We start from the raw sequence: 57671 nt of genomic DNA on the forward strand, positions 1-57671 counted from the left end.
CGATCCCATCCCGAACTCGGAAGTGAAACGCAGCTGCGCCGATGGTAGTGTGGCTCAAGCCATGCGAGAGTAGGTCATCGCCAGGGTTTATACCCGAGAACCCCGCTGCATGCGCAGCGGGGTTTTTCTTATTAAGTGAAGGCACTGCATTTTCCGGGTACCTTCCGCCCCAAGGGCAAGATCGCGAAGCTGGCGCTGCAAGCGCTGCTGCAACCGTCTCCCTGGTGAAATTAGCGCTGTGGAACCACCCGATCCCATCCCGAACTCGGAAGTGAAACGCAGCTGCGCCGATGGTAGTGTGGCTCAAGCCATGCGAGAGTAGGTCATCGCCAGGGTTTACACCCAAAACCCCGCTGCTCGCGCAGCGGGGTTTTTCTTTGTGCGCGCGAAATGCGGGTAGTGCCGGCCGCTGGCCGGCAACCCGATGGCGATACATCGCCCGTTAGATCCAGGCCATACGCGGATATTCTCCGCGGGTAGCCACAGCGCCAACCAAGGTTGGCAGCTACTGGCAGCAAGGCCTACGCAACAAAAAGACGGCGCCCTGCGGGCGCCGTCTTGATCAGGATCGAACTGAAGGCCCGGATCAGGCGGCCTGCGAGACCTCGTGCGGTTCCTGCTGGCGGAACACCGAAACCGCTTCGGTCAGTGTGCCGGCCTGGCTCTGCAGCTCGCGTGCGGCGGCGGTGGCTTCTTCCACCAGCGCCGCATTCTGCTGCGTGGCCTGATCCATCTGCACCACGGTCTGGTTGATCTGCTCAATGCCGATCGACTGCTCCTGCGACGCCGCGGAAATCTCGCGCATCAGGTGGCTGACATCCTCCACGCCGCCGACGATTCCCTGCATGCGTTGGCCGGCGTCAGCTACCAGCTGGGCACCCTCACCCACCTGGCGGCCGGCTTCGTCGATCAGCTTCTTGATCTCCTGGGCCGCCGCCGCAGAGCGCTGCGCCAGTACCCGCACCTCGCTGGCCACGACCGCGAAGCCTCGGCCCTGTTCGCCGGCGCGTGCCGCCTCCACGGCTGCGTTCAAGGCCAGGATATTGGTCTGGAAGGCAATGCCGTCGATGACGCCGGTGATGTCGCCGATCCGCTTCGAGGCACCTTCGATGGCCTGCATGGTATTCACCACCCGCTGCATGGCCGTGTTGCCGTCACTGGCAGCGCTCTGCGTGGAAGCTGCCAACGCACTGGCCTCACGCGCATGGGCGGCGTTCTGGCGCACGGTGGCGGTGAGTTCCTCCATCGATGCTGCGGTCTCCTGCAGGTGCGCGGCCTGGCGCTCGCTGCGCTCGGACAACGCGCCGTTGCCGGCGGCAATCTCGCTGGCGGCGGTACTGATCGACGCCGCACATTCCTGGATGCGACCGACCATGCGTGCCAACTGACCGGCCGTGGCATTCGCATCGCGCTGGATGGCAGCGAAAGCGCCGTGATACTCGCCGTGCATGCGCCGGTCCAGATCGCCATTGGCCAGTGCCGAGAGCATCTGCCGCACTTCGTTGACGGTGCTGCCGAGCGTATCGAGCAGCTGGTTGATGCCACCGGTCAGCCCATCGAGGAAACTGGCACCTTCAGTGGCCTGCAGGCGCTGGTCGAGATCACCGGCCGCTGCCGCTGCGACGATGCCGGCCACGGCGTTTTCCAGCGCGAGTTCATGGGTGCGGTCATGCCATTCCACGGCGAAGCCCAGGCGCACGCCCTGCGCATCGAACACCGGGGTGACCACCTGCGCGAAGTGCACGGGGCCGATCTGCACCTTGCCGTTATGGGTGACCTGCAGGCCGTTGAGGATCGCGCGGATGCGATCCGGGTTGGCGTGGAAGCGGTGGATGCTGCTGCCGACCAGGCGCTCGGCATCGAAGTCGGGGAAGGCCTGGCGCAGTGTTGCCTGCTGGTTGCGCAGCAGGGCCACCACCGAGCGGTTCACGTAACGGATCACGTGGTCGTTGTCGGCAATCATCATCGCGGTGCGCGAGGCATCGAGCGCCTGGCGGATCTGCGCATTCTCGGCATGCGCGTCAGCCTCGCGCCCACGCTGCGCCTGCACGTGGCGGGCGGTATCGGCCAGCGCATGGGCCAGCGAACCGGGTGCATAGGCCGCGGTATCCGCATGTGCGCTCAGATCGGTGCCCGTCGCGATATCGCGCGCCAGTGCCGCCAGGCGGCGTGGGCCGTGGCCAAGTGCCTCGGTCTGCTGCTGCAGGCGCAGCGCGACCTGGCCGAGGAACACGGTCAGGCTGGCGAACAGGCCCGCCTGCAGCAACGTCGGTCCCACGGCTGCGCCGTGCAGCAGCGGTACCAGCAGGGCGAGGGTGCCAACACCACCGGCCAGCCATACCGGCAGGCGATCGCGGTGGCTGAGCAGCACGCCCAGCAACAGCGCAATCGGCAATGCCGGTGACAGGCTGACGATCGCGCACAACAAGGCCAGCTGCAGCGACAACAGCAATGCCAGGCCATTGCGGGCGACGGCCCGGCCCGCCTGTGGACCGGCCAGCCAGAGGGCGGGCAGTACGGCGGCCGCGGCCAACGCAGCGCCCGGTACGTGGGGCCCACGCAGGGCCAGCACGAGGCCAGCCACAGCCAACGCCGCGCTGCCGATCAGCAGTCGACGGTCAGCGCGGCGCGCGAGCTGCTGCAGATGCGGCATGCGGGCGGTATCGGGGGGGCGGGAGGATGCAACGGACATCGGCGACTCCTGGATCAGCAAACGACAACAGCCACGCCGCGGCGCACGCAGGAGTGCGTGAGCAGGGCGCGAGCCGGGAATTCGGGGAATGCGGCGCGATCAGCGACGCGGAGACGGGACACCGTGGCCACATCCTGTGGGTGACGGTGCAGCAGAGCGGGCATGCGGACTTCCTTGCAGGACCAGACACACGCCGCAGGCCCGACCGGACCTGCGTGCTGCGGACGCAGGGGCCCGCAACTGATGTATCGGCCGCAAACGCGCGGAGTGAAGCGCGCGGATACTTCTGCTCAGCCGGCGTTGCCGTTGCTGAAGAAGTGCAGGATCACGCCCGCGAGCTGTTCCGGGTCTTCCATGTGCAGGTGATGGTTGCCGGCAAACACCGCCAGACGGCCATCGCGCAGGTGCTGCAGGCGATCGCTGCGCATCGGCTCGGGATAGTACGACTGCGCCGGTGTGGCGTAGATCACCTGCGTCGGGCAGGCGATGGCCTGCAGCAGGTTGTCGATCTGGCCTTCGCTGAGGCGGATCGCAGTGGGCAGCATCAGGCGCGGGTCGCTGCACCAGCGGTAACCACCTTCGACCGGCTCCACGCCGCGCTCGACCAGCAGCCGTGCACAGCGCTCGCTGAGCTGGTTGGTCATCATCCGCGCGCGGATCGGCGCGGCGAGGTCGGGGAACACGCGCAGCTGCTTGCGTGCCAGTGCGCGCGTGGCATTCACATGCTCGCGCAGGCGGTTGGCGGTTTCTTCCTCAGGACCACGCAGGCCGCCGAGTGCTTCGATCGCCACCAGCCGTTCGACACGGTCGCTGACCGAGGCGGTGAGGCTGGCGATGCCGGCGCCCATCGAATGGCCAAGCAGGCTGAAACGGTCCCAGCCCAGCGCGTCGGCGACGTCGAGTACGTGACAGATGGCGGCGGCCGTGGTGTAGCTGGCACCGGCCGGCAGATGCGCGCTGTGGCCGTGGCCGGGCAGGTCGATGGCCACCAGCTGCAACGACGACAGGTGCGGCGCCAGCGGCACGAAGCTGGCCGCGTTGTCGAGCCAGCCATGCAGGGCCAGCACGCGCGGGCCATCACCGTGGTTGCGCAGGCCGGCGACGCGCGCGCCACCGACCTCGAGTTCAAACGGCTGCAGGCTCATGCCAGTGACGCCACGGCCAGCCGTGCCAGCGCACGCGCGTGCTCCGGTTCGGCGTTGAGGCAGGGGATGTAGCGCATCGTCGCGCCGCGCTCGGCCAGTGTTTCGGTGAAGCCCAGTGCCACTTCTTCCAGCGTCTCCAGACAGTCGGTGGCGAAGCCCGGGCACACCACGTCGATCTGCTTCACGCCGGATTCGGCCAGCGCCCACAGGCTGGGCTCGGCATACGGCTGCAGCCAGCGCTCGCGGCCGAAGCGCGACTGATAGCCCATCTGCCAGTCGTCCCTGCCCAGCTCCAGCGCCTTGGCGATGGCCTGCGCACTGGCCTCGCAGCGCTGCGGATACGGATCGCCGGCATCGGCCAGGCGCTGCGGAATGCCGTGGAAGGAGAACATCAGTTTCTGGCCACGACCGTGCTGTTCCCAGTAGCGGCGGATCGAGCCGGCAACGGCGTCGACCCAGCCCGGATCGACCGAATAGTCGCGGACCAGGCTGACGGTCACGCCCGGGTTGCGGCGCTGCCAGGCATCGACGCGGTCTTCGACCGAGGCGGTGGTGGTGGTGGAGTACTGCGGGTACAGCGGCAGCACCACGATGCGGCGCGCGCCTTCGGCGGCCAGGCGGTCGAGCTCGCTGCCCAGCGCCGGTTCACCGTAGCGCATCGCGTGGCGTACCGTCAGCGACGGCAACAGCGCTTGCATGGCCTGCGCCAGCTGGCGCGTATGCACCATCAGCGGAGAGCCCTCCGGCAGCCAGACCTGGGCGTACTTGGCCGCTGAACGGCTGCTGCGCAGCGGCAGGATCAGTCCGCGCAGCAACGGCTGCCACAGCAGTGCCGGGATCGAGACCACGCGGGGGTCGGACAGGAATTCAGCCAGGTAACGGCGTACGGCGGGGGCCGTCGGCGTCTCGGGCGTGCCTAGGTTGACCGCCAGCACGGCGGTATCGGGTGCGTCGAGCATGAGCGGTATTGTCGCCGATCCGGTGCCGCGCCGGGATGCAGGGTTCGGATTGCAGGCATAGCGCGCATCAATGTGAGCAGGGAACGCTCATTGGGGATTCATGACAACACTACTAATTTCAGTCACTTGCTATATCTTCCTATGGACTGACTTCTGGAGCCTGCCATGCGTCGCCCGATCCAAGCCCTGCTGATCGCCGCCAGCCTGCTGTCCAGCCAGGCCATGGCCGGACCGCAGGAAGACCAGCGTGCCCGCAATGCCGTGCGCGTGCTGGCTGAAATCCAGGAAATCCCTGAACAGGGCATTCCGGATAAATTGCTCGACGAAGGCCGCGCGGTCATCGTCATTCCCGACACGATCAAGGCCGGTCTGGTCATTGGCGGTCGTCGTGGCCACGGCCTGATGTCCGTGCGCATGCCCAACGGTGCCTGGTCCAACCCGGTGTTCGTGAAGCTCACCGGCGGCAGCATCGGCTTCCAGGCCGGCGTGCAGTCCTCCGATGTGGTGCTGGTGTTCCGCAACGACCGTAGCCTGGACAACCTGGTCAACGGCAAGTTCACGCTGGGCGCCGATGCGGGTGTCGCCGCCGGCCCGGTCGGCCGCAATGCCGCCGCCGCCACCGACGGTCAGCTGAAGGCCGAGATCTGGTCCTGGTCGCGCGCCCGCGGCCTGTTCGCCGGTGTCGCCCTGGATGGTGCGGTGCTGCAGATCGACGATGCCGCCAACCTGGACGCCTACGGCAGCAACACCACGCCGCGCATGATCTTCGAAGGCCGCGCCGCCGGTTCGCCGTCGATGGATGTGGTCACGTTCCGCGACCGCCTGGAAGAGGCCACCTACGCCGCGCGTAACAACCGCAGCGGCAACGGCGGTAGCGCGCCGCGCCCGGCAGCGGCCCCGGCGGTTGCTCCGGCGCCTGTTCAGGCAGCGCCGGCCGCCCCGGCCGAAGCCACCACCGCACCGCTGCAGAACGTGCCGCAGAACCCGCCGCCGCAGCAGCAGGGCTTCCAGCCGGTCAACGACGGCGAAATCCGCACGGAAACGCTGGGCGGAAACTGACTTTCGTCACGCGCGCCGGCTAACACCCGGTGCGCTATGCTCGACAGCCTGATCACTAACGTAACGAGCGTCTTTATGGGCAGTTTCAGCATCTGGCATTGGTTGGTCGTGCTGGCCATCGTCCTGCTGGTGTTCGGCACCAAGCGCCTGACCAGTGGCGCCAAGGATCTCGGTTCGGCGGTCAAGGAATTCAAGAAGGGCATGCGCGACGAGGACAAGCCGAACGCGCAGCTGGGCGATGAATCGCGCAGCCAGGACGCCTCGCGCGCCGCGCAGGACGAGCACGACCGTAACGCTCGCTGATCCGGAGCGGTCGCGGTGTTTGATATCGGCTTCAGCGAGCTGCTGGTGATTGCAGTGGTCGCCCTGGTGGTGCTCGGTCCCGAGCGCCTGCCCAAGGCGGCCCGCTTCGCCGGCCTGTGGGTGCGACGTGCCCGTAATCAGTGGGATTCGGTGAAACAGGAACTGGAGCGCGAACTGCAGGCCGAGGACATCAAGCGGCAGATGCAGGACGTGCGCCAGGGCATGCAGGACACCGAGAACCAGCTGCGCGCCAGCGGTGAAGCGATCCGTCGCGAAGCGCAGGAAGCCCAGCAGCAGGGCGATACGCTGGCGCAGGAAGTACGCGCGCCGGCGCCCGCAGATCTTCCGCCGCACATGACCGCCGTGCCCGACGCCGATGCGCCGGCACAGGAGAGCGTTGCTCCCGAGCCGACGCCGGCGACACCCCCTGAAGCCGGTGCGCCGCCGCCGCAGAGCAGCCCGGAGCGCCAGCCATGAGTGAACAGGATTTCGGCGAAAGCTCGCTGGTCGAACACCTGGTGGAACTGCGTGGCCGCCTGGTACGCGCATTGCTGGGCCTGGGCGTGGCGCTGCTGGCGCTGCTGCCGTTCACCCAGAAGCTGTACAACGCGCTGGCCGAGCCGCTGGTATCGCAGCTGCCGAACGGGCAGACGATGATCGCCACCAACCCGGCCGGCGCCTTCTTCGCGCCGTTGAAGCTGACCTTCTTCGTTGCCCTGTTCGTGGCGGTGCCGTGGCTGTTGTACCAGCTGTGGGCGTTCGTTGCCCCGGGCCTGTATGCGCGTGAGAAGCGCCTGGCGGTGCCGCTGCTGGTGTCCTCGGTGCTGCTGTTCTACACCGGCTGTGCCTTCGCCTACTTCCTGGTGCTGCCGGCGGTGTTCCACTTCCTGACCACCTTCAGCCCGGACGTGATCGCGATCACCCCGGATGCGAATGCCTACCTGGATTTCGTGCTGGCGATCTTCTTTGCTTTCGGTGGCAGTTTCGAACTGCCGGTGGCGATGGTGATCCTGGTGCTGCTGGGCTGGGTGACGCCGCAGCAGTTCAAGGACGGCCGCGGCTACGCGATCGTCGGCATCTTCGTGCTGGCAGCGGTGCTGACCCCGCCGGACGTGGTCTCGCAGCTGATGCTGGCGATCCCGATGTGCCTGCTCTACGAGCTGGGCATCCACGCCGCACGCTGGCTGGTGCCGTCGTCGGTAGTGAAGAAGCCCGCCGCCTGAAAAAACAAAAGGGGACGGAGGGGATTAAGTCGTTTATGCCCAGTGTGTGCAGCTAACGACTTAATCCCCTCCGTCCCCTTTTTCCGTCAGGCGTGGAAGACGTCGCTTGAGGTCGGGGTGGTCGGGATCGGCGGCGCGGCGCGGCTGCCGCGGTGCACGAACATCTGCTTCCACGCGGCGTAGACCGCGCCGACGTACAGCGGCATCAGCACCGTGGTCAGTACCAGCTGCGCGATGAAGGCGGCGGCCAGCGGGCCACCGATCAGCATCGCGATCTGGATCACGATCACGAACAGGATGTACATGCAGAACGCGGCGATCAGGCCGAGCGCGGCGAACACGAACATCGCGCCGATGTTCTCGATGCAGCCCTGCAGGCTCAGGCGCAGCGCATGCATGCCGCTCTGCTTGTCGAACACCACCAGCGCCGGCTGGGTGAACATCGCCAGCGACAGCGCCACCGCGCTCAGGAACACCAGCAGCATCCACAGCGCGATGCGCTTGGCCGGCAGGTTGGCGACCAGCGCGGCCGCGTCGTCCGGCTTGATCTGCTGGCCGCTGCGGCTGATTTCTTCCATCTTGGTCATGACCTCGCTGAAGGCGGTGAAGCCCTCGCGGCCGATCATCATGAACAACAGTGCGCCCAGCAGCAGGACCGCCAGCACCTGGATCGCCAGCGGCACCAGCAGGTGGCTGACGCGGTGGTCGCGGATCGGCTGCAGCAGGTGCGAGGCCAGGCCCGGGCGGCCTTCGTCGATCTCGCCCACGGCATACAGCATGCCGCCGAACATGATCGGCGAAATGGCCAGGGTCATCAGCTGCACGGCCATGCCGGCGGCACCGGGAATCAGCGTCGACAGCAGGGTCACCACCCAGCTCACCAGCAGCCAGGTCAGGCCGATCCGGGCCAGCTGCAGCGGCGCACGCCGGTACAGGGAGAACGTATCCAGCAACCACTGGGCGCCCGCCGAGGCCGGCAGCTTGCGAATCTCTTTCATGGACATCCGGGAAGGACAGGAGGGGGCCGGGCGGCTGCCCGTGCCGCCGATTATCCCTGTTTTGCCACCGGCTGGGCTGAAGACAGCCGCGCCTGGCGGACGAAGCGGCGCAACAGCTGGCGGGCCAGTGGTGCGGCGCTGACCGCGCGCTCGATGCTGCGGGCGCAGCCGCCGTGGCGGCCGATGCAGTCGGCGCGGGCACGCACGTAGCCGCGCATGTGGTGGGTGGCGAACTCGGGATGGAACTGCACGCCCCACGCCTGGCGGCCCCAGCGGAAGGCGTGGCAGCCGTCCAGCGGCGAGCGTGCCAGCACTTCGGCACCGTCCGGCGCGCGCAGCACCGTCTGCAGGTGGGTGGCGTGGGCGGCGAAATGCTGCGGCAGGCCCTGGAACAGCGGGTCCTGCGCGGCCTGCGGCTGCAGTTCCAGCTCGATCGTGCCGGACTCGCGCCCGGCCGGGTTGTAGGCCACCTCGCCACCCAGCGCGTGCGCCAGCAGCTGGTGGCCATAGCAGATGCCGAATACCGGCAGGTCGTCGTGGGCGGTCTGGCGCAGCCATGCGGCGCTGCGCTCGCTCCACTCGGCGTGGTCGGTGACGAAGGCGGCCGAGCCGGTCACCAGCACGCCGGCGAAGGCATGTGGGTCGGGCAGGGCGCCACCGTGTTCGACATCGACCACCACCGTCTCGTGTTCTTCCAGCCCGGCGGCGACGCGGATCCAGTGCGGAAAGCGCCCGTAGCGGCGCAGCGACGGTACCGGGCGGCCGGTTTCAAGGATCAGGAACGGGGCTGGGTTCATCCGGGGGCGGCAGGACTGACAGGACTTCCTCGATTGTAGTCAGCCCCTGCGCCACCTTTTCAAGCCCGGCCTGGCGCAGGGTTCGCAGCCCTTCAGCCCGCGCAGCCCGGCTGAAACCGGCCAGATCCATGTCGGCGCGGATCTGCCCGCGCAGCCGCGAACCCAATGGCAGCAACTCATACAGGCCGATGCGGCCGAGGAATCCGGTGCGCCGGCACTCCAGGCAACCGACCGGCCGACAGGGCGTGGCGGCATCTGGATATGCGGCATGGCTATCAGCCAGCACCGCCCAGTCGGCGGCGCCGAGGCTGTGCGGCTGCTTGCAGTGCGGGCACAGCGTGCGCACCAGTCGCTGGGCGAGGATGCCGTTGAGGGTGCTGGCCAGCAGGTAGTGCGGCACGCCCAGGTCGAGCAGGCGGGTGACCGCCGAGGGCGCGTCGTTGGTATGCAGGGTGGACAGCACCAGATGGCCGGTCAGCGAGGCCTGCACCGCCATCTGCGCGGTTTCCAGGTCGCGGATCTCGCCGATCATGATGATGTCCGGGTCCTGCCGCAGCAGGGTGCGCACGCCGCTGGCGAAATCCAGGTCGATGTTGGTCTGCACCTGCATCTGGTTGAACTCGGGCGCGATCATCTCGATCGGGTCCTCCACCGTGCACACGTTCACGTCCGGCGTGGCCAGGCGCTTCAGCGTGGAGTACAGGGTGGTGGTCTTGCCCGAGCCGGTCGGGCCGGTGACCAGCACGATGCCGTGCGGGCGCTCGACCAGTGCATTCCAGCCCGCCGCCTCCTGCGGGCTGAAACCGAGCTGGTCGATGCTCTTGAAGGCGGCATCCGGGTCGAAGATGCGCATCACGCACTTCTCGCCGAAGGCGGTGGGCATGGTCGACAGGCGCATCTCGACCTCGCGGCCGCCCGGCGAACGGGTCTTGATGCGGCCATCCTGCGGGCGCCGGCGCTCGGCCAGGTCCATGCGGCCGAGCACCTTGATGCGGCTGACCACGGCGGTCATCACCGCCGGCGGCACCTCGAACACCTTGTGCAGCACGCCGTCGATGCGGAAGCGCATGCGCCCCATTTCGCGGCGCGGCTCCAGGTGGATGTCCGAGGCGCGCTGCTCGTAGGCGTACTGCAGCAGCCAGTCGACGATATGCACGATGTGCTGGTCGTCGGCATTGACGTCGCCGGTGCGGCCCAGCTCCACCAGCTGTTCGAAGCTGGGCAGGGTGGTGTTGGCTTCGCCACGCACGTCGCCACGGGCGCCGCGCACCGAACGGGTCACCCCGTAGAACTCCATGGTGTAGCGGTGCAGGTCCAGCGGGTTGACCACCGCCAGCTCGATGCGGCGGCGGGTCAGGTGCTGCAGGTCGCGGCGCCATTCCTGCACCAGTGGCTCGCTGGTGGCCACCAGCACGCGCTCGGCATCCACCGCCAACGGCAGGAAACGGTGGCGGCGCGCGTAGGCATGGGAGACCAGCGCGGTGACCGCGGCGACGTCGACCCGGGTCGGGTCGATGCGCAGGTAGCGGCTGCCGGTGCGCTGCGCCAGCCACTCGGTGAGGCGCTCCAGGGTCAGTTCGCCACCGCCGTTGGCGGCCAGCTTGAGGTTGGACAGCAGCACCAGCGGGTGCACTTCACTGGCGTTGCGTGCGCCCTGCGCGGAAAAGCGCATGCGCTCGCGGTCCTGCTCGGCCACCAGGCCATCGGCGATCAGGGCCGCGGCAATCTGCTCGAACTGCAGCCGTCCCCACGGCAGCGGTACGCCGCCAGCCTCGCCGGGCGTGCCCACCGGCAGCCGATGTTCCATCTGCCTGCTCCTCCCGGGTACGGAATGCCCCGCAGGTCGGCCGTTATACTAACGCACCCCCTTGCCGGCCAAGACTCGTACGCATGTCCGCGACCCCGACCGTTCCGATCACCTTCCAGGGCCTCATCCAGACCCTGAACCAGTTCTGGGCCCAGCAGGGCTGCGTGCTCATCCAGCCGCTCGACCTGGAGGTGGGCGCCGGTACCTTCCACCCGGCCACCTTCCTGCGTGCGATCGGTCCGGAGAGCTGGAACGCGGCCTACGTGCAGCCCTCGCGCCGCCCGACCGACGGCCGCTACGGCGAGAACCCGAACCGTCTGCAGCGCTACTACCAGTACCAGGTGGCGATGAAGCCGGCGCCGGACAACATCCAGCAGCTGTACCTGGATTCGCTGAAGGCACTGGGCATCGATCCGCTGGTGCACGACCTGCGTTTCGTCGAGGACAACTGGGAATCGCCGACGCTGGGCGCCTGGGGCCTGGGCTGGGAAGTCTGGCTCAACGGCATGGAGGTGACCCAGTTCACCTACTTCCAGCAGGCCGGTGGCCTGGAGTGCCGCCCGGTGCTGGGCGAGATCACCTACGGTCTCGAGCGCCTGTGCATGTACCTGCAGAACTGCGACAACGTCTACGACCTGGTCTGGACCTACGGCCCGGACGGCCAGCCGGTGACCTACGGCGACGTCTACCACCAGAACGAGGTGGAGCAGAGCACCTACAACTTCGAATACGCCGACGTGGAAGAGATGTTCCACCGTTTCGATGCCTGCGAACGCGAAGCGCAGAAGCTGGTGGAAGTGAACCTGCCGCTGCCGGCCTACGAGCAGGTGATGAAGGCCAGCCACACCTTCAACCTGCTGGATGCGCGCCGCGCGATCAGCGTGACCGAGCGCCAGCGCTACATCCTGCGCGTGCGCGCGCTGGCCCAGGCGGTGGCCAAGGCGTACTACGAGCAGCGCGAGAAGCTGGGCTTCCCGGGCGCGAAGAAGGCCTGACGGCCGCTCCCCCCCCTTACTCCGGGGCGCCGGACGCGTCGCGCGCTGCGCCCCCACCACAGGATTGAAACGATGAGCCAACTGTCCCCCCTGCTGATCGAACTGGGCACCGAGGAGCTGCCGGTCAAGGCGCTGCCGGGCCTCGCCCAGGCGTTCTTCGATGGCGTTGTCGACGGCCTGCGCAAGCGCGGCGTCGAGCTGGAACTGGGCGATGCGCGCCCGCTGTCGACTCCGCGCCGCCTGGCCGTGCTGCTGCCGGGCGTCGGCCTGGAACAGCCCGAGCAGCACAGCGAAGTGCTGGGCCCGTACCTGAACATCGCGCTGGACGCCGAAGGCCAGCCGACCAAGGCGTTGCAGGGCTTCGCCGCCAAGGCCGGGATCGACTGGACCGCGCTGGAGAAGACCACCGACAACAAGGGTGAGCGTTTCGTGCACCGCGCGGTGACCCCGGGCGCGAGCACCGCCAGCCTGCTGCCGGAGATCCTGCGCGAGGCGATCGCGGCGATGCCGATTCCCAAGCCGATGCGCTGGGGCGACCACGCCTGGGGCTTCGCGCGCCCGGCGCACTGGCTGGTGCTGCTGCACGGCGCCAACGTGGTCGAAGCCGAGCTGTTCGGCCTGCAGGCCGGTCGCGTCAGCCGTGGCCATCGTTTCCACCACGACCAGGCGGTGTCGCTGGCCCAGCCGCAGGACTACGTTGAAGCCCTGCGCGCCGCCTTCGTGCTGGTCGACCCGAGCGAACGCCGTGCGCGCATCGTTGCCGAGGTCGAGGCCGCTGCGGCCAAGGCCGGTGGCAGCGCCCGCATCACCGACGACAACCTGGAGCAGGTGGTGAACCTGGTCGAATGGCCGTCGGCAGTGCTGTGCAGCTTCGAACGCGCGTTCCTGGCGGTGCCGCAGGAAGCGCTGATCGAGACGATGGAGATCAACCAGAAGTTCTTCCCGGTGCTGGATGCCGCTGGCACCCTGACCGAGAAGTTCATCGGCATCGCCAACATCGAATCGAAGGACGTGGCCGAAGTGGCCAAGGGCTACGAGCGCGTGATCCGCCCGCGCTTCGCCGATGCCAAGTTTTTCTTCGACGAGGACCTGAAGCAGGGCCTGGTGTCGATGGGCGACGGCCTGAAGACGGTGACCTACCAGGCCAAGCTGGGCAGCGTGGCCGACAAGGTGGCGCGCGTGGCCGCCCTGGCCGAAGTGATCGCAGCGCAGGTGGGTGCCGACGTCGGGCAGGCCAGGCGTGCCGCCGAACTGGCCAAGAACGACCTGCAGTCGCGCATGGTCAACGAATTCCCGGAACTGCAGGGCATCGCCGGCCGCCACTACGCCGTGGCCGGTGGTGAATCGCAGGAGGTAGCGCTGGCCATCGACGAGGCCTACCAGCCGCGCTTCGGCGGTGACGACATCGCGCTGTCGCCGCTGGGCAAGGTGCTGGCGATTGCTGAACGTGTCGACACGCTGGCCGGTGGCTTCGCCGCTGGCCTGAAGCCGACCGGCAACAAGGACCCGTTCGCCCTGCGCCGCAACGCGCTGGGCCTGGCCCGCACGATCATCGAAAGCGGCTTCGAGCTGGACCTGCGCGCGCTGCTGGCCAGCGCCAACGCCGGCCTGGCCGCACGCAACGTGCAGGCCGATGTCGGCGAGCTGTACGACTTCATCCTCGACCGCCTGAAGGGCTACTACGCCGACAAGGGCGTGCCGGCCACGCACTTCAACGCCGTCGCCGAGCTGAAGCCGGCCTCGCTGTACGACTTCGACCGCCGCCTGGATGCGATCGGCACCTTCGCCGCGCTGCCGGAAGCCGAGGCGCTGGCTGCGGCCAACAAGCGCATCCGCAACATCCTCCGCAAGGCCGAAGGCGACATCCCGGCCCAGATCGACCCGGCGCTGCTGCAGGAAGACGCCGAGCGCGCGCTGGCTGAAGCGGTCACCGCGGCCATCGACGACACCGGCGCCAGCCTGCAGCACAAGGACTATGTGGCTGTGCTGGCACGCCTGGCGCGCCTGCGCCCGCAGGTCGACGCGTTCTTCGATGGCGTGATGGTCAATGCGGAAGATCCGGCGCTGCGTGGCAACCGCCTGGCGCTGCTGACGATGCTGGGCGAGCGCCTGGGCAAGGTGGCAGCGATCGAGCATCTGTCGAGCTGACGCCCGTATCGGTAGTGCCGGCCGCTGGCCGGCGTTGCCACCGCGCATCGGATCGATCTGTGGGTTGCCGGCCAGCGGCCGGCACTACCGGATCATCGCCGGCGGATGTCCATCGGGGTCATTGCCGGCATCGCGCACGATGCCGGCATCCTCGGCTGCGATCACGACGATCGCCACAAAGGCGCGTATTTTGACCGCCACTTAACAACCGATCCCCAATGACGTGATGCATTTCGCATCGTCACCTTCGGTCGGTATGCTGTGCCGCATGCAGCCAAAGAAATACGCCCTGCCGCTGATGGTCCTGTCGCTGGCCGCCACCTCCGTGGCCCACGCGCGCGGCACCATCGACAAGGTGGACATCAAGGGATTGGACAAGGGCGACGACGCCGCAATCATCGAGAACATCCAGGAATCGCTGTCGCTGTACGACACGATCGGCAAGGAACAGGGCGAATCGCGCCTGGAGTACCTGCTGTCACAGGCCGAGCGGCAGACCCGCCAGGCACTGGAACCGTTCGGGTACTACAACCCGGTGATCAAGGTCGAGGCGCCGCGCGAGGACGAGCACGTGCGCGTGCTGATCCATGTCGACAAGGGCACCCCGGTGACCGTCCGCCGCGAGCACATCGACATCACCGGGCCGGCGATGTACGACCAGTACCTGCAGGACGATCTGGCCGCGTTCAAGCCGCGCAAGGGCCAGCGTTTCGAACACACGCAGTACGAAGCCAGCAAGATCACCGTCACCCGTCGCCTGGCCGAACGTGGCTATTTCGATGCCGACTACACCCAGCGTCAGGTGCAGATCACCCGTGCCGACAACGCCGCCGACATCGACCTGACCTGGGACAGCGGCCGCCGCTACAACATGGGCCCGGTGCGTTTCGAGCAGGACTACTTCGTCGACAAGCTGTTCGATCCGCTGGTGTACTGGGAACAGGGCAGCTACTTCCACGAGGGCAAGCTGGACCGGCTGCGCGAGTCGCTGACCAAGCTGGACTACTTCAGCGTGATCGACATCCAGCCGCGGCCCGACCAGGCCGATGCGAACGGCGAAGTGCCGGTGGATGTGAAGCTGACCCGTGCCAAGCGCACCATCTACACCGCGGGTCTGAGCTACGGCAGCGAAAGTGGCCCGGGTGTGCGCGGTGGCATCGAACGGCGGTGGCTGAACAACCGCGGCCACAAGATGAACACGCAGCTGGACTATGCGCAGAAGCGCAAGAGCCTGGTCACCAGCTACCGCATTCCGGCCTTCAACTGGCTTGATGGCTGGTACACCTTCGCTGCCAGCGCCTACGACGAGCAGACCGACTACATCGACCTGCGCAACTTCAAGCTGATCGCCAGCCGCAGCGGCGAGATCAACGAACACTGGACCGCGATCGCCTCCATCAACGCGCTGCGCGAGCGCTGGCGCTATGCCTCCGGCACCGAATTCACCGACGCGGTCTACAACACGTCGACGCTGGTGTACCCGCAGATGGTCGCCGACTACGTCAACGTCGATGACGAACTGTTCCCGCGCAAGGGCATCAGCGGTACTGCGACGATGCGTGCCGGCGTTGAAGGTGCCGGTTCGGACACCAGCTTCGTGCAGGCCAATGCCGTGCTGCGCTGGTACATCCCGGTGGGCGAAAGCAACCGCCTGATCCTGCGCGGCGAAGGTGGCACCACCTGGACCAGTGATCTGGTGGCGATGCCGCCCAGCCTGCGCTACTTCGCCGGTGGTGACCGCAGCATCCGCGGCTATGCCTATCGCGAGGTGGGCCCGCGGACCCCGGCACCGGACAAGTACGCGCTGGGCGCCAAGAACCTGGTGATCGGCTCGGCCGAGTACGAGCACTATTTCAATGGTGGCCCCTGGGGTGCGGCGGTGTTCGTCGATACCGGCAGCGCCTTCGACAACACCATCGATCTGCATACCGGCGTCGGCTTCGGCGTGCGCTGGAAATCGCCGGTGGGCCCGGTGCGCGTGGATATCGCGCATGGCCTGAACAACCCGGATTCGCAGTTCCAGCTGTACCTCAACATCGGAGCGGACCTGTGAGTACGCCCGCACCCACTCCGAACCCGACCACGCCGCCGCGCGTGCGCTTCTACCGCCGCCGCCGCTTCTGGGCCTGGTCCGGTGTGGGCGTGCTGGGCCTGGTGCTGCTGGCCCTGCTGGCGGTGTACTGGTTGCTGCAGACCGTGGCCGGGCGTGACGTGCTGCTGGCGCAGGTGGTGGCACGGCTGCCGGTGGGCGCCAGCTTCACCTGGGACAAGGTGGACGGCCCGGTGGCCGGTCCGCTGACCCTGTACAACGTCGACTTCCGCTACGACGACATCCATTTCCACGCCGAGCGCGCCCATCTGGAGCCGGACCTGCGCCCGCTGCTGGGCCGCAAGCTGCTGCTGGACAAGCTGGAACTGACCAACGCGACGCTGAACCTGGCCAAGAGTGACGAGCCGTTCAAGCTGCCGTCGTGGCCCGATTCGCTGCCGCAGATTGAAATGCCGTTGGCGATCCAGGCCGATGCCATCGTCATCGACGGCTTCCGCATCAGCCAGGCCAACGAGCCGGTGATCGACATCAGTCGCGTGCGCGGCGGCATCGAGATCGCCAATGGCGAGTTCCAGGCACACAAACTGGTGGTGGACAGCGACATGGGCAATTTCACCGCCCAGGGTCGTTACATCCCGGCCAAGGACTACGACACCGATGTAACCGTCACCGCGGTGCTGCCGGCGCCGCGTGGCCGCACGGCCGCCACCGTCGGCCTGGTCGCCCGCGGTGACCTGTCGCACATGGAAGTGGCCGTAGCCGGGCGCGCGCCGAAGCCGCTGCACGCGATGCTGGTGTTCGATGGCCGCACCGATCCGAGCTGGAGCGCCAGCATCCGCAGTGACGAGCTGGATCTGGCGCTGCTGTCGCCGGCACTGGCCAGCTCGGCGATCGCGCCGCTGGCACTGGACTTCACCGCCGCCGGCAAGGGCGGCAACGCCAACCTGCGTGGCAAGGTGAAACAGGGCGATCAGGAACTGGAACTGGCACCGTCGGTGGTGTCGCTGCAGGACCAGGTGCTGAAAGTCTCACCGCTGCTGGTGAAGGGTCTTGGCGGTGAGGCGCGGCTGGAAGGCACCGCCGATTTCAGCCAGGAAGACCAGCAGAAGCTCAACTTCTCGGTGGTCGCACATGACCTGACCTACGTGCCAGCGGCGGACCCGAACACCGCCGGCAGCGCCCCGGTGCCGGTCACCTTGAAGGAAGCACGCTTCGGCCTGGCCGGTACCCTGAAGGCCTGGGCGGCGATCGGCCGCGCCGAGGTCGAGCGCGACGCGCAGAAGGCACAGCTGCACTTCGATGTGCGCGGCAACGATCAGGCCGCGTCGATCCACCAGCTGCAGGCGCAGACCCCGGGTGGCCAGCTGCAGGTGGAAGGCCAGGTGGCGTGGGCACCGCAGCTGGACTGGGATGCCAAGGCCACGCTGAAGGACTTCGACCCCGGCTATTTCGTGCCGGGCTGGAATGGCCGCCTGTCCGGCAACCTGGCCTCCAAGGGCCGCCAGCTGCCGCCGCCGGCAAACGCACCGCCGGGTACCGCCGGCACGTTGGAAGCCACGGTCGATCTGCCGTCGTTGAAGGGCGTGCTGCGTCAGCGCAACCTGGACGCACAGGGCAAGTTCGCGCTGCAGGGCGCGCAGGGCCAGGGTGACCTGAAGCTGTCGCTGGGCAGCAGCCGGGTGACCGCTTCGGGCAAGGTCGGTGACCGCCTCGACATCGATGCGCGTTTCGAACCGCTGCAGCTGAGTGACCTGCTGCCGGGCGCCGATGGCGGCCTGCGTGGCCAGGTACAGGTGAAGGGCCCGCGCGATGCGCCGGACATCACCGCCGACCTGGTCGGCAACAACCTCAACTGGGACGGCTACGGCGCCGAGAGCGTGAGCATCAAGGGCCACCTGCCGTGGCGCGGCGACAGCGGCACGCTGGCGATCCAGGGCCAGCAGGTCAATGCCGGCATGCTGCTGGAACGCTTGAATGTGGATGCGCAGGGCAGTGTCTCCAACCTGCGCCTGGCCGCGCAGACCCGCAACGAGATGGGCGCGATCGAGCTGCAGGGCAGCGTGCGCCAGCAGGGCGCGCAGTGGCGCGGCGAGCTGGCCGCGCTGCGCATCGCACCGGTGAAGGGCGATGCCTGGTCGCTGCGTGCACCGGCGGCGTTCGCGATCAACGGCAGCAACTACACGCTGGGCGAAGCCTGCCTGGCCGCCGCCAGCAGCGGCACACTGTGCGCACAGGCCAACTGGCCGCGCGAAGGCCTGGTGGTGCGCAGTGATGCGCTGCCACTGGCGCTGGTGCAGCCGTGGTTGCCGCCACAGTCCGGCCGTCGCATCTACCTGCGTGGCGATGTCAGCCTGGATGCGCAGATCCGCCCGCGCGGCAACGCCTGGGAAGGCCATGTGGAAGTGCGCTCGAAGGAAGGCGGCGTGCGCCTGGGTGAGAACCGCAATGCCGTGGGGGACACCACCCGTGGCGAGCTGGTGCGCTACGACCAGTTCTCGCTCAAGCTCGACATGACCCCGGCCAGCATCAAGGGCTACCTGGGCATGGGCTTCCAGGGCAACGGCTTCGTCGATGCCAGGATGCAGACCGGTTGGGAAGCCAGCGCGCCGTTGAACGGCGAGCTCTATCTCAACATGTCGCGGCTGTACTGGCTGGAGCTGTTCTCGCCGGACATCGTGCGACCGACCGGCCTGATCGAAGGCCACGTCAGCCTGCGCGGCACGCGTGGCCAGCCCTCGCTGGGCGGTGACGCGCAGCTGAGCAACTTCAAGGGTGAATTCCCGGCACTCGGCCTGACCTTCGACCAGGGCAAGGGCAGCTTCGTGGCCCAGCCCGATGGTTCGGCCAAGATCACCGCGCAGGCCAACTCCGGCCAGGGCACGCTGTACGTGGATGGTGGCCTGTCGTGGTTCGGCGATGCACAGCCGCTGCAGTTGAAGATCCACGGCGACAACGTGCTGCTGTCCAACACCAGCGAGCTGCGCATCGTCGCCAATCCCAACCTCGACTTCACCCTGGCCAAGGCCGCGATGGAGCTGCGTGGCACCGTGCACGTGCCCGAGGCCGACATCGATCTGGAGCGCCTGGACCGCGGCACCTCGGTGTCCGAAGACGTGGTGGTGCTCGACCCGGCCGATCCGGAAGAGTCGCGTACCTCGCCGCTGGACATGGAGCTGACCGTCAGCCTCGGTGACAAGGTGAAGATGACCGGCTTCGGCCTGAAGGGCGCACTGACCGGCAAGATGCAGGTCTGGGCCAAGCCTGGCCGCGAGATGACCGCCAATGGTGGGCTGGAAGTGAGTGGCCGCTACAAGGCGTACGGGCAGGACCTGACCATCACCCGCGGCAACCTCACCTGGAACTACAACGCGGTGTCCGACCCGCGCATCAACATCCGTGCCGAGCGCCGGATCGGTGATGTCACCGCGGGTATCGACGTGACCGGGCGTGCGCAGCAGCCGCGTGCGGACGTGTGGTCTGACCCGGCGATGTCGCAGTCCGAAGCCCTGGCTTATCTGGTGCTGGGACGCAGCCTGACCGGCGCCAGCAGCGACCAGACGCAGCAGGTCAATGCGGCCTCGGCGGCATTGTCGGCCGGCAGCGGCCTGCTGGCCTCGCAGCTGGGTGCCAAGCTGGGCCTGGACGATGCCGGCGTGAGCCAGTCGCGCGCGCTGGGTGGCTCGGTGATCGGCGTCGGCAAGTACATCTCGCCCAAGCTGTACGTCGGTTACGGCGTGTCGCTGGTCGGTGCCGGTTCGGTGATCACGCTGAAGTACCTGCTGCGCCGCGGCTTCGACGTGGAAGTGGAATCGAGCACGGTGGAAAACCGTGGGTCGATCAACTGGCGGCGGGAGAAGTAACGATGCGGTAGTGCCGGCCGCTGGCCGGCAACTGCACCGTATCTCCCGAGTTGCGTGGGTTGCCAGCCAGCGGCCGGCACTACCGTGCACGACGCCCCCAACCATCGGCCGTTGCCCCTTCCGCCCCCAGCGGCTATGGTCCCGGGCTGTTCTGTCGTACCGGATTGCCCCATGTCACCACGCAAAGCCCTTCCCACCGCCCTGGCCCTGGGCCTGACCCTCGCCGCCGGCGCCCACGCCGATGAAGGCATGTGGATGCCGACCCAGCTGCCGGAGCTGGCCAAGCCGCTGCAGGCCGCAGGCTTCAAGGGCAATCCGGCCGACCTGGCCAATGTCACCGCACCGCCGCTGAGCGCGGTGGTGCGTGCCGGTGGCGGCACCGGCTCGTTCGTATCGTCGGACGGCCTGCTGCTGACCAACCACCACGTGGCGATGGGCGTGATCCAGTACAACAGCTCGCCCGAGCACGACCTGATCAATGGTGGCTTCATCGCCAGGGACCGCGCCGACGAGCGCCCGGCCAACCCGGACTTCCGCGTGCTGGTCACCGTCGGCTTCGACAAGGTGACCGACCAGGTGCTGGCGCAGGCGCGTGGCAAGACCGGGCGTGCCTACTTCGATGCGGTGGATGCGGCCAGCAAGCAGATCGTGGCCGAGTGCGAGAAGGACGGCAGCGTGCGCTGCTCGGTGGCCAACATGTACTACGGCACCGATTTCTACCGCATTGCCCAGCTGGAACTGAGCGACGTGCGATTGGTCTACGCGCCGCCGCGTGCGATCGGCAACTACGGCGACGAGATCGACAACTTCATGTGGCCGCGCCACACCGGCGACTTCACCCTGCTGCGCGCCTATGTCGGCAAGGACGGCAAGCCGGCCGCGTACAGCAAGGACAACGTGCCCTACCAGGCGCCGGCGCACCTGCAGATGTCGGTGGAAGGCCCGAAGGAAGGTGACTACGCGATGCTGGCCGGTTACCCGGGCATCACCTATCGCCACCGTACCGCGGCCGAATTCGCTGGCCAGATCGATACCGTGCTGCCGCGCCGCGTATCGGTGTTCCAGCAGATGATCGACACCATCGAGGCCGCCAGTGCCAAGGACGCGCAGGCGCGCACCCGCTACGCCTCGCAGCTGCAGTCGCTGAAGAACAACCGCAAGCGCGCCGCCGGTGAGCTGGAAGGCCTGTTGCGCAGCGACGCCAAGGCCCAGCGTGCCGCCGACGAGACGGCGATGCTGGCTGCTACCGACCGCAAGTACCAGGGCGACATCAAGGCGCTGCTGACCAACCTGTCGCAGGGTGCGGCGGTGGGCGAGCGTGACCTGCTGCTGGACCAGATGGCCGCACAGAGCCAGCTGCTGCGCTCGGCGCTGCTGCTGGAACGCCTGCGCATCGAATCGGCCAAGCCGGACGCGCAGCGCGAGAGTGGTTTCCAGCAGCGCGACCAGGCGATGATCGAAGGCGTGCTCAAGCAGGTTCAGCGCCGTTACGCACCGGAAGTCGAGAAGGCGCTGCTGACCACCCTGCTGACCCGCTACCAGAAGCTGCCGGACGCGCAGCGCGTGGCCGAGTTCGATACGGCCTTCGGCCGTACCCCGGAGCAGCTGGCGAAGGCACTGGACACCCTGTACGCCGGCACCCAGCTGGGTGAGGAGGCACAGCGCCTGTCCCGTTTCGCTGCTGCGCGCGAAGGCAAGGCGCTGGCTGCCGATCCGCTGATCACCGTGGCCGCCCCGCTGGTGGCCGCGCAGCTGCGCATCGAGAACGAAAGCAAGACCCGCGAAGGCGAGCAGCTGCGCCTGCGCCCGGCCTACATGCAGGCGCTGTTCGCCTGGCGTGCCAAGCAGGGCCGCGCGGTGTACCCGGATGCCAACCGTACCCTGCGAATCAGCTACGGCAAGGTCGAGGCGCTGCATCCGCGCGACGGCGTGACCTACTCGCCGGTGACCACCGTGGCCGGCATCGTCGAGAAGAACACCAACGCCTATCCGTTCGATGCCCCCAAGCCGCTGCTGGCCGCGATCGCCAAGGGTGACTTCGGCAGCACCGCCGACCCGGCGCTGAAGACCCAGACGGTCAACTTCCTGACCAACCTGGATACCACCGGCGGCAACTCCGGCTCGCCGGTGCTCAACGCCAAGGGCGAACTGATCGGCCTGAACTTCGACAGCAACTGGGAATCGGTCAGCGCCAGCTGGTGGTTCGACCCGCGCTACAAGCGCGCCGTGCACGTGGACATGCGCTACCTGCGCTGGCTGCTGGCCAAGGTCTACCCGGCGCCGGAACTGCTGAAGGAAATGGGCGTTCCGGCCCAGTAAGAAGCCGGCCACGACCAATGGTCGTGGCCCGCACCGCGTAGGCCCCCACCTTGGTGGGGGTGGTTGCCCCCAACGAGCCCGCACCCCCGGCCACGCCTGGCCTACACTGCGGGTTCTTCCGACGGAAACGCGCGCGTGGTCTCCAGCTGGATCCTGCTGCTGGTCTCGGTTGCCTATGCCGCGCTGCTGTTCGGCGTGGCGTGGTGGGGTGACCGTCGGCCGATGTACCCCGACCGGCCGTGGCTGCGGCCGGTGGTCTACAGCCTGGCGCTGGCCGTGTACTGCTCGTCGTGGACGTTCTACGGTGCGGTCGGTACCGCCGTGCGCAACGGCGTGGGCTACCTGCCGATCTATATCGGTCCGTTGCTGCTGCTGTTGTTCGGCTGGCGCATCATCGAGCGCCTGGCGCTGATCGCACGCAGCCAGAACGTGGTGTCCATCGCCGACTTCATTTCTTCGCGCTTCGGTCGCTCGCGGCGGCTGGCGGCGCTGGTGGCGATCATCGCGCTGATCGGCATCATTCCGTACCTGGCCCTGCAGTACAAAGCAGTGGCGATGAGCCTGCAGGTACTGACCGGCAACACCGGCCCCACTGGCTTCTTCACCGATCCCGCGCTGTACGTGGCGCTGCTGATGGCGTTGTTCGCCACCCTGTTCGGTACCCGCCAGGTCGATGCCACCGAACACCACCACGGCATGATGCTGGCGATCGCCTTCGAATCGGTGATCAAGCTGCTGGCGATGCTGGCCGTGGGCGTGTTCGCCTACCTGTGGCTGAGCAACCGCACCGACGCGGTGGTCGAATCGGTGCATACGCTGTTCACCGGCCTGCCGCCGGTGGGCTTCATCTCGCAGACCCTGCTCAGCTTCCTCGCCATCATCTGCCTGCCGCGCCAGTTCCACGTGGCCGTGGTCGAGTGCGGCGATGTGCGCGATGTGCGCCGCGCGCGCTGGATGTTCGGCGGCTACCTGGTACTGATCTCGGGCATGGTGCTGCCGATCGCCACCGCCGGCGTGACCCTGTTCGGCACCGGTGGCAGCGTCGCCGACGACTCGATGGTGCTGGCCCTGCCGCTGGCCGAGGGCCGCAACGCGCTGGCGCTGATCGCCTATGTGGGCGGCTTCTCGGCGGCCACCGGCATGGTGATCGTGTCGTCGATCGCGCTGGCCACCATGGTCAGCAACGATCTGGTGATGCCGGTGCTGCTGCGCCGGAGCGGTGACCACCAGGAGGCCGCCGACGTCGCCTCGCGCGTGCTGTGGATCCGCCGCCTGGCGATCCTGCTGCTGGCGCTGATGGCCTACAGCTACTACCGCACCAGCAGCAACGACAGCACGCTGGCCTCGTACGGCCTGATGGCGTTCGCGGCGGTGGCGCAGTTCGCGCCCGGCCTGATCGGCGGCCTGTACTGGCGCGGTGCCAGCCGGCGCGGCGTCGAGGTGGGCATGCTGCTCGGCTTCGCCACCTGGCTGTACACCCTGCTGCTGCCGGCGATGACCATGGCCGGCTGGGTCGATGCTGGCTGGGTGCAGCACGGCCCGTTCGGCATCGAGTGGCTGCGCCCGCAGCAGCTGTTCGGCATGACCGGCTGGGACCCGCTGACCCACGGCACGTTCTGGTCGCTGCTGGTCAACGCGGCGACGATGATGCTGGTGTCCGCGCGCTGGCGGCCCGGTGTGGACGAGCGGCTGCGTGCCGCACCCTTCCTCGACCCGTATGCCGAGCGCCCGTCGGTGGCCGGTGGCTGGCCCGGTCATGTGCACGTGGGCGATCTGCTGGCGCTGGCTTCGCGCGTAGTGGGTGAACGCCATGCACGACGTTCGTTCTTCGAACAGGCGCAGTCACTGGGCCGTGAGCTGCAATCCTCGGCACCTGCCGACCGGCCGTGGGTGCAGTTCACCGAGCGCCTGCTGGCCGCATCGATCGGTGCGGCATCGGCACGCCTGCTGCTGACCAGCCTGCTGCGTGGCTCGGGCATGGATCTGGGCGAAGTGGTGGCGGTGCTGGACGAAGCCGGGCAGGAGCTGCGCTTCAACCGCGAAATCCTGTCGACCACGCTGGAGAACATCAGCGCCGGGGTCAGCGTGGTCGACCCGGACATGCGACTGACCGCTTGGAACCGGCGTTACCAGGACATGTTCGGCTACCCCGACGGCATGCTCTACGTGGGCCGCCCGGTGGCCGACCTGATCCGCTACAACGCCGAGCGCGGCGAGCTGGGCGAGGGCGATATCGAAGTGCAGATCAACCGCCGCATCGGCTACATGCGTGCCGGTTCACCGCACGTGTTCGAGCGCACCCGCAGCGATGGCAAGGTGATCGAGATGCGCGGCCAGGCGCTGCCCGGCGGCGGTTACGTGACCAGCTACAACGACATCACCGACTACAAGCACGCGGAAAAAGCGCTGCTGGAAGCCAATGAGACGCTGGAACAGCGCGTGGCCGAGCGCTCGCATGAAGCCGAGGTCGCGCAGCAGTCGAAGACCCGCTTCCTGGCAGCGATCAGCCATGACGTGCTGCAGCCACTGAACGCCGCACGCCTGTTCGCTTCTGCGCTGCGCGACAGCGATCACGTGAGCGATGAGCAGAAGCACCTGGCCGAGCGTGTGGATGCGTCGTTGCGTGCGGCCGAAGAGCTGCTCGATGGCCTGCTGGACGTATCGCGGCTGGATGCCGGTGGCCTACACCCGGTGATCGGCGAGTTCGACGTGAGTGCGTTGATGCGTGAGCTGGCCGCGCAGTACACCCCGGTCGCCGCCGGCCGTGGTCTGCGCCTGGACCTGTTCGCACGCCCGGCATGGGTGCGCAGTGACCGCCGCCTGCTGCGCCGCGTGCTGCAGAACTTCCTGGCCAACGCGCTGCGCTACACCCGCCAGGGCCGCATCGTGCTGGCCGTGCGCCAGCGCGGCGACGAAGTGGAGCTGCAGGTGTGGGATACCGGGCCCGGCATTCCCGAGCACCACATGCGGCAGATCTTCGACGAGTTCCACCGCTACCAGCAGCCGTTCGACTGGGGTGAGCAGGGCCTGGGCCTGGGGCTGTCGATCTGCCAGCGCATCTCGCGCCTGCTCGACCATCGGTTGAACGCACGCAGCCGGGTCGGCAAGGGCTCGATGTTCTCGATCATCCTGCCGCGGGTGGCGCCATTGCCGGGTTATACCGAGCTGGCCACGCCGGTACAGGCGGTGGCCGCACCGGTACGCAGCGATTCGCTGGCTGGCCTGCGCGTGCTGTGCGTGGACAACGACGAGGAGATCCTCGACGGCATGCGCGCACTGCTCGGCCGTTGGCAGGTGCAGGTGATCACCGCCGCCACCGTCGACCAGGCGCTGGAAAAGATCGCCGAGCGCCCGCAGGTGATGCTGGTGGATTACCACCTGCACGACCGCATGGACGGCCTGGATGCGCTGGTGGCGTTGCGCGAGGCAGCCGGTTACCCGCTGCCTGGCGCGCTGCTGACTGCCGATGGTCGCGACGAGCTGAAGCGGATGGCGCGCGAACGCGGCTACCGCGTGCTGACCAAGCCGATCAAGCCGGCCTCGCTGCGCGCCTTCCTGGGCGCGCTGCGCGATGCGCAGTAGATCCACGCCATGCGTGGATGTGACGTCAGGTAGTGCCGGCCGCTGGCCGGCAACCACGTAATCGCGGAAGCGTTACCCCAGGCCGTGCAGGTGTTCGTACAGGATCGTCGCGCCGATGATCACCAGGATCACGCCGCCGATGATCTCGGCACGCTTGCCGACCATGCTGCCCAGCACGCGGCCGAGCATGATGCCGGCGGTGACCATGGTCAGCGTGCACAGGCCGATGACCGCTGCCATCACGCCGATATGCACGTCCATGAAAGCCAGGCCGATGCCCACCGCCATCGCGTCGATGCTGGTGGCGAAACCGGTCAGCGCCAGCTTCCAGAAGCCGTGGTGCTGCGAGGGGTCTTCGTCCTCGTCGGCACTGTCCGGGCGCAGGCCGTTGTAGATCATGTGGATGCCCAGTGCGCCGAGCAGGCCGAAGGCGATCCAGTGGTCGAAGGCTTCGACGTACTGCAGGGCGGCGCGGCCGAGCAGCCAACCGATGATGGGCGTGATCGCCTCGATGACGCCGAAGATGATGCCGGCACGCAATGCATCACGGAACACCGGCTTGCGCATGGCCGCACCCTTGCCGATCGCCGCGGCGAAGGCATCGGTGGACATGGCAAAGCCGATCAGGAGGATCGAAATGGGGGACATGGGCGGCGGCTGAGGTCGGGCTAGGACGGACGCACGGCCTGCGCTCGCGCCCAACCTGACGTTGCGCGCGCGGGCCGCTGGTCTCGCCAACCATCATGGTTGTCCACGCCACGGCGCACTGGCCGAGTATGTTGACGTGGACGATTCCTGCGTAGGAATCCGGCTACTCCCCAAGGGGACGCGCAGCTTAGCATCGCGATTCGCGCATGGCGCATTTCCAGCGAAACGCGCAGGCAGGGCTGGTTTGTATAGCGATGGCTATATCGAGAGCGCAGCGGTGCCTGGTAGTGCCGGCCGCTGGCCGGCAGGTGCACCATCAAAAGCGTGCCAAGCAAGCTTGGCACCTACCAATGCGGGTTCAGATGATGTCGCGCGTTTCAGGGGATTGCCGGCCAGCGGCCGGCACTACCTTCAGTCTTCTTCCGGCGGCAGCACGATGGCGTCGTCGTCGATCGCCAGCTTGCCGGCCATCAGCACGGCCTGGGTGCGGTTGGTCACGCCCAGCTTGCGCAGGATCGCGGTGACGTGGGCCTTGATCGTCGCTTCGGACACGTTGAGGTCGTAGGCGATCTGCTTGTTCAAGCGGCCGGCGCCCAGCATCTGCAGCACGCGGAACTGCTGCGGGGTCAGCTCGCGCAGGCGCTGGCCGACTTCGCGTTCCTCGCTGCCGGTGGGCGGCACGTTGTGCGCTTCCGGCGGCGCCCAGGTCTCACCATCGAGGATGGTGCCCAGTGCGTGACCGATGGTGTCCGAATCCGCAGACTTCGGAATGAAGCCCAGCGCGCCGTGGTCGAGCGCGCGGCGCATCACCGTCGCCTCTTCGCGCGCGGACACCACGACCACCGGCAGGTGCGGATGCAGCGAGCGCATGTGCACCAGCGCGTTGAAACCCTGCGCACCGGGCATGTTGAGGTCCATCAGGACCAGGTCGGCGTCGTTGTGCTGGTCGGCCAGCGCATACAGCGCTTCCACGCTGTCGGCTTCGAACAGCTGCACGCCGGGGATGACCCGCTGTACCGCCCCACGCAGGGCTTCGCGGAACAGCGGGTGGTCATCGGCAATCAGGAGGGTGGTCATGGTCGGGGGGAACCGTGGGGGAAAGCAGATGGGGTCAGAGCCCTTTCCTTGCGGAAAGGGATCCGACCCCGGTCGTACATCAGCGCACCTTGCGCTCGTCCACCAGTGACGCCACTACCGACGGATCAGCCAGGGTCGAGGTGTCGCCAAGCTGGTCCGGTGCGTTCTCGGCGATCTTGCGCAGGATGCGGCGCATGATCTTGCCCGAGCGGGTCTTCGGCAGGCCCGGCGCCCACTGCAGGTGGTCCGGCGTGGCGATCGGGCCGATTTCCTTGCGCACCCACGCAATCAGCTCCTTGTGCAGCTCATCGGTCGGCGCCTCTTCGGCCACCAGCGTCACGTACGCATAGATGCCCTGGCCCTTCACGTCGTGCGGGAAGCCGACCACGGCCGCTTCGGCCACCTTCGGGTGCGAGACCAGAGCGCTTTCCACTTCGGCGGTGCCGATGCGGTGGCCGGACACGTTGATCACATCGTCCACGCGGCCGGTGATCCAGTAGTAGCCGTCTTCGTCGCGGCGGCAACCGTCACCGGTGAAATAGCTGCCCGGGTAGGTGCGGAAATAGGTATCGATGAAACGCTGGTGGTCGCCGTACACCGTGCGCATCTGGCCCGGCCAGGAATCACGGATGATCAGGTTGCCCTCGGTCGGGCCGTCCTGGATCTCGCCATCGGCATTGACCAGCGCCGGCTGCACGCCGAAGAAGGGCAGGGTGGCCGAGCCCGGCTTGAGGTCCATCGCGCCGGCCAGCGGCGAGATCAGGATGCCGCCGGTCTCGGTCTGCCACCAGGTATCGACGATCGGGCAGCGGCTGTCGCCGACCACCTCGTAGTACCAGCGCCAGGCTTCCGGATTGATCGGCTCGCCGACGCTGCCGAGCAGTCGCAGCGACGCACGCGAGGTCTTCTTCACCGGCTCCTCGCCTTCGCGCATCAGCGCACGGATGGCGGTCGGGGCGGTGTAGAAGATGCTCACCTTGTGCTTGTCGATGACGTTCCAGAAGCGCGAGGTGTCAGGGTAGTTCGGCACGCCTTCGAACATCAGCGAGGTCGCGCCGTTGGCCAGCGGCCCGTACACGATGTAGCTGTGGCCGGTGACCCAGCCGACGTCGGCGGTGCACCAGTAGATGTCGTCCTCGCGCAGGTCGAACACCGCTTCATGGGTGTAGGCCGCGTACAGCAGGTAACCGCCGGTGGTGTGCAGCACGCCCTTCGGCTTGCCAGTGGAACCGGAGGTGTAGAGGATGAACAGCGGGTCTTCCGCGTTCATGCGTTCCGGTTCGCAGGTGGCCGGCTGGCTGTCCACCACATCGTGGAACCAGCGGTCGCGCGGGGCCTGCATGTCCACCGCACCGCCGGTGTGGCGCACCACCAGCACGGTTTCCACAGTATTGGTGCCCGGCAGCTTCAGCGCGGCATCGACGTTGGCCTTGAGCGGAATCCTGCGGCCACCGCGCAGGCCCTCGTCGGCGGTGATGATCAGCTTGCTCTGGCAGTCGCTGACGCGGTCGGCGATCGAGTTCGGCGCGAAGCCACCGAACACCACCGAGTGGATCGCACCGATGCGTGCGCAGGCCAGCATGGCCACGGCGGCGTCGACGATCATCGGCAGGTAGATGGTGACCCGGTCGCCCTTCTTGACCCCGAGGTTGCGCAGCGCATTGCCGAGGCGGCAGGTGCGCTCGTACAGCTCGCGATAGGTCACGTGCTGCGCCGGTGCATCCGGGCCATCCGGCTCGAACAGCAGGGCGGTCTTGTCGCCGCGCGTTTCCAGCTGGCGATCCAGGCAGTTCACGCTAGCATTGAGCTCGCCATCTTCGAACCACTTGATGTGGAAGTCGGACAGGTCGTAGCTGACGTTCCTGATCCTGGTCGGCTTGCGCATCCATTGCAGGCGCTCGGCGGCCTTGCCCCAGAAACCATCCGGGTCGGTCACCGACGCCTGGTACTGCTGTTCGTACGACGTCTTGTCGATGCGTGCCTTGGCGGCGAACTGCGGATCGACGGGGTAGATATCAGCCATGGCACCCTCACTTGCACGTTGACTTTGTATGTGCGGTCGCAGCATCGCAGCGACCGATCCCCTTCAGTTTGCCCCATCCACCCCCGGCCGCGTCACCACTCTGGTTAGACCATGGTCGAAAGTGAGCGCCCAGCAGGGCCGGGTTCGACCAATGGCGAATAGCCGCTATACATAATCGCCCCGCAGTCTCGGCTCGACCGTGCCCCACGCGCGGCATCACCTTGCCACTTGGGAGAGAGGGCAACATGAGCCACCGTACGTTGAAAGCCGTGCGCAAACCTTTGGCGGCCTGCCTGTTGGTCGCCCTGGTCGCACCGGGCATGGCGTTCGCTGAGACCGCCAAAGAGAAAGCGCTGGAAGCACGCGTTGCCGAACTGGAACGCCAGGTCCAGCTGCTGCTGTCTTCGCAGCAACAACAACAGACCCAGATCAGCCAGACCCAGCAGGCGGTGACCGAAGTCCGCACGGTGCAGGCCGAGCAGAAGCCGGTCGCCTCGATGCCGGCGGGCAAGCAGCCGATCCAGGTCACCACCATCACCCCGGGCGCCGCGCCGGGCACCACGGTCAAGATCGGCGGCTTCATCAAGGCCGATTTCCTCGCCACCCAGACCAGCGATGGCCAGCTGGCCGACGACGCCACCGGCCGCTCGCTGTACCTGCCGGGCCAGACCCCGGTGGAAGGCGCCGGTGGCAGCGGCAAGCGCTCGGGCACCGATTTCAACGCCCACGCCAAGTTCTCGCGCTTCAACCTGGGCATCGACAACGTGAGCGAATCGGGCAACAAGGCCGGTGCGTTCTTCGAGATGGACTTCTTCGGCAACTCGCTGGGCAACCAGACCGCGACCAATACCTACGGTGTGACCCTGCGCCACGCCTACATGTACTGGAACAACTGGATGGCCGGCCAGACCTGGTCCAACTTCATGGACGCGGCCGCATTGCCGGAAGCGGTCGACTTCGTCGGCCCCACCGACGGCGTGATCTTCGTGCGCCAGGCCCAGGTGCGCTACACCCAGGGCGGCTTCAGCGTCGCGCTGGAAAACCCGGAAACCACCACGCTCACCGGTACCCGCAACCCGGTCACCGGCGCCTGGACCAACACCAGCGCCAACTCCGACCGTGGCAGCCTGCCTGATCTGACCATGCGCTATGGCTGGAAGGGCGACTGGGGCACCTTCGGTGTCGGCGGCATCGTCCGTCAGCTGAAGGTCGACAACCAGGCCACCGGCGCCAAGGCCGACAAGGTGGCCGGCGGCCTGACCCTGGGCGGCAAGTGGGTGATGGGCGACAGCGATTCGCTGCACTACCAGCTGACCGGCGGCGAAGGCATCGCCCGCTACATCGGCCTGGGCATCACCGCCGATAGTGCCTACGACGTTGCCCGCGACGAGCTCAACCCGACCGGCGTGCTTGCCGGCTACGTGGGCTGGCGGCATGCGTTCTCGCCGAAGCTGCGCACCAACCTGATCTACGCGCGCAGCGACTACGACAACGACAGCATCCTCGGCCCGCTGGTGACCAAGAGCGTGCAGAGCATCCGCGGCAACATCTTCTACTCGCCGCTGCCCAAGGTCGATATCGGTGCGGAGCTGATGTACGGCCGCCGCGAAGTGGAGAACGGCAACAAGGGTGACATCACCCGATTGCAGTTCACCACGAAGTACAGCTTCTGATCGAGTGCCGACCAACGGTCGGCACCTACCTAGATTGAATGCCGGCCAAGGCCGGCATCTACAGAGGGAAAACGTCCCATGTCCAGCACTGCATCAAGCCCGCACAATCCAGCGGGCACCCTGACCAAGGGCCACAAGAAGGTCATCTTCGCATCGAGCCTCGGCACGGTGTTCGAGTGGTATGACTTCTTCCTGTACGGCTCGCTCGCGGCCATCATCGCCAAGCAGTTCTTCAGTGGCGTCAATGAAACCACGGGCATGATCTTCGCCCTGCTGGCGTTCGCCGCCGGCTTCTTCGTACGCCCGTTCGGCGCGGCCTTCTTCGGCAGCCTCGGCGACCGCATCGGCCGCAAGTACACCTTCCTGGTCACCATCCTGATCATGGGCATCTCGACCTTCCTGGTCGGCGTGCTGCCCAACTACGCTTCGATCGGTTTCGCCGCGCCGGTGATCCTGATCATCCTGCGGCTGGCCCAGGGCCTGGCGATGGGCGGCGAGTACGGCGGTGCCGCCACCTACGTGGCCGAGCACGCGCCGGACGACAAGCGTGGCCTGTACACCAGCTTCATCCAGTGCACCGCCACGCTCGGCCTGTTCCTGTCGCTGCTGATCATCCTGGCCTGCCGCATGACACTGGGCAACGAGGCCTTCGAAGCCTGGGGCTGGCGCATTCCGTTCCTGGTGTCGATCCTGCTGCTGGGCATTTCGGTATGGATCCGCCTGCAGCTGAGCGAATCGCCGCTGTTCCAGCAGATGAAGGCTGAAGGCAAGGGCTCCAAGACCCCGTTCCGCGACAGCCTGAAGGGCGGCAACCTGAAGCTGATGTTGCTGGTCCTGCTCGGTGCGGCGGCTGGCCAGGCCGTGGTCTGGTACGGCGGACAGTTCTACGCGCTGTTCTTCCTCAGCAGCATGCTGAAGGTCGATGCCACCACCTCCTACCTGCTGATCGCCGCAGCGCTGGCACTGGGCACGCCGTTCTTCATCTTCTTCGGCTGGCTGTCCGACCGCATCGGCCGCAAGAAGATCATCCTGGCCGGCTGCCTGCTGGCGGCCATCACCTACATCCCGATCTTCAAGGGCCTGACCCACTTCGCCAACCCGGCCATCGAAGAAGCCCGCAGCAGTTCGCCGGCGCTGGTCGTCGCCGATCCGGCCACCTGCTCGTTCCAGTTCGATCCGGTGGGCCTGCGCAAGTTCACCAGCTCCTGCGACGTGGCCACCGCCGCGCTGACCAAGGCCGGCGTGCCGTACGACGTGCAGCCCGCCGCCGCCGGTTCGCTGGCGATGGTGAACGTGGGCAGTGCCAGCGTCACTTCGTATGAAGCCGCTGGCCTGACCAAGGAAGACGGCAAGGCCAAGGCTGATGCCTTCGGTGCGGAGCTGAAGACCGCCCTGACCACCGCTGGTTACCCGGCCAAGGCCGATGGCGCACGCATCAACATCGCCGGCACGATCTTCATGCTGTGGCTGCTGGTGCTGTACGTGACCATGGTCTACGGCCCGATCGCCGCCTACCTGGTCGAACTGTTCCCGACCCGCATCCGCTACACCTCGATGTCGCTGCCGTACCACATCGGCAACGGCTGGTTCGGTGGCTTCCTGCCGGCGATCTCGTTCGCACTGGTGGCCGGTACCGGCAACCTGTACTACGGCCTGTGGTACCCCATCATCATCGCGCTGATGTCGGTGGTGATCGGCGGCCTGTTCCTGCGCGAGACCAAGGACGTGGATATCACCAAGTAGGAATGATGTTCATTGGATGAAGGAGAGGCCGCGGTGCAGACCGCGGCCTTTCTGTTTATGTGCCGGCGATCGGAGTCGGATCCCTTTCGCATGCGAAAGGGCTCTGACCCCGACCGCAGGACGTGCTACTCCGGGCATCCGTCGCTCTGCTCAAACTGCCGCCTTGAAAACGCTTCGATGCAGAACCGACGCTGCGCGCTCTCATCGCCTGCCTGGCGGATCTGCCTGCGCAACTGGTCGGCTTCCGGGCAGCGCGCAGCGCGGGCGACAACGAGGTTGCACCCAGGAACAAATGGGAAGTGCACGTCATGGCGTGGAATGTTCAGCTTCTCGTCCCAGGCCGCGAACGGAAAGAGCACATGTAACAACCCATCTGCAGCCTCGTCTTCGCTCGGTCGCGTGAGGGCGACATCCGGTGCATCCCTGAGCAAGGTGGCATAGGCTTCCAGAAAGCGACGGCCCCGACTATCGTGCTCTGCAGGTGTCTTCGCCTGCCGCAATGCTGTGTAATACGGGAAGAGGCTGTCTACATCGGGTCCGCTGCAGATCACGCCGGACGACCGTGAGCTGTCATTGACAGGGGTCTGTACACGGCAGGTCGAACGCTCAAGCCTCTCTGCAAGCGCCTCGAGCACCCTGCCAATACTGGCACCGGGTGTGGCATCGCCCTCGAGCTCGCCGACCACGGCGGCCAGGCTGTCGCCCACCAATGGGATGTGTTCGTGCTCGGTGTTCAAATCGATTGCCGCGACATCAATGGACTGCTCGCTGGCATCGGAAACTCCGGGCATGAGAAGACATCCGGTCAGAAATGCAAATACGCGTCGCATCTACGCATGTTTTTGGAGGTGGGACACCACCTTCAGCACGCTAACGTCGTGAAGCAATGAAACAAGTACGAATCTACATATCAGCCCAGTACTCAATCGTACCGGTGCGAGGTGACGTATCCAGCCACACGGAACACTGGGGCTTCTAGCAAGAACTGCCAACTTATGACGCAAATGGCCCGAATTCCCTTTGTTCGCCAGTGCGTCCCATAGCATGGGCGATTCATCGAATCGGATCTGGGCATGCGCAGCGTACTTCTGGCAGCGATCATCACTGTCTCAGCGTCATCGCCCGACGCAGAAACGCATGTAGCTGCCGACGGTGCGGCACCGCAGGGAAGCCTGCGAGTCGAGGAAAGATCGCCCGTGATCAAACAACTATGCAAGACAGAGAATGTCTGGCTGTCCTGGAACAACGCCGTACCAAGCGCAACATTGGTGACCTGCGACTGCGGTTGCACATCGCATGACAACTCAGGATGGCTTGTCGAGGCGCAACCGGAAGTCGGCACCTTTCGGGTGCATCGCGTCTCTCTCGGCAAGGTTTTCAGTACCACGGAGTTCCGTCGGGCTGGTGCGCGGATTCAGGACATCGTCTCGTCGCATCCGTGGTGTTCAGCCGCCAAACCGAGCGCTCCAACGAATGCCGTGTTCGCGACGTTGGTGAAGCAGCCCACGGAGTCGGGCGATGAGCCCTACTGCTTTACGCCCCACTTCTTCGTAGGTGATCGGAACTTCCCCCTGAGGAGAAATCCGATGTCGGGCGAACAGTTCTTCGACGCGCCCGCAGCAGAATCGGCGCTGATCGCGCGGGACGTTGAGATCCTGCGTGACTGGAGGCGGGAGTTTGCGCCTGAGTAGGGCATTGGTGCCCTCGGACAAGAAATGAGGGCTATACATTATGGAGTTTCAATGATGTTTGTTTTGAAGCGCGTGGCGCTGGCATTTCTTGCTGGCCCACCTCTGCTCTTATCTTCCTACGCCGTGGATGCCAGTGCGATCTATGGCGTCAACCACACTCATTGGGCGATCAACCGGTTCAGTGTCGATGGCCGTTCAGCCGTTGACATCATTGGGCCGTACCAAGGTGGCGGTGGAGGGTGCTGCTACGGCGCACCAGAGCACTGGTATCCGGGGCTGAAGGTGCGGGTTGACTGGGAAACGGGTGCCGGAAGCTCGGGAGATTTTCCTGGGACAGAGGATTGGTCAAAAGTTCTGGAGTGGGAGAAGAAAATCCTGGCGCAAAAGCGCAGGCACAGCAAAGTCGTCCCCGTCCCGGATTACACCGGCCAGGACGTCTGTGGCATCACCGTGCATTTCCTGCCCTGTGATGAGATTCAGGTCACCACCTCCTGTTATGCCTACGGCAGCCCCGAGTACCCGATCAAGACCCCGCTGCAATTGCCGGAGCCGCAGTCATGCCCGGCACACCGTACCGACCAGCAGAAGACCTAGTGATGGACGGGTTTGCATGCGAGGGTGAACGTATGCAAGCCGGTCGGGAGGTGTCCGAATGAGACCCCGTGCGAAGGCGTGAAGGTCGGCATGCGAGCCAACCACGTCTCGACCCTACAATCGGCCCATGACCACCACCGCCCCCGCCGACCTTCCCGCCCTCCTGCACACCCTGCGCAGCGCCTGGCAGGCCCAGCGCCCTTCGCTCGACCAGCGCGACGCCGACCTGCGCCGCCTGCGCGAGGCGCTGAAGCCGCGCCTGGACGAAATGGCCCAGGCCATCGCCGAGGACTTCGGCCACCGCGCCCACACCGAATCAAAGCTGGCCGATGGCATGAGCGTGCTGTCGGCCATCGATCACCTGCGCCGCCACCTGCGCAGCTGGTCGAAGCCGCAGCGGGTGGGCGCCGGCTGGCGGCTGTGGCCGGCGCGCGCGCAGTTGCGGCCGACGCCGCTGGGCGTGGTCGGGGTGATCTCGCCCTGGAACTACCCGGTCACGCTGGCGCTGGTGCCGCTGGCCACCGCGATTGCCGCCGGCAACCATGTGTTGCTGAAGCCCTCGGAACACACACCACGCACCAGTGCATTCCTGGCCGATCTGCTGGCCAGTGTGTTCCCGCCCGATCGCGTGGCGGTGGTGCAGGGTGGGGCGGATGTGGCGGCGGCGGTGTCCTCGCTGCCGCTGGACCATCTGCTGTTCACCGGCTCGACGGCGGTTGGCCGCAAGGTGATGGCGGCCGCAGCCGAGCATCTGGTGCCGGTCACGCTGGAGCTGGGCGGCAAGTCGCCGGCGATTGTCTGCCGCGATTTCCCGCTGGACAAAGCCGCCGCGCGGCTCGCCACCGGGAAATGGTTCAACGCCGGACAGACCTGCATCGCGCCGGATTACGTGCTGATCGACACCGCGCGCCAGCGTGAGTTCGTGCAGGCGCTGCAGCAGCAGGTACGCGAGCGCTACGGCGATTTCAGCAGCGCCGACGACTACACGCGCATCATCAACGAAGGCCAGTACCGGCGCCTGCAGGGCTATCTGGCGCAGGCGCGCGAACGCGGCGTGCCGGTGATTCCGTTGGCGCAGGTGGATGATGCGCGCGCCGACCGCGAGCGGCTGCTGGTGCCCACTGTGGTGCTGGACCCGCCGGACGACCTGGACCTGATGCGCGAGGAGATCTTCGGGCCGATCCTGCCGGTGCGGGCGTACCCGGATCTGGATGCGGCGCTGGCCGACGTGCTGTCGCGCGACCGGCCGCTGGCGCTGTATCCCTTCAGCCATGACCGGGCCACGGTGGAGCGCATCCTCGGCCAGGTGGTGGCCGGCGGGGTGACAGTGAATGACACGCTGCTGCACTTCGCCGCCGATGGCCTGCCGTTTGGCGGGGTAGGGGCCAGCGGCATGGGCGCGTACCACGGCCGGGCCGGGTTCGATGCGATGAGCAAGCGGCTGCCGGTACTGTGGCAGTCGCGCTGGGCGGCCAGTGACCGGCTGCGGCCGCCGTATTCGAAGATTGCGGGGTTGTTGAAGCTGCTGCTTCGGTAGTGCCGGCCAGCAGCCGGCACTACCGGTAGGTGCCAACCTTGGTTGGCACGCCCATCGGTAATCACGCCAAGGCGTCAGCCTCAATTGGTGCCGCCACCTTCTTGCCCATCGCACCTTCGATCAGAGCCAACAGAGCCAGTTGGCGCTGGTTCCATAGCCTTTCAAAATCATCTGCGCGCAGGGCTTCCGCAGGAATGCGATGACTCGCCAGCAGAGCATCCATGCCAGCGTCATCCAGTTGCACCTGCTTGTGTGCCTGTAGCGAAGACAGATAGCGGGACGGTGCTGAGCCACCAATCATGCGATTCGCCTTGTAGGAGATCGGCGTCTTGTTGATGATCGAGTCATAGCGACGGCGCGGAATATCCTGCTTCTCGCACCAGTCACGCGGGAAGATGTGATGAATGTCCAATGCGATCTCGTCGGCTTCAAGGTCGCGGATTCGCCCCTTCCAGTACAGATCCTGCGCACCCTCGCGCAGTACCAGCACGTTGATGCCCTTGTAGGCGGCACTCAATCTTGACGCAAGCGAAGCCAGGCGATCGATCTGGAAGGCGGCATCGGAGATGGTTCGTGGCTGCAGGGCATCCTGCTCAATCCAGCCCAGCAACTCCTCCACATCATTGGCAATGCGCGTTTCCACCGCGCCGCCATACAGTTCACCGAGCACGCCGCACCAGTACCACTGAGCCAACTTCTGGTGGGTCTGCGGTTCGCGCCACCGCTCATCCGCACCGATCAGCGCCAGTACCGCAGCCAGCGGTGCCAACTGGGTGCGGTAGGGCAGGTCACGCGGGGAGGTAAAGCACTCATGGCGCAGGAATTTGGCGGCACGCATGAAGCCCTGCTCCACCACGTCCGCCCAGCGCTGATAGGCTTCCAGTGGAAGCTCCAGCACCGAGGCGCGTTTGGCGCTCACGGGTGTCACCTGCTTGCCGCTCTTTCCGGCGGCCAGATCGGCGCGTCGCTTCTCCAGCGTATGCAGCATGGTCACGGCCTGCAGGAAATCGGTGTTCTCCACGCTCTTCAGGAGCGGTTCCCTTGCCAGCCGCTTCTGCCGGGAAACAACACCGCGTTGCTGGCTGCCATACCAATCGTCGCGCAGGTTGTAGCCATCGGCGGCATAGGTAGCGGTGACCAGCTCAAATACCGACAGCGGAACGCCGCCCGTATTGACCTTCTCGAAGACCAGACACACAGCTTCCTTGCTGGTTTCCTTCTTAAGCACGATGAGTGGAATCTGATACTCGTTGTAGGCATCGAGCACCTGCTTCTTGAACTCGAAGAACTGCGGTACCGCAGCGGCGTTGTACTGATAGAGATCCTGAAGCCACCCCATGCCTTCCAGAATTTCCGAGCACGGGAAGTACTCCTGCTGGCACTCTAGTTCGCGTGTGGAAAGATCCCGGTCCAGCCTGCGGCCGAAGTCACTGCGTTGTTGACGCGTGCCGTCGGTGGCAATGATCGCCTCGTCCAGGCGGTCTGGCCCCGCCAATGCGGTGGGAATATGGATGTAGTAGTGGCGATCGACCGGCTTGCCTTTGTCCGTCGTGGTCTTCACCGGACCGGACAGCTTGAGTACCTGGGTGAGCGTCGTCAGGCGCTGCTGCCCGTCCAGAATCAGCTTCTCCGGAGGCAGCAGCCCTTCATGCGGGACGTTCTCAACAGGACGCACCTGGAAGCGCACCGCGCCACCCGTCTCTAGCAGCATGACCGCGCCGACCGGGAATGAACGGCCAAGGCTGACCAGCAGGCTGCGCACGTGCTCGTCATCCCAGACCCAGCCGCGCTGGAAGTCGGGCAGCTGGATCTTGCCGTCAACGATGTCCTTGAGGAGATCTTTCAGTGGCAGCTTGGTGCTGTCGAAGGTGGTCATGCGGGCGAGTCCTTTCGAGGTCGATGATCAGTTGGATGCAGCCTTGCGGCCACGCTTGGGTTTGGGTGCAGCAGCGCGCTGGGCGCGGATGCGCTCAAGCAGTACGCTGGCCGGCTCGTCGTTGGGATCCTGGGGCACCAGTTCACCGCGGAAGGCTTTGGCGAGGATGCTTTGGGTCAGGGCGTCAATGCGCTGCTTGGCCTCAGCGACCTTGGCCTCCAGTTGATCGGCTACAGCGAAAAGCTGCTCGACACGGCGCACGATCTCGACTTGCTCCGCACGAGGAGGAAGCAGGATCCTGAGCTCCTTCAAAGCGGGCATATATATGGTCTTCACCGTGGATCCCTGACCAGACTTCAGCAAGTGCTCGCGTGCGGCGATAAATGCATACATCAAGTACTTCGGATGGAGTTCATCGCCGCAGATCCAATTGGCAAAATGCTGAGTCGTTGCCATGGAGCGGCCCATGATGGTGACAAAGCCAACGGAAATGTCGCGCGAGAAGCACACTGTTCCCTTCGGAAGAAGGCGAGCACTGGAATTCTCAATGCCAAGTTCTGTGGGCATGAACTTAGTGAAGAATATTTCCTTGCCGTCAGCAGCACGGATGTCCTGAAGGCTGATCCAGGGCACAGTCCCACCTTCCCAGTAGGCAGGCACACTCTTCCGCGGTGTGTGGCCTGACTCCAAGGTGGCAACGTCTACAAGTTTCCGCCACTTCCAGTCGCCCGGGGCAGTGGCCTCCTCACTCTTGAAGAAGACGAGGGGAGATAGGGGGGGCAACGGCACTTCGGCCGCGGGGTCAGACTTGGCCGTAGCCCGACCCGAAACTGCGGCTGAGAGGATGGAGGCGCGAAAGTTTCGGAGCAGCGCAGGGACTGCATCGATACGAGTCTGGAGGTCATCGACATGTGCCAGCAGCGGATCCAGCTTCTGCGCGATGCGCTTCTGCTCTGCTTCGGGAGGCAAACGGACGGGATAGTTTTCGACAAACGCACGGGGTACGCGTCGCAAGCCAACGGCACCGGTCATGCTCTCCTCGCCCTCTTTGAGGAATTCAGCACTCTTGATATTTGAGAGAAGATAACCTGTCGATATCGCTGAGTCAGCTGGACGAAGAACGTGAAACTCTGAGCTCCCTGCGCCGGCACCGTTTGGCAGGCCATGTGCGACGGCAGCCTTCCCATTTTCAAAGCAGGGCGTAACCTTTGCAAAAATGACGTCGCCATCCTCGAAGTGGGTGTAGGCCTTCTTTACTTCATGCCATGGTCGAACATCGTAGCGTAGAGCATCGCGGAAGTTGGTTGGTGCATGGGACATGGGTACAAAACCCACTTCGACACTGTCATCCCAATTGGATTTGGGACCCAGAGTGCTTATTTCACCGAGGGTTGTTTCGACCCAACCGTCGGGGAGCTTATTCACCACCCACCTCGCCAGATGCCACTTCCAAACCCATCACCTCAGCCAACAACCGCTTCTGCTCCAACGCCTCATCCCCAGCGCCAAGCGCCTGCATCAACGCATCCAGTTCCCTCAGCGCCTCCGACAGCTCCGCCATCGCCTCAGCCGCCAGCACTTCCGGCGCAGGCAGATTGCCCGCATCCACGCTGTCAGCATCCTTCAGCCACGTGATGTCCAACGAATCACCGCGCTCCTTGATCTGATCGCGCGTGAAGCAGCGGAACCGGCCTTCCTCGCCCTCATCCACTCGCGGGCTGCGCCCATTTGCGTCTACTCCGTAAGCCTCTTCAAACGGCTTCAAGTGCACGGGACCAAACGGCGTCCGCTTGCCGAAGCTGGGCATGTTGCTGCGCAGGTCATACACCCACGTAGCGGTCGTGCACCCCGTTTCCTGGCGCGGATTCTCTGCCGTACCCTTCTGGAAGAACAGCACATTGGTCTTTACGCCCTGCGCGTAGAAAATGCCGGTGGGCAGGCGCAGCAGCGTATGCAGATTGCACTTCTCCATCAGGTCGCGGCGGATCTCGGTACCGACGCCAGACTCAAACAGCACATTGTCCGGCAGCACCACTGCCGCACGCCCGCCCGGCTTGAGCCCGCGGTAGATGTGCTGCAGGAAGGCCAGCTGCTTGTTGCTGGTGCGATAGGTCAGATCGTCACGGGTGGGGCCGCCACCGCCCTTGGCGGTACCGAACGGCGGATTGGAAAGGATGACGTCCACCTTGGCCAGTCCTGCACCTGCATTGCCCAAGCTGTTGCCCAGCTGCACCACGCCTTCGCCCTCGCCATCAATGCCATGCAGCAGGCAGTTCATCAGCGCCAGGCGACGGGTACCCGGGACGAGCTCCATGCCGACAAAGGCCTTGCGGCGCTGGAAGCGGCGCTCCTTGTCCGTCAGGGTGTACAGGTCATCGGTCTGTGACTTGATGTACCCATCTGCGGCAATAAGGAAGCCGGCGGTACCTGCTGCAGGGTCTTGAATGGTCTCACCCGGCTGTGGCCTCAGGCAGCGGATGATCGAGTCGATCAACGCGCGCGGGGTGAAGTACTGTCCCGCACCAGACTTGGTCTCGTTCGCGTTCTTCTGCAGGAGACCCTCGTACAGGTCGCCCAGGCCATCCTCGCGTGCGCTGAACCAGTCCAGGCCGTCCAATGCCTTGATCAGCGTCTCCAGATGCCGCGGCTCCTTCAGGCTGGTCTGCGCATCGGCGTAGATGGCCGCGATCATCAGATCATCGCTCTGGCTGAGATCGAGCAGCATGCGCTTGTAGCCGGTCAGCAGCTTGGTACCTGACAGGGCTGTGAGGTCAGGCCACCGGCAGCCTGCGGGAAGCTTGTGTTCGAACGCTTCGTTGTTCTGCACCTGCTCGTATTCCATTTTCAGGAACAGCAGCAACACCAGCTCAGTGACGTAGTCACTGTAGTTGATGCCATCGTCGCGCAGGACGTCGCAGAGGCTCCAGAGTTTCTGGACGATATCGTTATGGTTCATTGGTGCTGTCTTCCATAGGTGCAGTAAGGGCAGGCAGGGACGCGTCCGTTGCCGGCCAGTTGATTTCATAGCGGGTACTGCGGCCGCCGCCGGGCAGGCGGCGCAGGCAGCCTTTTTCCAGCAGGTCGGCCAGGTGGCGGGTGGCGGTGGCCTTGGACACCTTGGCCACGGCCTGGTACTGGCTGGCACTGATGCCTTGCGCGAAACCTCGTTCTCCACCCTCCAGCAGGCGATTCAGTACCTTGGTCTGTTCGGCAGACAGTGGCTGCTCGCGGTGCACTTGCCAGTAGCGCGTTCTGGCCATGACCTTGTCGATGCGGTGCAGCGCCTGCATCAGGCTGGTATGCAGCGTCTGCAGGAACCAGTGCAGCCACGCGGTGATGTCCAATCCACCCTTCTGGGTCGTCTCCAGGCTGAGGTAATAGCCGCTGCGGTCGGCCAGAATGGCGGCCGAGAGCGCATGAAAGCGGATTGCCTGCGGCTGTGACTGGGCCAGTGCAAGGTCGGTCAGTGCCCGGGTCAGCCTGCCGTTTCCGTCATCGAACGGGTGCAGGGTTACGAACCAGAGGTGGGCGATGCCTGCGCGCAGCAGCGGGTCGAGTGTCGCATCCTGGCGGGAGCTGTTGAACCAGTCGATGAAGGCCTCCAGCTGCGACTCCAGGCCGCGGCGGGGCGGGGCCTCGAAGTGCACGCGGGGTCGGTCGATCCTGCCGGAGACGACCTGCATGGGGGCGTCGCCGCGCAACTGCCCGATCTGGATGCGGGTGGTCAGCAGGGCGTCTTCCTCATCAGGAAACAGCCAGTGATGCCAACGCATCAGGCGCGCAAGATCCATGGGCTGCTGCGCGTGACCTGTTGCGTCGAGCGTCAGTGCGGCCAGCCCCTCGCTTCGGGCAGTGGCGCGACGCGGTGCGGCATCGACCATGCCAAGATGACGCGCCAACGATGAACGGACCGAGCCGACATCCAGGTGCTCGCCCTCGATCTCTGAAGAGGTAACGATATTGGAGAGCAGCGCGTCGAGGGCCTGCTCGCACTGCGTGTCACCCGCAACCGCCCCGGCCATGCCCAGCAGTTGGCCATACGCCTGCTGGCATTCGCGCAGGTCTGTAGCGAGCTCGTCTGCCATCCAGTGAAAGCGCGGCCAGTCGGGCTGCTGCCAGATCCAATGCAGGGGGCTCATGGGCGGATGTCCGGTGCGGTGAGCCGGTCAGGAAAACTTATTTGGCTCATTCGGTGAGCCGATTATGCATCCTAATCGGCTCATCCGCTATATTCAACCTGCCTGTTCCCAGACAGTTTCGCCCAAGGTGTCGAGCACATGGTCCAGCCTGCCTTCCAGCAGGCGATCAAGCTGCGGCGCGCCGCCATCCCCGATGAAGACCCGTTGAACGTCTTCACGGTCCATGACGACTTCATGCACCAGTTGCTGGGCCAAGCGGCCCAGCCATTTTCGCTGCATCGGCGTCCACGCCTGCTGAGCGTAGATACCTCGCATTGCCCGCTCTACGCGCTGCTCGAAGGGTACAAGCGCTTCCCCCAATGCCGCACGCCGGATGTGGCCGATGATGCTGGCTGCAACTTCCTGCTGGGTGCTGTCACGCCAGGCGCCCCGCAGATGCGCCTCACTGTAGCCATTCTGGTCCAGCAGCAGGCGAACCTCCTTCAACTGTGCCCGGGTCAGGTCTCGCGGCCGGTTGACGATGACACTCAGGGCCGCGGATTGGTTGATCTGATCCCGAATGAATGCGTTGAAGCTGTCCAGATAGTCCTCCGGAGCCTCATTCACGCCATAGCTCTGCTCGCGTGAGAGCAGTTCGTCTTGATGCTCGGCAATGATGGGGTAACGCTCGGTTCCCAACAGCTGGTTCACTTCCTGCAGTTGTTGCGGCAAGTTGGAATGACGCTTCAGGAACGAGGCTGCCTCACGTGCTCCCAGTCCATGCAGATGCTTGTGCAGCTGTGAAGGCGGCACACCCCATTCGGCCTCCAGCGCATCGAGCTTCTCGCGTACATCTTTCCTGCGCTCAGCCTTATGCTCGGCCTGGCGCAGCACACGCATGATGCGTTGGCTCAGTTGGGCCAGCGCATCATCCGCATGGCTTCCGCCTTCATTGCCTGGTGCGCTGAAGCTCGCTTCATGGCCAAGCTCACCAATGAGTTGCTCGATACTGACGTTCGGGTCCTTAACGAGCGGTTTCATGGTGTCCACCTCTTCAAGGGCGGCATACAGATCCACCGGATCGAAGATGTGGAATACGGTCTTGCCGATCTCATCACAGCGACGGGTCGCGCGCCCCTTCATCTGTTCATAGAGGATGCGCGAGCGGACCCGACGCATGAAGACCAGATTGCTGATGGTGGGCACGTCGATGCCGGTGGTAAGCAAATCAACGGTAATTGCGATATTGGGATAGCGCTCATTCTTGAAGCAACGAATGAGCTGGTCGACCTTGTCGCTATCCCCGACAATGACCGCGACGCTCGCCTGATTGTACTGATCGCCATGCATGGCCTTCAGTGCTTCATCCAGCCGGTTCTTGACGTGCTCTGCGTGCTTCTTGCTGACACAGAAGATCAGCGTCTTCTCCTCGCCATCAGGATCAAGTTCCTTGGCAAGCTGCTCACAGACGACCCGATCAAAATTGGGTGTAATGACACGACGGTTGAACGACTCGATATTGAAATCAAGCTCGTCCTCCAGCTCCGCGGTGTCCACTTCGCCCGTGTGGATGTTGACCACACTGACCTGATCTCCACTGTCGAAATGAATGCCGTTGCGGCTGAGCAGTGTTTCGAAACGGATCGGGGGCTCGTGGTCGATCAGCCAATCGTCAGCTACAGCTTCCCGATAGCTGTAGGTGTAGATGGGCTTTCCGAAAATTTCGGTTGTGTGCTTGGCCGGGGTCGCTGTCAGACCAATTCGGCAGGCATCAAAGTAGTCCAGAACCCGGCGATACTGCGACAGGTACTGCGCATGATCGCGCACGGCCAGCTCACCCTCGGTCATGTCCTGGTCGAGGGTGTAGCCGCGGTGGGCCTCGTCGACCACGATGCAATCGAACGTTCCGATTGCTGGCGGCGTGTCCGAATGGAAGATGCGCCTTACCATTGCCTGTACGGTTGCGACCTGAACTCGTGTCTCGTCGGCAGTTCGCGTGTCATCCAACCCGTCGAGGTTGTAGATCTGGGCCAGAGTCTGATTCTGTTCCAGCGTCATCTCGGCCATTGCTTCACTGGCCTGTGTGCCTAGTGCCGAGCGATCCACAAGGAACAGGATGCGATTGAACCGCTCGCTCTTGAGCAACCGGTAGATCAATCCGATCATGGTGCGCGTCTTGCCAGTACCGGTGGCCATTGCCAACAGACAGTTGCGCTCGCCGGTGGCGAGGGCCTCTTCCACGGCATGGATCGCATGCTGCTGGTAGTCGCGCAAGCGAAGGTAGCTCATACCTTCATGTTCGAGCTCCGCCTCTGCCTTGGCGCGGTCCCGCTTGAGCTGGTCCAGAATATCCGCTGGGGTATGGAAACCGTGCAGTGCGCGCCGCAGATTGGAGGGCGAGCGAAGATCGCGGAACCAGACACCCGACTGTTCGGCAAGTTGCTTGACGAATGGACGTCCATTGCAGGCGAATGCCAAGGGTACTTGGAACGTTCCACTCTGGCCGTCCTCCCAGCCAGCATGCAAGCCTGCACCGGCCCACGCCATTTCGACGCCACCCTCAGCGGTCAGGTCGCGCGCATAGCGCTCGGCTTGAGGAATGCGATCGGCGACATTGACCCCCTTGCGCTTGGCCTCAACGATGGCAACAGGCGTCAGACCGATGAAAAGCACATAGTCTGCATTGGCATGAGGTACAGAGGTTGGCCATTCCGCAATGGCCAGGTTGCGGCCCTTCTCCGGACGGACGCCTTTCGCGTAGGTGAGCTCCAGCGAGTCGGCTTCCCATCCCGCATCTCGAAGCTGCTGGTCAATCAGGATGCGGGTGAGATCTTCGCTCAGCTCGAAGCTAGCGCTGGATCGCTGTGTGCTCCGGGCAACCTGCTGCGTCGCGTTCGTTGCGACCCCGACGGAAGCTTGAAGGTCCGCTACACGTTGCTCGAACTCTGCCCGAAGCTGCTGTAGTTCCTGTTCGCGCTGAGCGACTGCCGCTGCGAGCTCCCGGGCCTCGGCATCCATAGCCTCAGCCAATTCTGCATTGAGTTGTACCTCGCGCTCTTTCAGGTCAATCAGGGCTTTGCTCTGATCGTGCTGCTGACGCGCGGCATCCAGCTCGGCTTGCAGTTGGCCGACCTGATGCTGGATCTCACGCAGGGGTGCTGCAGGATCCTTGGGGGGGAGGAACGGGCCCGGCTTGAACTGGGCTGCGTTGGCGCCAAAAGCACGGTGGTACCAGATCGCCAGTTCCCGCGCGACTTTGAGGCCGTCCATGGCTTCACGATGCTGGGTGGCAAATTCGTGCGTCGCCTTGTTGCCCTCGACACGAAGGACCCGGAACAGGTCTTGCACCTTCGGATCCAATTGCAGTTCACGGCCCAACTGATACAACAGGCTGGCTTGACTGGTCTGGGAATCCCGACGAATGGCGGCACGGGCGGCAAGGTCCTGTGCGATGGCCTCGCCAAGTTGCCTCAGCTTGATCAGCGTCGTGTTGGGATCACTGGCGAAGACCTGTTCGGCCATCATCGCCAGCTTCAGGAAGACGGGATCGTGTTCCTGCAGGAAGTGAAAGTTGCTGTCGGCAGTCACACGCGTATCCATACAGGGGCGCTCGGCGGCGGGTGGCATCTTGCGGCAGCGATCATATCCCAGGCGCCAATTTCGGTCATGTTCGGCCAAAAGTCGAAAGCGTCGGTTTTTTGGCGGAAAGGATTAGGAGGGATTGGGGGAGGCCGACCAAGGTCGGCCTCTACCCAAGCCCACCCGGGTAGAATGCCCCCATGAAGATCGCCTCGTGGAACGTCAATTCGCTCAATGTCCGCCTGCCGCACCTGGAGCAGTGGCTCAAGGACTTCGGCCCGGACATCGTCGGTATCCAGGAAACCAAGCTGGAGGACCACAAGTTCCCCGATTCGGCGCTGATCGCCGCGGGCTACCGCAGCGTGTTCGCCGGCCAGAAGACCTACAACGGCGTGGCGCTGCTGTCGCGTGAGCCGGCGCAGGATGTGCAGATCGGCATTCCCGGCTTCGAGGACGAGCAGAAGCGCGTCATCGCCGGTACCTTCGGCGACCTGCGGGTGATCAACCTGTACGTGGTCAACGGCCAGGACATCGGCACCGACAAGTACGACTATAAACTGCGCTGGTTGGAGGCGGTGCATGCGTGGATCGCCGAAGAACTGCAGCGGCACCCGAAGCTGATCGTGATGGGCGACTTCAACATCGCCCCGGACGCGCGCGATGTGCACGACCCGGAGGTGTGGAACGAAAACCACATCCTGACCTCCACCGCCGAGCGCGGCGCACTCAACAAGCTGCTGCAGCTGGGCTTGCACGATGGCTTCCGCCTGCACAATGACGAGGCGGGCACCTTCAGCTGGTGGGATTACCGTGCGGCCGGTTTCCGCCGCAACCTGGGCCTGCGCATCGACCTGACCCTGGTCTCCGACGCGCTGAAGGGCAGCGCGGTGGCCTCGGGCATCGACCGCGAGCCGCGTACCTGGGAACGGCCGAGTGACCACGCGCCGGCGTGGGTGGAAGTAGAGTCGAGCTTGCTCGACTGATCTCCCATGCAGTCGAGCAAGCTCGACTCTACAGAACGGGGCCCGGCGATTGCCGGGCCCGTTCTGAAACGTCTGCCGGCCAGCGGCCGGCACTACCCTCAGATCACCGTATGCTCTTGCGGGTGAACAGGTTGACGATTGCCAGCAGGATCACCGCACCGATCAGCGAGAACAGGAAGGTGCGGATGGTGATCGCTTCGTTGATGCCGCCGCCGAACAGCCAGCCGGAAATCAGCGCGCCGACGATGCCGACCACGATGTTGAGGATGATGCCCTGCTGGGCATCGCGCTTCATGATGATGCTGGCCAGCCAGCCTACGATGCCGCCGACGATCAGCCAGATGATGATGCCCATGATCGAACCTCCGGTGGGAAACTGTGACCAGTTGACGCGCACGGCCGTGAACCCGTCGTGCAATTGCGTGATGGGCGCGTGCGGATGAGCCTGCCAGCCACCCTCGACGGCCCGTGGCGCTTCGGTCCGGTAACGGTCTGGCGGCGTCCGCACGTGCCGGGCCAGCGCGGTGAACCGCGGGCGCGGCAGGTACTGGCGCAGGCGCTGGGCACCGATCCGCAGACGCTGCCACTGGTCCGTGACGACAAGGGCCGGCCGGAGCTGAGCGGCCCGTTGGCCCACTACGGGACCGGCTGGAGCCACAGCGGCGAGGTGCTGCTGGTGGCGCTGGGCGAGGGCGTGCGGTTGGGCGTGGACCTGGAACTGCTGCGCCCGCGGCCGCGTCTTCTGGAAATCGTGCAGCGCTTCTTCCACCCCGAGGAAGTGGCCTGGCTGGAAAGCCTGGACGAGGCCGGGCGCGAGCACTGGTTCTTCCGCGTGTGGTGCGTCAAGGAGGCCATCCTGAAGGCGCACGGGCAGGGCATCTCGTTCGGCCTGCACCGCCTGCAGTTGGCACCGGGGGCCGATGGCGCCCTGCACCTGCGCTGGTGCGACCCGGAACTGGGCGAGGCCGCGCGCTGGCACCTGCACGAATGGCAGGCCACCGGCCAGTTCCGTGCGGCATTGGCCTGGTATCCACACTGAAGCGGGGAATCAGCGCGCAAAACCGGCGATAATGGCGGCATGAGCGAACACCCACTTCCCGCCAGCGTGGCTGCCACGCTGGAACAGGGCCTGGCCAGCATGGGCCTGGACGCCGCGCTGGCGCCGCCGCTGCTGCGTTACCTGGCCCTGCTGCACCGCTGGAACGGCACCTACAACCTCACCGCCATCCGCGATCCGCAGGAGATGGTCACCCGCCACCTGCTCGACTCGCTGGCGATGCAGCCGTTCGTGGCTGATGGCAGCCTGGCCGACCTCGGTACTGGTCCCGGCTTGCCCGGCATCCCGCTGGCGATCGCCTGCCCGGGCCTGCAGGTCACCCTGGTGGAGAGCAACGGCAAGAAGGCGCGCTTCATGCGCGAGGCCGTGCGCCAGCTCGGTCTGGGCAATGCCCGCGTGGCCGAATCGCGCGCCGAGGCGCTGGACGAAGCTGGCCACTACGACCAGCTGACCGCGCGTGCGATGGACACCCTGGCCGGCATCGTCCGCGTCGGTGGCCATCTGTTGCGCCCCGGCGGCGTGCTGTTGGCCATGAAGGGCGTCTACCCGCATGAAGAGATCGCGGAGCTGCCGGCTGGCTGGCAGGTGCGCGAGGTGACCCCGTTGAGCGTGCCCGGCCTGGCCGGCGAACGCCACCTGGTCACTGTTACAGGTCCCTGATTCCCGTCGCCAGCCCCTTGTGGAACAAGAGGTTGGCGATCCACGATTTCCGCAAGGGCCCGGTTGTACGCATAATGACCGGTCCCAGCACACGTCGACGAGGCACACCCGCATGGCCCGCATCATCGCCATCGCCAACCAGAAGGGTGGCGTCGGCAAGACCACGACCGCCGTCAACCTGGCCGCTTCCCTGGCCAACGCACCCAAGCGCGTGCTGTTGGTCGACCTGGATTCGCAGGGCAACGCGACCATGGGTAGTGGCGTGGACAAGCGCGAGCTGGTCTCCTCCACCTACGATCTGCTGCTGGGCGAGTCCAGCGCCGCCGATGTGCGCGTGCAGACGGCCGAAGGCTACGACCTGCTGCCGGGCAACATCGACCTGACCGCGGCCGAGATCCAGCTGATGGCGCAGAGCGAGCGCGAGCAGCGCCTGAAGCGCGCGCTGGCACCGATCCGCGACGAGTACGACTACATCCTGATCGACTGCCCGCCGGCGCTGTCGCTGCTGACGCTCAACGCGCTGGCCGCCGCCGATTCGGTGATCGTACCGATGCAGTGCGAGTACTACGCACTGGAAGGCCTGAGCGCGCTGGTGGAAACCATCGAAGCGCTGCGTGCCAACCTCAACCCGGCGCTGGAGATCGAAGGCGTGCTGCGCACCATGTTCGATGTGCGCAACAACCTGGCCAACGCGGTCTCGGCCGAGCTCACCGAGCACTTCGGCGACCGCGTGTTCCGCACCATCGTGCCGCGCAACGTGCGCCTGGCCGAGGCGCCCAGCCATGGCCAGAGCATCGTCGGCTACGACCGCGCCTCGCGCGGTGGCGTGGCCTACCTGGGCCTGGCCGGCGAGATCATCCGCCGCAACAACGAACGCAACAAGGCCGCCAAGGCCGTGGAGACCGTCTGATGACCAGCAGCAAGCCGGCAGCCAAGAAGCGAGGCCTCGGCCGTGGCCTGGACGCGCTGCTGGGCCCGAAAGGCGCGGTCAGCCAGGTGCAGGCCACCACTGCGGTGATCGAACCGCTGCCGGGTGAAGTGCTGCGCAAGTTGCCGGTCGGCCAGCTGCAGCCGGGCAAGTACCAGCCGCGCCGCGAGATGGACGAGGGCAAGCTCTCCGAGCTGGCCGACTCGATCAAGTCGCAGGGCGTGATCCAGCCGATCCTGGTGCGCCAGCTGCCGGCAGGCAACTACGAAATCGTCGCCGGTGAGCGCCGTTGGCGCGCCTCGCAGCTGGCCGGCCTGGACGAAGTGCCGGTGGTGGTGCGCGAGCTGGAAGACCGCACCGTCATCGCGATGGCGCTGATCGAGAACATCCAGCGCGAAGACCTCAACCCGCTGGAAGAAGCCGAGGCGCTGCAGCGCCTGATCAGCGAATTCACCCTGACCCATGCCGAGGCCGCCGAGGCCGTCGGCCGCTCGCGCGCGGCGGTGTCCAACCTGCTGCGCCTGCTGGAGCTGCCGGTGGCGATCCGCCTGCTGCTGGAAACCCGCCGCCTGGAAATGGGCCATGCCCGTGCGCTGCTGACCCTGGCCCCCGAGCTGGCCGGCAAGCTGGCGCAGGAAGCGGCCGACGAAGGCTGGTCGGTGCGCGAGGTCGAGCGCCGTGCGCAGGCCTTCGCCGCTGGCAAGGTGCCCAGCAACCGCCCGGTGGCCACGCCGAAGGTGCAGCAGGCCGACATCGCCTCGCTGGAAACCGAGCTGTCCGAAGCGCTGGGGGCCAAGGTGGCGATCAATCACGGCCGTGGCGGCAAGGGCAAATTGATCATCCATTACACCGACCTGGATACCCTGGACGGCGTGCTGGAAAAACTGCGTACGCGCCAGGGCTGAGCCCGGCGCAGCGCCAGGGGATGCGGCCTGTTCCTGCCGCGTCCTGCAGATGACAGGGAACGCACCGCCGCGCGCGCCGGGGGATGCACTGCTCTCCGGTCCGTGGCCTCATCCAGGGAGCAGGACATGAGCAACGAATACGAGTACGAGGACGTCAGCCCGGACGGTACCCAGATACTGAGGCACCGGCGCGAAAAGGACTTTGTGCTCGCCATCGGCGAAGAGCAGCACATCGAAGCGATCAGCGGCCATATCGAGCGCCATCTCGGACCGATCGCCACGGTCCTGCACGAACTCATTTCCGACCTGGTGCACATTGACGTGCACGTGGTGCCGGCCAATGACCACTGCCCGTACCTGCGCCTGGTCACCTCCGGCATGAGCGACCTGCCGATGACCGTGCCCGCCGACGTGGACGCGGATGTGCCGCGCTACATGGAGCTGATGGTGACCCTGCCGGCCGACTGGCCGATGTCCCAGGACGCCTTCGAGGACGAGCGCAATTACTGGCCGGTGCGCCTGCTGAAGGGCATGGCGCGGCTGCCGCACGAGTACGACACGTGGCTGGGCTTCGGCCACACCATTCCCAACGGCCATCCCAGCGAGCCTTATGCGCCCGGAGCAGGCTTCGACGGTGCCATCGTGCTGATGCCGGTGACTGCTCCGGAGGACTTCGCCACGCTGGAGCTGGAGGATGGCAGGACCATCAGCTTCATGAGCCTGGTTCCGCTGTATCCGGAAGAGATGGACCTGAAGCTGAAGAAGGGCGCCGACGCCCTGCTCGACCGCTTCGATGCGAAGCAGATCAACGATGTGATCGAGCCGGGCCGGGTCAACGTCGCCAGGAAGCGTTTCGGTTTGTTCTGAGACCGGTAACATCAGGGGCCTGAATTTCTGCTTCCGGGCCCCTGCCATGACCATCCTGCTTACCGGCGCTGCCGGCTTCATCGGTGCCTACACCGCCCGCGCGCTGCTGGAGGCGGGCCAGCCGGTGGCCGGCCTGGACAACTTCAACGACTACTACGACCCGCAGATCAAGCGCGACCGCGTGGCCGCGCTGTGCCCGGCGCTGGACCTGCGCACGCTCGACCTGACCGACCAGCAGGGCCTGGCTGCGCTGTTCGACGAGGTGAAGCCGACCGCGGTGATCCATCTGGCTGCACAGGCGGGCGTGCGCTATTCGCTGGAAAACCCGCAGGCCTACGTCGACAGCAATCTGGTCGGCTTCGTCAACATGCTCGAGCTGTGCCGCCACCGTGGCGTGCAGCATCTGGTGTATGCGTCGAGCAGCTCGGTCTACGGTGATTCGGCCACGCCGCCGTTCTCCGAGGACCAGCGCGTGGACCAGCCGCGCTCGCTGTATGCGGCCACCAAGGCGGCCAACGAGCTGATGGCCTACACCTACGCGCAGCTGTACGGCCTGCATGCCACCGGCCTGCGCTTCTTCACCGTGTATGGCCCGTGGGGCCGGCCGGACATGGCACCGTTGCTCTTCTCGCGCGCGGTGCTGGCCGGGCGGCCGATCGACGTGTTCAACGAAGGCCGCATGCAGCGCGACTTCACACATGTCTCCGACATCGTGTCCGGTATTCTCGGCGCGCTCGCGCATCCGGCCGATGGTCCGGTACCGCACCGGGTGTTCAACCTCGGCAACCATACGCCGGTCGAGCTGGAGCGCTTCATCAGCGTGATCGAGCAGGCCGCCGGTCGCCCCGCGCAGAAGGTCTACAAGCCGATGCAGCCGGGCGACATGGTGCGCACGATGGCCGATACCCGGCGCGCCCATGACGCATTCGGCTTCGACGCGGTGACCCCGATCGAAGCAGGGTTGCCCCCCGTCGTGCAGTGGTGCCGCGAGTATTTTGGCGACCGCGCCTGAGGAGGGATCCTCACACAGCCGGATTCATCTTCGGATAACCTCGGCTTCGGAGAATGCGCGGTCTTTGTCCCCCTTTGGCCGAGTGCCTTATGAGCCAACCCGAGCTTTCCGTTGTCGTCCCGGTGTTCAACGAACGCGACAATGTCGCCCCGCTGGTTGCCGAAATCACCGCCGCACTGCGTGGGCGGCTTCCGTTCGAGATCGTCTACATCGACGATCACTCGCGCGATGACACCCTGGCGGTGCTGCAGGGCCTGAAGGCGACCACCCCGGAACTGCGGGTGCTGCACCATGTGAACCAGAGCGGGCAGAGCACCGCCGTGCGCACCGGCGTCAAGCACGCACGTGCGCCGTGGATCGCGACCCTGGATGGCGACGGGCAGAATGATCCGGCCGACATTCCCAAGCTGCTGGCGGCGCGCGATGCGGCCGAGGCGCAGGTGAAGCTGTTTGCCGGGTGGCGCGTCAACCGTCAGGACAGCGGCAGCAAGCGCTGGGCCAGCAAGTGGGCCAATGCCATCCGTGCACGCATGCTGCGCGACGATACGCCCGATACCGGCTGCGGCATCAAGCTGTTCGAGCGCAGCGCGTTCCTCGACCTGCCGTATTTTGACCACATGCACCGCTACCTGCCGGCGCTGATGCAGCGCGCCGGCTGGAAGACCACCAGCGTGCCGGTCAACCACCGCCACCGTACCGCCGGTGTCTCCAAGTACAACAACCTCGGCCGCGCCCTGGTTGGCATCCGTGACCTGCGTGGCGTGGCCTGGCTGATCACCCGCAGCAAGCGCACCGCGGTGGAGGAGCGTTGATGGATCTGGAGCTGCACTGGCTCGACCAGCCGCTCACCTGGCTGTACTGGACCGGCCTGCATGTGACCGGCTGGAAGCTGATCGGCTATACCGGCGCGCTGATGTTCGGGGGCCGCTGGCTGGTTCAGTTCATCGCCTCCAAACGCGCCGGCAAGCCGGTGATTCCGCGCCTGTTCTGGTACATGAGCGTGGTCGGCAGCCTGATGACGCTGAGCTACTTCCTGTTCTCGGCCAAGCAGGACTCGGTAGGCGTGCTGCAGAACCTGTTCCCGGCGTTCACCGCGCTGTACAGCCTGCAGCTCGACATCAAGCACCGGGGCTGGAAGCGGGACAAAGCCAGCCACTAGGTCTTCGGGGCCTCATCCGGTAGCTGCTGACCTTGGTCGGCGCTGGGTTTGGGGGCCAACCAAGGTTGGCCGCTACCGGAGCCCCGGTCTGCCACGCTACGGTAGATGCCGACCTTGGTCGGCGCTGGGTTTGGGGGGCCAACCAAGGTTGGCCGCTACCGGGGCCCCGGCCTGCTGCGCAGGCAGGACCTTCGTCCCATGCCACGGGCCGTGGGCGGTGCCATCATCGGGGTCTGCCTTCCCGGGAACCTGTGCTCGTGAAAACCCGTCTTGCCGTTGCCCTGCTGATCGCCCTGTCCGCCCCTGCCGTAGCCCTGGCCGCACCGCCCGCCGCCGCCGCACCGGCCAGCGTGGCCACCGAATCGCCCGCCGATGCCGCCTTCCGCGCGCTGTACGAGAAGGAATGGAAGTGGCGCCAGGAGGGCGGCGGCGAGGCCAGCGAGGACGAGGACGCGCCAGCCAACGCCACCCGCATGCCCGATGTCGGCCCGGCCGCGCAGCAGGCGCGCCTGAAGGTGTGGGACGAGACCCTGGCTGCACTGAAGAAGATCGACCCGAAGACGCTCTCGCCCGACAACCAGATCAACTACGCGATCTACCGCGATCAGGTGTTCAACCTGGCCGAAGAAGTGCGCCTGCGTGGCTACGAGATGCCGTTCAACGCCGACTCCTCGTTCTGGTCCAACCTGTCCTTCATGGCCCGGCGCGAGATGAAGACCGTGCAGGACTACCAGAACTACATCGCACGCCTGAACGATGTACCGCGTTACTTCGGCCAGCAGACCGAAAACATGCGCGCCGGCCTGAAGCGAGGTTTCAGCGTGCCGCGCGCGGTGCTCGATGGCCGCGAAGTGTCCATCGCCACCGTCGCCGAGCTGATGGATCCCACCGAGTCGCCGCTGTACGCGCCGTTCAAGAAGCTGCCCAACAGCATTCCGGCCGCAGAGCAGGCCAGGCTGCAGGCGCAGGCGCGCGAAGCAATCAGTAGCAAGGTCGTGCCGGCGTTCCAGCAGCTGCGCACCTTCTTCGTCAACGAATACGTGCCGCAGGCGCGCACCACGCTGGCCGCCGAAGCGATGCCGGGCGGCAAGGCGTACTACAAGCAGCAGATCCACGAATACACCACGCTGGACCTGTCGCCGGACGAGATCCATCGCATCGGTCTGGATGAAGTCGCACGCATCCAGAAGGAAATGAACGACATCATCAAGCAGGTGAAGTTCAAGGGCAGCTTCGCCGAATTCCTGACCTTCCTGCGCACCGATCCGCAGTTCTATGCCAGGACGCCGGAAGAGCTGCTGTCGCGCGCCGCATGGATCTCCAAGCGGGCAGACGGTCAGCTCGGCAAGTACATGACCCTGCCGCGCGCGCGCTTCACCATTGTGCCGGTGCCGCCGGACATCGCGCCGTTCTGGACCGCCGGCCGCGGTGGCATGGGCACCTACTGGCTCAACACCTACAACCTGCCGTCGCGCCCGCTGTACAACCTGCCGGCGCTGACCCTGCATGAATCCGATCCGGGCCACGCGCTGCAGGGTGCCATTGCCGCTGAGCAGAAGAACCTGCCCGAGTTCCGCCGCAACGCCTACATCTCCGCCTACGGCGAAGGCTGGGCGCTGTACTGCGAGAAGCTGGGCGTGGAAATGGGCATCTACGAAACCCCGTATGAGGACTTCGGCCGCCTGACCTACGAAATGTGGCGCGCCGCGCGCCTGGTGATCGACACCGGTGTGCACAGCAAGGGCTGGAGCCGCGAGCAGGCCTTGGCCTACCTGCGTGACCACACCGCGCTGAGCGAGCATGAAGTGACCACCGAAGTGGACCGCTACATTTCCTGGCCGGGCCAGGCCCTGAGCTACAAGCTGGGCGAGATCGCCATCGTGCGCCTGCGTGCGCAGGCCGAGAAGGAGCTGGGCGACAAGTTCGACATCAAGGGTTTCCACGACACCCTGCTCAAGCAGGGCTCGGTGCCGCTGCCGGTGCTGGAACAGCAGATCCAGGCCTACATCGCCGAACGCAAGAAGGCCTGACCGTTCCAAGGTAGTGCCGGCCGCTGGCCGGCAACCCGCATGCACCGCAATTGTTCGACATTGCCGGCCAGCGGCCGGCACTACCAGGGATCGGAAAACGGGGTCGGATCGCACGATCCGACCCCGTGGTCTTTCAGCCCATCGCCCTTGGCTTGGCCACGCGTGCCGCAAACGTCGGCAGCACCAGCAGGGTCAGCACGGTGGCGGTGATCAGGCCACCGATCACCACCGTGGCCAGCGGCTTCTGCACTTCCGCACCGGAACCGCTGGCGATCGCCATCGGAATGAAGCCGACGATCGCCACCAGCGCCGTGGTCAGCACCGCGCGGATGCGGCTCGACGCACCGTTGATCGCCGCCTGCAGCGGCAGGTCACCGGCATCCAGGCGCTCGCGGATCGCCTGCATCAGCACCAGGCCGTTCAAGGTGGCCACGCCGGACACGGCGATGAAACCAACCGCCGCCGACACCGAAAACGGCATGCCACGCAGTAGCAGCGCGAGAATGCCGCCGACCAGCGCCAACGGCACGCAGCTGAACACCAGAATGGCTTCCTTGCCGCTGCGCAGGGCCATGAACAGCAGGCTGCCGATCAGCAGGAACACCACCGGCACCACCGTTGCCAGCCGCTTCTCCGCGCGCTGCAGGTTCTCGAACTGGCCACCCCAGGTCAGGTAGGCGCCCGGCGGCAATGCAACATCAGCCACCGCCGCCTGCGCCTCGCCGACAAAGCCGCCCAGATCGCGGCCACGCACGTTGGCCTGCACCACCACGCGGCGGCTGCCGTTGTTGCGGCTGATCTGGTTCGGCCCTTCGCTGACCGTGATGCGCGCGACCGACGACAGCGGAATCACCAGCCCCGACGGTGTAGCGATCGGCAGTGAGGCGAGCTGGTCCGGATCGTTGCGCGAGGCATCGTCCAGGCGCACCACCACGTTGAAGCGGCGATCACCTTCGAAGATCTTGCCGGCCGCCGTGCCACCAATGCCGGTGGACAGCGCATCACTCACGTCCGCGGCAGTCAGGCCGTACTGCGCCGCCGCCACGTGGTCGATGGCCACATTGAGCGTGGGCAGGCCGGAGATCTGTTCCACCCGCACGTCGGCCGCACCGTTCACCGCACGCAGCTTCAACGCCACCTGGTCGGCCACTTTCTGCAGCTGGCTGAAGTCATCGCCGAAGATCATTACCGCCAGGTCGGTACGCACGCCGGAGATCAGTTCGTTGAAGCGCAGTTCGATCGGCTGGCTGAACTCGAAACTGTTGCCCAGCTGCTGCCCGGCCAGCTTTTCGAAGCGTGCCACCAGCGCGTCCTTGCCCAGCTTCGGATCCGGCCAGTCCTTGCGTGGCTTCAGCACGATCACGCTGTCGGAGATGTTGGTCGGCATCGGGTCGATCGCTGCCTCGGCGGTACCGGTGCGCGAGAACACGGTTTCTACTTCCGGCTGCTTGGCAATCGCCTTTTCCAGTGCCAGCTGCATCGCCAGCGACTGCTCCAGCGAGGTCGACGGCACGCGCAGGGCCTGCATCGCCACGTTGCCTTCGTCCAGCGTCGGCATGAACTCGCGGCCCAGC

The 57671-nt window shown here is 65.8% G+C and carries 42 protein-coding genes, 2 rRNA genes and 1 riboswitch (1 of these 45 running past the window's edge); of the genes, 27 read left to right on the forward strand and 17 right to left on the reverse strand.

Annotated features, from left to right (window positions below; all coding sequences use genetic code 11):
* Positions 1-86: ribosomal RNA gene (gene rrf / locus ACMZ91_RS09565) — 5S ribosomal RNA — on the forward strand; the annotation flags it as partial.
* Between the two features lie 134 nt (positions 87-220).
* A 5S ribosomal RNA gene (gene rrf, locus ACMZ91_RS09570) occupies positions 221-335 on the forward strand.
* 251 nt (positions 336-586) lie between these two features.
* Here the strand turns inward: rrf (ACMZ91_RS09570) and ACMZ91_RS09575 are convergent.
* The 3 genes from ACMZ91_RS09575 to hemH all read right to left on the reverse strand — a co-directional run bounded on the left by ACMZ91_RS09575 (position 587) and on the right by hemH (position 4796).
* A complete protein-coding gene (locus tag ACMZ91_RS09575; RefSeq protein WP_414578322.1) occupies positions 587-2692 on the reverse strand; it encodes a methyl-accepting chemotaxis protein in 2106 nt (701 codons plus the stop codon).
* 290 nt (positions 2693-2982) lie between these two features.
* Positions 2983-3837: an alpha/beta fold hydrolase gene (locus ACMZ91_RS09580; protein WP_414578324.1), complete on the reverse strand. Its 855-nt coding sequence runs from the start codon at positions 3835-3837 to the stop codon at positions 2983-2985.
* On the reverse strand, positions 3834-4796 hold the full coding sequence (gene hemH / locus ACMZ91_RS09585; protein ID WP_414578326.1) for a ferrochelatase: 963 nt from the start codon (positions 4794-4796) through the stop codon (positions 3834-3836). Before hemH ends, ACMZ91_RS09580 begins: the two co-directional genes overlap by 4 nt.
* A gap of 165 nt (positions 4797-4961) precedes the next feature.
* On the opposite strand from hemH, the gene ACMZ91_RS09590 reads away from it, so the two are divergent.
* The 4 genes from ACMZ91_RS09590 to tatC all read left to right on the forward strand — a co-directional run bounded on the left by ACMZ91_RS09590 (position 4962) and on the right by tatC (position 7381).
* The gene (locus ACMZ91_RS09590) at positions 4962-5855 is read left to right on the forward strand and encodes a lipid-binding SYLF domain-containing protein (protein WP_032128452.1); all 894 of its coding nucleotides are present in this window, start codon (positions 4962-4964) and stop codon (positions 5853-5855) included.
* Between the two features lie 75 nt (positions 5856-5930).
* A complete protein-coding gene (gene tatA / locus ACMZ91_RS09595; protein WP_032128453.1) occupies positions 5931-6158 on the forward strand; it encodes a Sec-independent protein translocase subunit TatA in 228 nt (75 codons plus the stop codon).
* A gap of 15 nt (positions 6159-6173) precedes the next feature.
* The gene (tatB, locus tag ACMZ91_RS09600) at positions 6174-6635 is read left to right on the forward strand and encodes a Sec-independent protein translocase protein TatB (protein ID WP_414578329.1); all 462 of its coding nucleotides are present in this window, start codon (positions 6174-6176) and stop codon (positions 6633-6635) included.
* Positions 6632-7381 (forward strand): twin-arginine translocase subunit TatC, encoded by a 750-nt coding sequence (gene tatC / locus ACMZ91_RS09605; RefSeq protein WP_414578331.1) that lies wholly within the window; start codon positions 6632-6634, stop codon positions 7379-7381. The genes tatB and tatC overlap by 4 nt, the downstream gene beginning before the upstream one ends.
* Before the next feature lie 86 nt (positions 7382-7467).
* Here the strand turns inward: tatC and ACMZ91_RS09610 are convergent, their stop codons facing one another.
* Genes ACMZ91_RS09610 through ACMZ91_RS09620 form a run of 3 tightly spaced genes read right to left on the reverse strand, consistent with a single transcriptional unit; the run spans position 7468 to position 10983 of the window.
* Positions 7468-8379 carry a BPSS1780 family membrane protein gene (locus ACMZ91_RS09610; RefSeq protein ID WP_043399673.1) on the reverse strand — a complete coding sequence of 304 codons (912 nt, stop codon included), beginning with the start codon at positions 8377-8379 and terminating at the stop codon, positions 7468-7470.
* A 50-nt stretch (positions 8380-8429) separates the two neighbouring features.
* Complete coding sequence (locus ACMZ91_RS09615) at positions 8430-9176, reverse strand: glutamine amidotransferase (RefSeq protein ID WP_005411673.1); 747 nt, start codon at positions 9174-9176, stop codon at positions 8430-8432.
* Entirely contained in the window at positions 9148-10983 is a 1836-nt protein-coding gene (locus tag ACMZ91_RS09620; protein ID WP_049424290.1) for a GspE/PulE family protein, read from the reverse strand. The genes ACMZ91_RS09615 and ACMZ91_RS09620 overlap by 29 nt, the downstream gene beginning before the upstream one ends.
* 83 nt (positions 10984-11066) lie before the next feature.
* Here ACMZ91_RS09620 and glyQ point away from each other — a divergent pair, with 83 nt between their 5' ends.
* The 6 genes from glyQ to ACMZ91_RS09650 all read left to right on the forward strand — a co-directional run bounded on the left by glyQ (position 11067) and on the right by ACMZ91_RS09650 (position 25937).
* A complete protein-coding gene (glyQ, locus tag ACMZ91_RS09625; protein ID WP_006403404.1) occupies positions 11067-11978 on the forward strand; it encodes a glycine--tRNA ligase subunit alpha in 912 nt (303 codons plus the stop codon).
* A 72-nt stretch (positions 11979-12050) separates the two neighbouring features.
* Positions 12051-14126, forward strand: a complete 2076-nt coding sequence (glyS, locus tag ACMZ91_RS09630; protein WP_414578333.1) for a glycine--tRNA ligase subunit beta — start codon at positions 12051-12053, stop codon at positions 14124-14126.
* A gap of 256 nt (positions 14127-14382) precedes the next feature.
* Positions 14383-16179, forward strand: coding sequence for an autotransporter assembly complex protein TamA (locus tag ACMZ91_RS09635; protein ID WP_080291770.1), 1797 nt, complete (start codon positions 14383-14385; stop codon positions 16177-16179).
* Positions 16176-20036, forward strand: coding sequence for a translocation/assembly module TamB domain-containing protein (locus ACMZ91_RS09640; RefSeq protein ID WP_414578335.1), 3861 nt, complete (start codon positions 16176-16178; stop codon positions 20034-20036). Before ACMZ91_RS09635 ends, ACMZ91_RS09640 begins: the two co-directional genes overlap by 4 nt.
* 171 nt (positions 20037-20207) lie before the next feature.
* Positions 20208-22355, forward strand: coding sequence for a S46 family peptidase (locus tag ACMZ91_RS09645; protein ID WP_414578337.1), 2148 nt, complete (start codon positions 20208-20210; stop codon positions 22353-22355).
* A gap of 135 nt (positions 22356-22490) precedes the next feature.
* The gene (locus ACMZ91_RS09650) at positions 22491-25937 is read left to right on the forward strand and encodes a hybrid sensor histidine kinase/response regulator (protein WP_088028076.1); all 3447 of its coding nucleotides are present in this window, start codon (positions 22491-22493) and stop codon (positions 25935-25937) included.
* A gap of 72 nt (positions 25938-26009) precedes the next feature.
* On the opposite strand, the gene ACMZ91_RS09655 is transcribed toward ACMZ91_RS09650, so the two are convergent.
* From ACMZ91_RS09655 to acs, 3 genes are all read right to left on the reverse strand, one after another.
* Entirely contained in the window at positions 26010-26585 is a 576-nt protein-coding gene (locus ACMZ91_RS09655; protein WP_107433447.1) for a manganese efflux pump MntP, read from the reverse strand.
* A gap of 88 nt (positions 26586-26673) precedes the next feature.
* Positions 26674-26763, reverse strand: a riboswitch (yybP-ykoY riboswitch).
* A gap of 233 nt (positions 26764-26996) precedes the next feature.
* A complete protein-coding gene (locus ACMZ91_RS09660) occupies positions 26997-27662 on the reverse strand; it encodes a response regulator transcription factor (RefSeq protein ID WP_006477308.1) in 666 nt (221 codons plus the stop codon).
* A gap of 79 nt (positions 27663-27741) precedes the next feature.
* Positions 27742-29685, reverse strand: coding sequence for an acetate--CoA ligase (acs, locus tag ACMZ91_RS09665; RefSeq protein WP_414578257.1), 1944 nt, complete (start codon positions 29683-29685; stop codon positions 27742-27744).
* A 245-nt stretch (positions 29686-29930) separates the two neighbouring features.
* On the opposite strand from acs, the gene ACMZ91_RS09670 reads away from it, so the two are divergent.
* On the forward strand, positions 29931-31358 hold the full coding sequence (locus tag ACMZ91_RS09670) for a DcaP family trimeric outer membrane transporter (protein WP_414578259.1): 1428 nt from the start codon (positions 29931-29933) through the stop codon (positions 31356-31358).
* 78 nt (positions 31359-31436) lie between these two features.
* A complete protein-coding gene (locus tag ACMZ91_RS09675) occupies positions 31437-33101 on the forward strand; it encodes an MFS transporter (RefSeq protein WP_414578261.1) in 1665 nt (554 codons plus the stop codon).
* Between the two features lie 125 nt (positions 33102-33226).
* On the opposite strand, the gene ACMZ91_RS09680 is transcribed toward ACMZ91_RS09675, so the two are convergent.
* Positions 33227-33892 (reverse strand): hypothetical protein, encoded by a 666-nt coding sequence (locus ACMZ91_RS09680; RefSeq protein WP_414578263.1) that lies wholly within the window; start codon positions 33890-33892, stop codon positions 33227-33229.
* Positions 33893-34174: 282 nt separating this feature from the next.
* Here ACMZ91_RS09680 and ACMZ91_RS09685 point away from each other — a divergent pair, with 282 nt between their 5' ends.
* The 3 genes from ACMZ91_RS09685 (at position 34175) to ACMZ91_RS09695 (ending at position 36923) form a co-directional block, all read left to right on the forward strand.
* A complete protein-coding gene (locus ACMZ91_RS09685) occupies positions 34175-34792 on the forward strand; it encodes a hypothetical protein (protein WP_414578265.1) in 618 nt (205 codons plus the stop codon).
* Positions 34793-34846: 54 nt separating this feature from the next.
* Entirely contained in the window at positions 34847-35386 is a 540-nt protein-coding gene (gene tli1a, locus ACMZ91_RS09690; RefSeq protein WP_414578266.1) for a Tli1a family immunity protein, read from the forward strand.
* Between the two features lie 127 nt (positions 35387-35513).
* Positions 35514-36923 (forward strand): coniferyl aldehyde dehydrogenase, encoded by a 1410-nt coding sequence (locus ACMZ91_RS09695; protein WP_414578268.1) that lies wholly within the window; start codon positions 35514-35516, stop codon positions 36921-36923.
* Between the two features lie 61 nt (positions 36924-36984).
* On the opposite strand, the gene ACMZ91_RS09700 is transcribed toward ACMZ91_RS09695, so the two are convergent.
* The 5 genes from ACMZ91_RS09700 to hsdR form a co-directional block, all read right to left on the reverse strand.
* The gene (locus ACMZ91_RS09700) at positions 36985-38799 is read right to left on the reverse strand and encodes a GmrSD restriction endonuclease domain-containing protein (protein WP_414578270.1); all 1815 of its coding nucleotides are present in this window, start codon (positions 38797-38799) and stop codon (positions 36985-36987) included.
* Between the two features lie 27 nt (positions 38800-38826).
* Positions 38827-40224 (reverse strand): restriction endonuclease subunit S, encoded by a 1398-nt coding sequence (locus ACMZ91_RS09705; protein WP_414578272.1) that lies wholly within the window; start codon positions 40222-40224, stop codon positions 38827-38829.
* Complete coding sequence (locus tag ACMZ91_RS09710) at positions 40217-41755, reverse strand: class I SAM-dependent DNA methyltransferase (RefSeq protein WP_414578273.1); 1539 nt, start codon at positions 41753-41755, stop codon at positions 40217-40219. The genes ACMZ91_RS09705 and ACMZ91_RS09710 overlap by 8 nt, the downstream gene beginning before the upstream one ends.
* Positions 41745-42938, reverse strand: a complete 1194-nt coding sequence (locus tag ACMZ91_RS09715) for a Fic family protein (RefSeq protein WP_414578275.1) — start codon at positions 42936-42938, stop codon at positions 41745-41747. Before ACMZ91_RS09715 ends, ACMZ91_RS09710 begins: the two co-directional genes overlap by 11 nt.
* A gap of 93 nt (positions 42939-43031) precedes the next feature.
* Positions 43032-46505 (reverse strand): type I restriction-modification system endonuclease, encoded by a 3474-nt coding sequence (hsdR, locus tag ACMZ91_RS09720; protein ID WP_414578277.1) that lies wholly within the window; start codon positions 46503-46505, stop codon positions 43032-43034.
* A 191-nt stretch (positions 46506-46696) separates the two neighbouring features.
* Here hsdR and xth point away from each other — a divergent pair, with 191 nt between their 5' ends.
* Positions 46697-47479 carry an exodeoxyribonuclease III gene (xth, locus tag ACMZ91_RS09725; protein ID WP_049455824.1) on the forward strand — a complete coding sequence of 261 codons (783 nt, stop codon included), beginning with the start codon at positions 46697-46699 and terminating at the stop codon, positions 47477-47479.
* A 103-nt stretch (positions 47480-47582) separates the two neighbouring features.
* On the opposite strand, the gene ACMZ91_RS09730 is transcribed toward xth, so the two are convergent.
* Complete coding sequence (locus ACMZ91_RS09730) at positions 47583-47834, reverse strand: GlsB/YeaQ/YmgE family stress response membrane protein (RefSeq protein ID WP_005411656.1); 252 nt, start codon at positions 47832-47834, stop codon at positions 47583-47585.
* 84 nt (positions 47835-47918) lie between these two features.
* Here ACMZ91_RS09730 and ACMZ91_RS09735 point away from each other — a divergent pair, with 84 nt between their 5' ends.
* The 9 genes from ACMZ91_RS09735 (at position 47919) to ACMZ91_RS09775 (ending at position 56097) form a co-directional block, all read left to right on the forward strand.
* On the forward strand, positions 47919-48518 hold the full coding sequence (locus ACMZ91_RS09735) for a 4'-phosphopantetheinyl transferase family protein (protein ID WP_414578356.1): 600 nt from the start codon (positions 47919-47921) through the stop codon (positions 48516-48518).
* A 39-nt stretch (positions 48519-48557) separates the two neighbouring features.
* Positions 48558-49196 (forward strand): 16S rRNA (guanine(527)-N(7))-methyltransferase RsmG, encoded by a 639-nt coding sequence (gene rsmG / locus ACMZ91_RS09740; protein WP_012512505.1) that lies wholly within the window; start codon positions 48558-48560, stop codon positions 49194-49196.
* A 112-nt stretch (positions 49197-49308) separates the two neighbouring features.
* The gene (locus tag ACMZ91_RS09745; protein ID WP_032128472.1) at positions 49309-50106 is read left to right on the forward strand and encodes a ParA family protein; all 798 of its coding nucleotides are present in this window, start codon (positions 49309-49311) and stop codon (positions 50104-50106) included.
* Positions 50106-51029: a ParB/RepB/Spo0J family partition protein gene (locus tag ACMZ91_RS09750; protein WP_005411652.1), complete on the forward strand. Its 924-nt coding sequence runs from the start codon at positions 50106-50108 to the stop codon at positions 51027-51029. The genes ACMZ91_RS09745 and ACMZ91_RS09750 overlap by 1 nt, the downstream gene beginning before the upstream one ends.
* Before the next feature lie 126 nt (positions 51030-51155).
* Positions 51156-51896 carry a suppressor of fused domain protein gene (locus tag ACMZ91_RS09755; RefSeq protein ID WP_032128474.1) on the forward strand — a complete coding sequence of 247 codons (741 nt, stop codon included), beginning with the start codon at positions 51156-51158 and terminating at the stop codon, positions 51894-51896.
* Between the two features lie 46 nt (positions 51897-51942).
* A complete protein-coding gene (locus tag ACMZ91_RS09760; RefSeq protein ID WP_414578359.1) occupies positions 51943-52908 on the forward strand; it encodes an NAD-dependent epimerase/dehydratase family protein in 966 nt (321 codons plus the stop codon).
* A gap of 89 nt (positions 52909-52997) precedes the next feature.
* Positions 52998-53720, forward strand: coding sequence for a glycosyltransferase family 2 protein (locus tag ACMZ91_RS09765; protein WP_005420380.1), 723 nt, complete (start codon positions 52998-53000; stop codon positions 53718-53720).
* A complete protein-coding gene (locus ACMZ91_RS09770) occupies positions 53720-54067 on the forward strand; it encodes a lipid-A-disaccharide synthase N-terminal domain-containing protein (RefSeq protein WP_005414908.1) in 348 nt (115 codons plus the stop codon). Before ACMZ91_RS09765 ends, ACMZ91_RS09770 begins: the two co-directional genes overlap by 1 nt.
* Positions 54068-54324: 257 nt before the next feature.
* Positions 54325-56097 (forward strand): DUF885 domain-containing protein, encoded by a 1773-nt coding sequence (locus ACMZ91_RS09775; RefSeq protein ID WP_049462263.1) that lies wholly within the window; start codon positions 54325-54327, stop codon positions 56095-56097.
* Positions 56098-56230: 133 nt separating this feature from the next.
* Here ACMZ91_RS09775 and ACMZ91_RS09780 read toward each other — a convergent pair whose 3' ends face one another.
* Positions 56231-57671, reverse strand: partial view of an efflux RND transporter permease subunit gene (locus tag ACMZ91_RS09780; RefSeq protein ID WP_049462264.1) — the final stretch only. 1769 nt of this gene lie beyond the right edge of the window; the window shows 1441 of its 3210 coding nt (coding positions 1770-3210); the start codon falls outside the window, past its right edge; the stop codon is at positions 56231-56233.

Origin of the sequence: Stenotrophomonas sp. FR024, assembly GCF_047500745.2 — a bacterium.
Taxonomy (GTDB): domain Bacteria; phylum Pseudomonadota; class Gammaproteobacteria; order Xanthomonadales; family Xanthomonadaceae; genus Stenotrophomonas; species Stenotrophomonas maltophilia_A.

Excerpts from the sequence above, each read along its gene's own strand:
- tli1a (WP_414578266.1), top strand. The coding sequence starts at position 34,847 with ATGTTTGTTTTGAAGCGCGTGGCGCTGGCATTTCTTGCTGGCCCACCT.
- ACMZ91_RS09695 (WP_414578268.1), top strand. The coding sequence starts at position 35,514 with ATGACCACCACCGCCCCCGCCGACCTTCCCGCCCTCCTGCACACCCTG.
- glyQ (WP_006403404.1), top strand. The coding sequence starts at position 11,067 with ATGTCCGCGACCCCGACCGTTCCGATCACCTTCCAGGGCCTCATCCAG.
- ACMZ91_RS09760 (WP_414578359.1), top strand. The coding sequence starts at position 51,943 with ATGACCATCCTGCTTACCGGCGCTGCCGGCTTCATCGGTGCCTACACC.
- glyS (WP_414578333.1), top strand. The coding sequence starts at position 12,051 with ATGAGCCAACTGTCCCCCCTGCTGATCGAACTGGGCACCGAGGAGCTG.
- ACMZ91_RS09635 (WP_080291770.1), top strand. The coding sequence starts at position 14,383 with ATGCTGTGCCGCATGCAGCCAAAGAAATACGCCCTGCCGCTGATGGTC.
- ACMZ91_RS09610 (WP_043399673.1), bottom strand. The coding sequence starts at position 8,379 with ATGAAAGAGATTCGCAAGCTGCCGGCCTCGGCGGGCGCCCAGTGGTTG.
- acs (WP_414578257.1), bottom strand. The coding sequence starts at position 29,685 with ATGGCTGATATCTACCCCGTCGATCCGCAGTTCGCCGCCAAGGCACGC.
- rsmG (WP_012512505.1), top strand. The coding sequence starts at position 48,558 with ATGAGCGAACACCCACTTCCCGCCAGCGTGGCTGCCACGCTGGAACAG.
- ACMZ91_RS09575 (WP_414578322.1), bottom strand. The coding sequence starts at position 2,692 with ATGTCCGTTGCATCCTCCCGCCCCCCCGATACCGCCCGCATGCCGCAT.
- ACMZ91_RS09755 (WP_032128474.1), top strand. The coding sequence starts at position 51,156 with ATGAGCAACGAATACGAGTACGAGGACGTCAGCCCGGACGGTACCCAG.
- ACMZ91_RS09700 (WP_414578270.1), bottom strand. The coding sequence starts at position 38,799 with ATGACCACCTTCGACAGCACCAAGCTGCCACTGAAAGATCTCCTCAAG.
- ACMZ91_RS09765 (WP_005420380.1), top strand. The coding sequence starts at position 52,998 with ATGAGCCAACCCGAGCTTTCCGTTGTCGTCCCGGTGTTCAACGAACGC.
- ACMZ91_RS09750 (WP_005411652.1), top strand. The coding sequence starts at position 50,106 with ATGACCAGCAGCAAGCCGGCAGCCAAGAAGCGAGGCCTCGGCCGTGGC.
- ACMZ91_RS09715 (WP_414578275.1), bottom strand. The coding sequence starts at position 42,938 with ATGAGCCCCCTGCATTGGATCTGGCAGCAGCCCGACTGGCCGCGCTTT.
- tatA (WP_032128453.1), top strand. The coding sequence starts at position 5,931 with ATGGGCAGTTTCAGCATCTGGCATTGGTTGGTCGTGCTGGCCATCGTC.
- ACMZ91_RS09670 (WP_414578259.1), top strand. The coding sequence starts at position 29,931 with ATGAGCCACCGTACGTTGAAAGCCGTGCGCAAACCTTTGGCGGCCTGC.
- xth (WP_049455824.1), top strand. The coding sequence starts at position 46,697 with ATGAAGATCGCCTCGTGGAACGTCAATTCGCTCAATGTCCGCCTGCCG.
- ACMZ91_RS09770 (WP_005414908.1), top strand. The coding sequence starts at position 53,720 with ATGGATCTGGAGCTGCACTGGCTCGACCAGCCGCTCACCTGGCTGTAC.
- ACMZ91_RS09655 (WP_107433447.1), bottom strand. The coding sequence starts at position 26,585 with ATGTCCCCCATTTCGATCCTCCTGATCGGCTTTGCCATGTCCACCGAT.
- ACMZ91_RS09645 (WP_414578337.1), top strand. The coding sequence starts at position 20,208 with ATGTCACCACGCAAAGCCCTTCCCACCGCCCTGGCCCTGGGCCTGACC.
- ACMZ91_RS09710 (WP_414578273.1), bottom strand. The coding sequence starts at position 41,755 with ATGAACCATAACGATATCGTCCAGAAACTCTGGAGCCTCTGCGACGTC.
- hemH (WP_414578326.1), bottom strand. The coding sequence starts at position 4,796 with ATGCTCGACGCACCCGATACCGCCGTGCTGGCGGTCAACCTAGGCACG.
- ACMZ91_RS09615 (WP_005411673.1), bottom strand. The coding sequence starts at position 9,176 with ATGAACCCAGCCCCGTTCCTGATCCTTGAAACCGGCCGCCCGGTACCG.
- ACMZ91_RS09590 (WP_032128452.1), top strand. The coding sequence starts at position 4,962 with ATGCGTCGCCCGATCCAAGCCCTGCTGATCGCCGCCAGCCTGCTGTCC.
- ACMZ91_RS09620 (WP_049424290.1), bottom strand. The coding sequence starts at position 10,983 with ATGGAACATCGGCTGCCGGTGGGCACGCCCGGCGAGGCTGGCGGCGTA.
- ACMZ91_RS09675 (WP_414578261.1), top strand. The coding sequence starts at position 31,437 with ATGTCCAGCACTGCATCAAGCCCGCACAATCCAGCGGGCACCCTGACC.
- ACMZ91_RS09660 (WP_006477308.1), bottom strand. The coding sequence starts at position 27,662 with ATGACCACCCTCCTGATTGCCGATGACCACCCGCTGTTCCGCGAAGCC.
- ACMZ91_RS09730 (WP_005411656.1), bottom strand. The coding sequence starts at position 47,834 with ATGGGCATCATCATCTGGCTGATCGTCGGCGGCATCGTAGGCTGGCTG.
- ACMZ91_RS09735 (WP_414578356.1), top strand. The coding sequence starts at position 47,919 with ATGAGCCTGCCAGCCACCCTCGACGGCCCGTGGCGCTTCGGTCCGGTA.
- ACMZ91_RS09680 (WP_414578263.1), bottom strand. The coding sequence starts at position 33,892 with ATGCCCGGAGTTTCCGATGCCAGCGAGCAGTCCATTGATGTCGCGGCA.
- ACMZ91_RS09745 (WP_032128472.1), top strand. The coding sequence starts at position 49,309 with ATGGCCCGCATCATCGCCATCGCCAACCAGAAGGGTGGCGTCGGCAAG.
- tatC (WP_414578331.1), top strand. The coding sequence starts at position 6,632 with ATGAGTGAACAGGATTTCGGCGAAAGCTCGCTGGTCGAACACCTGGTG.
- ACMZ91_RS09685 (WP_414578265.1), top strand. The coding sequence starts at position 34,175 with ATGCGCAGCGTACTTCTGGCAGCGATCATCACTGTCTCAGCGTCATCG.
- ACMZ91_RS09580 (WP_414578324.1), bottom strand. The coding sequence starts at position 3,837 with ATGAGCCTGCAGCCGTTTGAACTCGAGGTCGGTGGCGCGCGCGTCGCC.